This window comes from Pectobacterium brasiliense, from assembly GCF_013449685.1.
Classification (GTDB): domain Bacteria; phylum Pseudomonadota; class Gammaproteobacteria; order Enterobacterales; family Enterobacteriaceae; genus Pectobacterium; species Pectobacterium brasiliense_A.
Genome location: NZ_JACDSF010000016.1, coordinates 121,422 through 179,092, shown reverse-complemented (window position 1 = coordinate 179,092; position 57,671 = coordinate 121,422). Strand labels below are relative to the sequence as shown.

Below are 57,671 nucleotides of genomic sequence, written 5' to 3'. Positions count from 1 at the left end.
AACGCCAGCTCCAGCCCGTCGCAGATGCCATTCTGCCTTTCCTGCACGACGATTTTGCTACACGGGTAACAGGTCAGATGGGCTTGTTTTAAATGACAGGGGTTAATTCGTGCTACAGCAAGTTTGAGGGGTGACGAACGCACCGTCATCTATTACCATAACGCCCTTTCTGAATTTGCATCCGCAGCATTATCGGCACCCGATAGTGTAATCAGATATTCCTCCGACACAGACGAACATCGAGCTAAGAATTTATGCCTTTTACACTTGGTCAGCGCTGGATCAGCGATACGGAAAGCGAACTTGGACTGGGAACGGTTGTTGCCGTCGATACGCGTATGATTACGCTGCTTTTCCCTGCCAGCGGTGAAAACCGACTTTATTCCCGCAGCGACGCCCCCATCACTCGCGTGATGTTCAATCCCGGCGACACCGTCACCAGCCATGGAGGCTGGCAGCTCAAAGTTGATGACGTGCGAGAAGAAAAGGGGTTGCTGGTGTATTGCGGCCAGCGCCTGGATGATGAAACGTCGGTGGAACTGCGTGAAGTCTTCCTCGACAGCAAACTGACGTTCAACAAACCGCAAGATCGCCTGTTTGCCGGGCAGATCGATCGGATGGATCGCTTTGCCCTGCGCTACCGCGCCCGCAAGCATCAGAACGAGCAGGCGCTACAGCAGCAGGTCGGATTGCGCGGCATGCGTGCCAGCCTTATCCCCCATCAGTTGCATATCGCGCATGAAGTCGGCCAACGCCACGCCCCACGCGTTTTGCTGGCGGACGAAGTCGGTCTGGGGAAAACCATTGAAGCGGGAATGATCATCCACCAGCAGTTACTGGCAGGCCGTGCCAGCCGTGTACTGATTGTCGTGCCGGAAACCTTGCAACATCAGTGGCTGGTCGAAATGCTGCGCCGCTTTAACCTGCTGTTCTCACTGTTTGATGACGAACGCTATGCCGAAGCCAAGCTGGACAGCAGCAATCCGTTTGAAACGGAACAGCTCGTGATCTGCTCACTGGGATTTGTGCAACGCAGCGCCCAGCGCTTTGCGCAGCTCGTCAACGCCGACTGGGATCTGCTGGTGGTGGATGAAGCCCACCATCTGGTCTGGAGCGAAGAAAGCCCTAGCCCGGAATATCAGGCCATCGAAACGCTGGCACGCGCCACGCCGGCCGTTCTGCTCTTAACGGCGACGCCGGAACAGCTCGGCCAGCAGAGCCACTTTGCGCGCTTACGCCTGCTCGATCCCAATCGTTTCCACGACTACCAGGAATTCGTTGCCGAACAGCAGCAGTACCGTCCGGTCGCCGATGCCGTCACGTTGCTGTTAGCGGGCGAAAAGGCTAAAACGGCTGAACTGAATGCGCTGAGCGATCTGCTGGGCGAACAGGATATCGAGCCGCTGCTGAAAGCCATCAACAGCGACAGCGATGACAATCAGAAAGCGCGTCAGGAACTGATCACCATGCTGATGGATCGCCACGGCACCAGCCGTGTGCTGTTCCGTAACACGCGTCAGGGGGTTAAAGGCTTCCCACAGCGTATCCTGCATCAAATCCGCCTGCCGCTGCCGGCGCAGTACCAAACGGCGATTAAAGTGTCCGGCATTATGAACGCGAATAAGACGCTAGAAGTCCGCGCCCGCGACATGCTGTACCCGGAACAAATTTATCAACAGCTCGAAGGGGACGATGCCACCTGGTGGAACTTCGATCCGCGCGTGGAATGGTTACTGAACTACCTGACTGCACATCGTGATGAAAAAGTGCTGGTGATCTGTGCACAGGCCGCCACCGCGCTACAGCTGGAGCAAGTGCTGCGCACGCGTGAAGCAATCCGCGCTGCCGTCTTCCATGAAGGACTATCGATTCTGGAGCGTGACCGCGCCGCCGCCTATTTTGCTTCCGAAGAAGAAGGCGCACAGGTGCTGATCTGTTCAGAGATTGGTTCCGAAGGCCGTAACTTCCAGTTTGCCAGCCATTTAGTGATGTTCGATCTGCCGTTCAACCCCGACCTGCTGGAACAGCGTATTGGTCGTCTGGACCGTATCGGGCAGGCCAAAGAAATTCAGATTCTGGTGCCGTATCTGGAAAATACCGCACAGGCGTTGCTGGTGCGCTGGTATCACGAAGGGTTGGACGCGTTTGAGCACACTTGTCCGACAGGCCGTACCATCTATGATGCGCACCACACGCAGTTGATCGAGCGACTGACGACCGTTGGTGAACAGCAGGGACTGGATGAGTTTATCCATGTTTGCCGTCAACAGCACGACAGCCTGAAACAACAGCTTGAACAAGGCCGCGATCGCCTGCTGGAAATGCATTCTAACGGTGGCGAACAGGCTCAGTTGCTAGCGCAGGCCATTGCCGAGCAGGATAATGACGTCAATCTGGTGACATTCGCCCTGAACCTGTTCGATATTGTTGGCATCAATCAGGAAGATCGTAGCGATAACCTGATCATCCTGACGCCATCCGATCATATGCTGGTGCCAGACTTCCCGGGACTGCCGCAGGACGGCTGTACGATCACCTTCGATCGCGATCAGGCACTCTCTCGCGAAGATGCACAGTTTATCAGTTGGGAACACCCGCTGATCCGTAACGGACTCGATCTGGTGCTGTCCGGCGATACCGGCAGTTGTGCAGTGTCGCTGCTGAAAAATAAAGCGCTGCCGGTCGGCACGCTGCTGGCAGAATTGGTTTACGTAGTGGAAGCGCAGGCACCGAAACATCTGCAACTGACCCGCTTCCTGCCGCCTACGCCAGTTCGCCTGCTGATGGACCGTAAAGGCACCAATCTGGCGGCACAGGTTGAGTTTGAAAGTTTCAACCGCCAGCTCAATGCGGTAAACCGTCATACATCCAGCAAGCTGGTGAATGCCGTACAGCCTGATGTTCACGCCATGCTGCAACAGGCGGAAGCGCTGGTAGAAACACAGGCGCGCCAGCTCATCGCCGACGCTCAAGAGCAGGCTGACCTGCAATTGCGCCGCGAGCTGGAACGTCTGGAAGCGCTGAAAGCCGTCAACCCCAACATTCGTGAAGATGAGCTGACTGCACTGGAAAACCAGCGCGAGCAGGTGCTGAGCAACCTGCATGAAGCCAACTGGCGTCTGGATGCAATCCGTCTGGTTGTGGTAACGCATCAGTAAGCGTTGCTGACTGCGGTATCGGCATCGTGCTATACCGCAGTCATAAAGACATGTTGTTTGCAAAATCGAGATACACGGGCCTACCACGGGGCGAGGTCTCCCTGCGGGAACCTCATCCCCGTGTTCTCCCTAATATCACACATTATACGTTGCCTGAAAGGTGCTCCGATGGAACCCTATAATCCGCCTACCGATCCCTGGTTGCCTATTCTGTATCAGGATCAGCACATCATGGTGGTGAATAAACCCAGCGGTCTGCTGTCGGTTCCCGGCCGCGCGCCCGAACATAAAGACAGCGTCATGAGCCGTATTCAGGCTGACTATCCAACCGCAGAATCTGTACATCGTCTGGATATGGCAACCAGCGGCGTGATTGCCGTCGCCCTCACGAAAGCCGCCGAGCGAGAATTAAAGCGTCAGTTTCGCGAGCGTGAACCCAAGAAATCCTACCTTGCCCGCGTCTGGGGACATATGGCACAGGATGAAGGCGTCATCGACCTGCCACTGATCTGCGACTGGCCGAACCGCCCAAAACAGAAAGTCTGCTTTGAAACAGGAAAAGCAGCGCAGACGGAGTATCAGGTACTTTCACGTGACGCTGACGGTACAACACGCGTCAAGCTGATGCCGATTACCGGTCGCTCCCACCAATTACGCGTCCATCTGCTGGCACTCGGTCACCCGATCCTCGGCGATGGCTTTTATGCACATCCTGATGCTAAAGCGATGGCACCCCGCCTGTTACTGCACGCACAAGAACTGGCTATCACGCACCCGGCTTTCAATACCCCGATGCACTTTCGTTGCGAAGCGGATTTCTGAGACAGATATGCCGACGGTATTTGCAAATCGGTGCTTGCTGGTAAAACAGGGAAGGAGTAAGAAGAGGAAAGATACGGATTATTTGATCTGATTCGCGCTTTTCAGCAGTTCATAGGCGGCCTGAATATCCTGCGCTTTGCGCTTGGCCATTTCCATCATCCTCGGTGAAAGCTTCTTGGCGACCAGCTTATCGGGATGATGCTCACTCATGAGTTTGCGGTAGGCGCGCTTAATCGTCACAGCGTCATCGCTGCTGCGCACGCCTAGCGTACGACAGGCACTTTCGACCGTTGGCCCACGCGGCGGTGAAACTGGGCGTTGGCCGCCATAAGAGTGTCCGTTGGAGTAACCCCCGCTGGAGTGGCCGTTACTGCGTCGTTGATACGATTTACCGTTCTGGCGTGACTGATTCTGCCGCGACTGTTGCCCCGTGCTACTTTCCATATTGCGCAGAAAGAACTCAAACTGCTCACGCGTCACACCCAGCTCATCGGCAATCACATACAACACGCGTCGTTCATTTGGATGCAAAACGCCATCAACAAACGCGACCTGAAGCTGAATTTCCAGAAACATCTTAATTAAATCAAAACGTCCCAGACAGGCATCGCGTAGCTTGCGTAATTTTATTCGCAGAGGGAAATGGCTAGTCTTTCCTTCGCGGAAAGCCCGTTGAGCGGCGGTTCTGGCCTCACCAAATAGCTCAAGGCGATCCATCATTTTGGTTGCGATCTTGATATCAGCTTCCGTCACCCGGCCTTTGGATTTGGTCAGGTGCCCCATGGCCTGAAAGGTCGTGAGAAAGAACAATGACTGACGGGTAGACTGGGCGGAGAAATAATCACGGCGACGCGATGCCCGAGCTTTGTCAATCCAATGCCCCATCAGTAAGCCCATGATCATTCCCCAGATGCCAGCGCTTGAGACGATTCCCAGCGCCAACCCCAGCAACTTTCCCCAATACCGCATATACTCCTCAAATCCTCATGCCGTCAGCCAAAAATTGCTTTATCATACCTGTCATTTATCTTTGCACCTAACGGCGGTGCGTATAGGCGGTGGGGATTTAACACTGGCGCAACGCTAACGAGTGATATAGTCTCTGACCGCTTGCCGGCATGATGCCCCTGATGACGGAACACCTGATACTACGTATGAAAAAAAGTTTCCCAACTCTGCTGGCCACTCTGGTTTGGTCGGCGCTTTACAGCCAGCACGCGCTGGCCGATCTCGCTGAACAGTGCATGCTGGGTGTACCGACGTACAACAGACCGCTGGTAACAGGCGATCCTAATCAGTTGCCGGTCAATATTCAGGCCGACAAAACCGAAGCCAACTATCCCGACAACGCCAAATTTATCGGCAATGTTAACATCCAGCAGGGCAACAGCGTCATGACCGCCGAGCAGGTGGAACTGAACCAGTTGGATCCGACAACGCAGGGTAGCACGCCTACGCGCACCATTACTGCGACGGGAAATGTCCACTACGACGACAATCAGGTTATCCTGAAAGGCCCTAAGGCCTGGGCCAACCTGAACACCAAAGATACTGACGTCTATGAAGGCGACTATCAGATGGTAGGCCGTCAAGGGCGTGGTTCCGCCGACAAAATGAAAATGCGTGACAGCAACCGCTACACCATTCTGGAAAACGGCTCCTTCACTTCCTGTCTGCCGGGAGATAATAGCTGGAGTGTCGTCGGTTCGGAAGTGATTCAAGACAGAGAAGAGCAAGTTGCTGAAATCTGGAACGCACGTTTCAAGATTGCTGGCGTACCTGTGTTCTATAGCCCGTATTTACAACTTCCTATCGGCGATAAACGACGCTCTGGCTTCCTGATCCCCAATGCGAAATATGGTAGCAGCAATGGCTTCGAACTGCTGACGCCCTATTACTGGAATATTGCCCCTAATTTTGACGCCACGATCACACCGCATCTGCAAACTAAACGTGGTATGCAGTGGCAGAACGAATTCCGCTACCTGACCACACCGGGCCTTGGTGTCATTCAATTCGACTGGCTCCCCAGCGACAATGAATACGCCAAAGTCTCCCCGCAAGATAGTAACGATACCCGCTGGCTGTTCCACTGGGGTCATAGCGGTGTGATGGATCAGGTATGGCGTTTTAACGCCGATTACACAAAAGTCAGCGACGACCGCTACTTCACCGATCTGGACTCGCATTACGGCTCAACCACCGATGGGTATGTCACGCAAAAACTCAGCGCAGGCTATGCGAACCAAAACTGGGACACTACGCTGTCTACCAAACAGTTCCAGGTCTTTTCCAATGCGACCAGCCGTGATGTCTACCGTGCTGAACCGCAGCTTGATATCAATTATTACCAGAATGATATCGGCCCGATTGATATGCACCTTTATGGTCAGGCGGTAAAATTTACTAACGTCAACGACAATCGACCGGAAGCGACTCGCCTGCACGTTGAGCCAACGTTGAATCTGCCACTGGCAAACCGCTGGGCAAGCCTGAATACTGAAGCCAAGCTATTGGCGACGCACTATCAGCAGGACAATCTCGATCGCTATCGTTCTTCCTCAACGCCAAACATTGATCAAGGTACAAAAGATGCACTGAAAGATTCGGTGAATCGGGTGATGCCGCAATATAAAGTCGATGGCAAGATGGTCTTTGAACGCGAAATGGACTGGTCGCAGGCTTATACCCAGACGCTGGAACCACGTGCGCAGTACTTGTACGTCCCTTATCGCGATCAGAGCAGTATTCATACCTATGACTCCACGCTGATGCAGACCGACTATTCAGGTCTGTTCCGCGATCGCAGCTACAGCGGCCTGGACCGCATCGCATCCGCGAATCAGCTTGTGACCGGTGTCACCACGCGTATTTATGATGATGCGTTGGTTGAACGTTTTAACGCTTCCATTGGTCAAATTTATTACTTCGATCGCCAACGCACTGGCGACCGCACCACGTCGTTCGATAGAAGTGAGAACAACGGCAGCCAGGTATGGGCAGGTGACTCCTTCCTGAGAATCGATGACAGGTGGGGGGTTCGCGGTGGTCTGCAATATGACAATCGCCTGAACGAAGTCGCGCTGGGCGATGCCGTGTTAGAATACCGTCGTGATGCGGAACGTCTGGTGCAGTTGAACTACCGTTACGCCAGCCCAGAATATATTCGTGACATGATCCCTAACGTTACGAACCCTGGCTTCCAGCAAGGTATTTCGCAGGTCGGTATCACCGCAAGCTGGCCGATCGTCGAACGTTGGGCGGTGGTTGGGGCTTATTATTACGACACCAAGGCTAATCAGCCAGCAAACCAGCTGATTGGCTTACAGTACAATACCTGTTGTTGGGCCATGAGCGTCGGTTATGAACGTAAAATTACCGACTGGAACAGCGCCAGCCGCAGCAGCGAATACGACAACAAAGTGTCATTTAATATCGAATTACGTGGTTTAAGCAGCAATTACAGTCTGGGTTCCGACAAAATGCTGCGTTCAGGTATTTTGCCTTACCAGCGCGCATTCTGATGCAATACGGAATGCTTAGCCGATAAGGATGTGGCAAACAGGCTGTCTCACTGAAATGTTGGAACTTTTAACCCGCCTTGCGGATGAAATAATGGGAAAGGTATGAAGAACTGGAGAACGCTTATTCTCGGATTGGCACTGAGTGCCTCTACCGCGTTCGCAGCACCACAGGTGGTTGATAAAGTCGCAGCAGTGGTCGACAACAGCGTTGTGTTGGAAAGTGATGTAAACAGTCTTTTGCAGTCGGTAAAACTGAACGCCCAGCAGGCCGGGCAACAGTTACCGGATGACGCCACGCTACGTCATCAGATTACCGATCGCCTGATCATGGATAACATCATCCTGCAAATGGCGCAGAAGATGGGTATCCAGGTGACGGATGAGCAGTTGAATCAGGCGATTACCAATATTGCCGCTCAGAACCGGATGTCTCTGGACCAGCTAAAAAGCCAGTTGGCTTATGAAGGTCTGAACTACAACACCTACCGTAACCAGATTCGCAAAGAGATGCTGATTTCGGAAGTACGTAATAACGAAGTCCGCCGTCGCATTACCGTACTGCCGCAGGAAGTCGATACGCTAGCTAAGCAAATCGCCACCCAGACCGGCGAAAACGATGAGCTGAATCTGAGCCACATTCTGATCTCATTACCGGAAAACCCGACTCAGCAGCAGGTTGATGAAGCGGAAAATCTGGCAACATCGCTGGTGAAACAAATCAGTGACGGTGCGGATTTTGGTAAGCTGGCCATTACTTATTCATCTGATTCTCAGGCGCTGAAAGGCGGTCAAATGGGTTGGGGTAAGCTGCAAGAGATCCCAACGCTGTTTGCTGAACGCTTAACACAGGCGCAGAAAGGTCAGGTCGTTGGCCCGATCCGTTCTGGTGTGGGTTTCCACATTCTGAAAGTGAACGATATTCGCGGCGGTAACAAAAGCGTATCGGTAACCGAAACGCATGCTCGCCATATTCTAATCAAACCGTCTGTCGTCATGACGGACAGCCAGGCGCAAGCCAAGCTGGCCGAAGTGGCACAGCAGATCAAAAACGGCAGCACCGATTTTGCCTCACAAGCCAAACTGCTCTCCCAGGATCCTGGTTCAGCGAATCAGGGCGGCGACCTTGGCTGGGCTTCTCCAGATATGTACGATCCGGCCTTCCGCGATGCGTTGTTGAAACTGAAGAAAGGCGAAATCAGTCAGCCTGTTCATTCCTCTTTTGGCTGGCACCTGATTCAGTTGCTAGACACCCGTCAGGTTGATAAAACCGACGCGGCGCAAAAAGAACAAGCGTACCGTATGATCTTTAACCGTAAATTCGCTGAAGAAGCGCAAACCTGGATGCAGGAACAGCGTGCGGCGGCCTATGTCAAAGTAATTAATGGTGCCAGTAACTAATGCAGATTGAAACTCATGCAGACTGAGAGCAATACGCCACGCGTTGTGATCACCCCCGGCGAACCCGCCGGGATTGGCCCCGATCTGGTGATTGCTCTGGCTCAGCAGGCCTGGCCTGTAGAGCTCGTGATCTGTGCGGATCCTGACCTGTTACTCAGTCGCGCATTACAGCTGTCTATGCCGCTGACGCTACGTGACTATCAACCCGGCCAGCCCGCACAGCCACAACAGGCGGGTAGCCTGACCATTCTGCCGATCGCCGCACCGGCAACCATCATTCCAGGCCAATTGAATGTCGCTAACAGCGCTTATGTCGTTGAAACGTTGGCGCGTGCTTGTGATGGCTGCCTGAACGGTGAATTCGCTGCGCTGATTACCGGCCCAGTGCATAAAGGCATTATCAACGACGCCGGCGTCCCCTTCAGCGGACACACTGAGTTTTTCGCCGATCGCAGCCGCTGTGACCGTGTCGTCATGATGCTGGCAACAGAAGAACTGCGCGTTGCCTTAGCGACCACGCATCTTCCACTTGCAGCCGTTTCTGCGGCGATTACCCGTCAGAGCCTGCACGAAGTCATCACTATTTTGCATCATGATTTGCAGACGAAATTCGGTATCGCTCAACCACAGATCTATGTCTGCGGATTGAATCCTCATGCTGGTGAAGGTGGCCATATGGGCCGTGAAGAGCTGGATGTGATTAACCCCGCGCTGGACGAACTCCGGCAGCAGGGCATCACGCTGGTTGGGCCGTTGCCTGCCGACACGCTTTTCCAGCCAAAGTATCTGCAGCACGCTGACGCCGTTTTGGCGATGTATCACGATCAAGGGCTCCCGGTTCTGAAATATCAGGGCTTCGGGCGCGCCGTTAATATCACGTTGGGGTTACCTTTTATTCGTACGTCGGTCGATCACGGTACAGCGCTTGAGCTGGCCGCAACCGGCAGCGCCGACCCCGGCAGCTTCATCACGGCATTAAATCTTGCCATTAAAATGATAAAACACAGTAATGAATAATCGCGTACACCAAGGTCACTTCGCCCGTAAACGTTTTGGGCAAAACTTTTTAAACGATCACTTCGTGATCGATAGCATCGTTTCGGCGATTCATCCTCAACCAGGTCAAGCGATCGTCGAGATCGGTCCCGGCCTCGGCGCATTGACCGCGCCCGTTGGCGAACGGATGGATCGTTTTACCGTTATCGAGCTAGATAGGGATCTGGCAGCGCGCTTGGAAACGCATCCGACGCTGAAAGACAAGCTGACAATTATTCAGCAAGATGCCATGACGATCGATTTCGCCGCACTCGCTGAACAGGCTGGGCAACCGCTGCGTGTTTTTGGCAACCTGCCGTATAATATTTCCACACCGCTGATGTTCCACTTGTTCACCTATACTCAATCTATCCGCGACATGCACTTTATGTTGCAGAAAGAGGTAGTTAACCGCTTGGTGGCAGGGCCGAACAGTAAAGCCTTTGGACGCCTGAGCGTCATGGCACAGTATTATTGTCAGATAATCCCAGTGCTTGAAGTACCACCAGAGGCATTCAAGCCCGCGCCTAAAGTTGATTCTGCCGTAGTGCGACTCGTTCCTCATGCCGAGATCCCCTACCCGGTCAGCGACATTCGCGTGCTGAGCCGCATCACAACGGAAGCGTTTAACCAGCGCCGTAAGACACTGCGTAACAGCCTGGGCAACCTGTTCACCCCAGAAGTTCTCACCGCGCTGGGAGTCGATGTCTCCAGCCGCGCAGAGAATGTGACCGTTGAACAATATTGCCGATTGGCGAACTGGTTGAGCGAGCATCCTGCAAAACAGGAATAACTGGAGTTCATCATGATTAATGCGCCCCGCGTTTGTGTACAGGTTCAGAGCTTCTACGTGGAATCACAGTCGGAGCCTGATGAAGAACGTTTCGTGTTTGCTTACACGATTACGGTTCGCAATCTGGGGCGTCATGAAGTCCAGCTTTTGGGACGTTATTGGCTGATCACCAACGGTAATGGTCGCCAGACTGAAGTTCAGGGTGAAGGTGTCGTCGGCGAACAGCCGATTATCCAGCCCGGCGGCGAATTCCACTATACCAGCGGTGCCGTCATCGAAACGCCTCTCGGCACGATGGAAGGCCACTACCATATGGTTGACCATCAGGGTAAAGCGTTTCAGGTTTCCATCCCCGTTTTCCGTCTGGCTATTCCTTCACTGATACATTAATTATGTCTACCTATTTAGTTGGCGATGTTCACGGCTGTTTCGTGGAACTTAATGCGCTATTGGCGCAAGTTTCCTTTAATCCAGAGCAAGATACGCTCTGGCTAACTGGCGATTTAGTCGCTCGCGGGCCGGATTCCCTCCAGGTTCTACGCGTTGTTCGCTCCCTCGGTTCCTCTGTTCGCATGGTGCTTGGCAATCACGATCTGCACCTGCTGGCCGTTTATGCGGGTATCAGCCGCAACAAGCCGAAAGATCGGCTCAACGAGCTCCTTACCGCACCCGATGCAGACGAACTCATCAACTGGCTACGTCGCCAGCCGATTTTGCAGGTTGATGAAGAGCTGAAGCTGGTCATGGCGCACGCAGGCATCACACCGCAGTGGGATCTGCCGACGGCGCTCATGTGCGCACGCGAAGTCGAGTCGATCCTGAGCAGCGACAGCTACCCGCTTTTCCTCGATGCCATGTATGGCGATATGCCGAACCACTGGATCCCAGAGCTCAGCGGTCTGGCCCGTCTACGCTTTAGCACCAATGTCTTTACCCGTATGCGCTACTGCTTCTCTGGCGGGCAGTTGGATATGCTGTGTAAAGAACCGCCGGGTCAGGCACCGTCTCTGCTAAAACCGTGGTTTGAGCTACCGAGTCAGATTGCTGGGGAATACGCTATTGCGTTCGGCCATTGGGCCTCGCTGGAAGGGAAAGGCACGCCGGAAAACATTTACGCGCTGGATACCGGGTGCTGTTGGGGGGGAGATCTGACTATGCTGCGTTGGGACGATAAGCGCTATTTCACGCAACCGTCGCTTTCATCAAACACGTCATCAACTACCGAGCTTTCTGGCGATATCGCGCCCTTGTCGGGCGAGTAAAGGCTAGAAAGCCGTTGTTCCATCGCCAACCGTGCCAGAGTCATAGAAAGGGAAAAGTCGTCTCAGACTGAGCCTTTTTGGATGACGGTACGGCCAACGCCTCGGCGGGAATCGACCAGATGCCACCGCCAAGAAACCCAGACAGGCCGACGGCTTCTACGCCGCCTGACGGCAATTCACGGCGGTGTGGATCGATCAGTCGGTCAGTATTCAGATTACGGTTTCTATTCGTCATGCTTACTGTCTCCTATCTATCAAATACAGCGGCTTAACGACATCTCAATTGAACGACGGAAGCCGCTACTCGTTTTCATACTAGCGATGATAGATGACGGAAATGTGACCCATTTCCGCTAAAAAATGGAGAAGTCATCTCTCACTGTGGCTGCTGGTGGGTTGCCGCGGTGGATTTTGTCAGCGGTTGAGAAGCCGCAGAATATTGCACCACCAGCATACCCATCACGATTAACGTGACACCCGCGATTCGTCCCAGCGTCGCAGGCTTCACCGCCAACCCCATCAAACCAAAATGATCGATGATCAGCGATGCCACAACCTGCCCAACAATCACGCAGACAATAAAACCTGAGGCTCCGAGTTTTGGCATCAGCAATAAGGCGACGGTGATATAAGCCACGCCCGCCACGCCGCCCAACCAGATCCACCACGGCCCCTGCAAAGCATTACCCAGTGCTGGCGTGGGCACCCGAGCAGCAAACAGAATCGGCAACAGCACGCAAATGCTGACCAGCAGTGACACCAGCGTTGCCCAAAGTGGATGGCCTAACGATCGTCCCAACATCGCATTACTGGCGGCCTGAAAAGGCACAATGCTCCCAGCGAATACCGCAATACCCAGCGGCAGCAATAATGAGAGAGAAAACGAAGAGAATAACGACATGGAGCCCCCTGATTCACAATATAAGTTCACAACGTAATTGGGATGTTCCAATACTCCATCATCCATTAAACTGATGGAAATTCGTAATTTATACGTAAGGAATGCATAGAATGGATGATTTACGGCGTATCGATATGAATCTGCTGCTAACGCTTCATGCGCTGTTGACGGAAAAACACGTCACGCGAGCAGCACTGCGCCTGCACCGCAGCCAGCCTGCCGTCAGCCATTCACTAGCACAGCTTCGCCAGATTTTTAACGATCCGCTGTTAGTCCGGCGTGAAGTCGGTCTGACGCTGACGACTCGCGCTCAGGCGCTACTCAGCCCGCTGGAGCTCGCACTTGATCAACTAAATGGCCTCATACAAGCTCCGCAGTTCGATCCGCGCCATAGCACGCGACATTTCCGTTTGGCGCTTTCTGATTACGGTACGAATGCCGTTTTGCCAACGCTCATGCGGCACCTACGCGTGCAGGCTCCCGGCGTTTCGCTGGCCGTCAGTCATGCCGGCCGTGAAATGATGCTGGCACAGTTAATTGATGGAGAAATCGATTTAGGCCTCGGCGTATTTCCTGAACGCCCGTCTGAAGTATACGCCGAACTTCTCTTTGAAGAACAGTTTGCCTGTCTGGCCGACCGCGCCACGCTGCCGGAAAACGGTACGCTATCGTTTGAGGCATGGCTGGAACGCCCACATGTTCTGGTCACCATGCATCCCGATTCAGCCAATGAAGTGGACAGCGCGCTTGCTGCAAGCGGCCTGTCACGCAATGTCGTGCTTACGCTGCCCCACTGGCACGCCGCCATCAATCTCATTGCCGGTACTGACCTGATTTTAACTGCCGCACGGCGCAGCATGGCCCACATCACTACGCCAGATTTGCACATTTTTTCGCCTCCGTTCGCGATACCTAATTTTGCCTTCCAGCAGGTGTGGCATACGCGACGCGAGAGCGATCCTGCGCATCGCTGGCTGAGACGCGCCATTTGGGAAAGCTGTCAGGCGGGGGAAGTAAACATCGGGTAAGAAAACGAAAAAACCCGCAACAAAGGCGGGTTTAGTGAGTCATCGACAGAACGTTATCGCAGGAAGGCGCTTAGCGGCGTTCCAGAATTTCGAAGCAGTAACTGTGTGAGTTGCGCTCGTCAGCATCATGGAATTCGCTGAAAACAGACTGCCACTCATCCGGCTCATAGTCAGGGAAATGCGTGTCGCCTTCCACTTCGGCATCAATGTGCGTCAGATAGAGGCGATTAGCCTGCGCCAGCATTTGTTGATAGATACTGCCGCCGCCAATCACCATCACTTCCTCGACATCGCCCGCCGCCGCCAGCGCAGCGTCCAGCGAAGAGACCCAGGTCACACGATCGTCATCACCGGGATGATTGCTGACGACAATGTTCAGTCGGCCGGGCAGCGGCTGACCGATAGAACGGAAAGTATTACGCCCCATAATAATCGGCTTATTAAGCGTATTACGCTTAAACCATGCCAGATCGGCTGGCAAATGCCACGGCATCGCGTTTTCCATACCAATCACGCGATCCACTGCCAGTGCAGCAATCAAACTAATAACCATGGTGAAAAAACCCTGTAGGTCAGAAAATTGCTGACACTATACGGAAAGCCCTTTCGCTCGTCGATATAGATACAAGACCGAAACGTAATATAAGAGTTTTATACTCCCGGCCGTTTACGGTAGAGCCAGATCCCCGGTAAAGACAGGCCGATAGAGAGCGCGCCGACGATAAAACTGGCCTTCAGGAAATTAGTCATCATGACGCTCATCAGCGCTTCGCTGTAGCCAAGATGCGAAATTTCCACCACCGAAATCATCGCGGTATAGGCAGAAATACCGGGAAACATCGGGATCACCGCCGCTACGGTAAAGACTTTCGGATGCGCCAGCAGCCAGCGTGACCAGCGAATACCGATGATGCCGATCAGAATCGCCGCCAGAAAAGACGCCCACTCGATATTCATGCCGAAATGTATCGCCAGAAATCGTACGCCATGCCCAGCACCGCCCAGCAGCGCGCAGTAAGGCAGCACTTTCAGCGGCACATTGAAGACCATCGCAAATCCCAACGCAGGGACCGCCGCCAGCACCATATCCTGCAAGAGTGCCCACAGTAAACTTAAGCCCATCCGCGTAACCCCCACAGCGACATCGCCATCACCACACCAATACAGGTTGCCAGCGTCAGTAAACTCGCGACCGTCCAACGTGCCAAACCGGTATTCACGTGCCCTTTAAACATATCCGCCACGGCGTTAATCAACGGAAAGCCGGGAACCAGCAGCAGCACGCTCGCCGCCATCGCGACCGTTGAGGTTTGTTCAAAAGCAGGCAAACGCATCAACAGCCCTGATGCCGACGTCGCGACAAATGCTGTAATGCAGAAGTTGATCAACGGATTCAGGTGTCGCGCCGTAAAGACCTGTCGGACGTACATCGCCAGACCGCTGGCAATCAGCGTGACGATAAACGCATCCCACCCGCCGCCGTTCAAACGGCTGAAGCAGCCGCAGGAGAGCGCCACAACGGAAACCATCAGCCAGCGCGGATAGCGCAGCGGTTTGATATTTCCCAGACGTTTTTCCACCCCTGCCACATCCAGCAGCTTATGCTCGGCCATGATGACCGCATGCTGAACCTCAATGACGACGTGCATATTAATGCCGCGATCCACATTCTTCCGCGTCGACGTCAGGCAATGCCCTTGCATGATGGTGGTCAGCACAATCGAATTTGCCGAGATTGAACTCTCAACGCTATCAGCGCCGAGCGCGATACCCAGCCGTGACGACAGCTGTTCTACGACCATACTCTCTGCGCCGTGCTGTAACAGCAGCAGCGCACACTGGATGCACAATCGGGTTATTTCCCGCTGCTGTGGCGCTTCACCCATCCGTTTTTCGGCACTACATTGTTTTTCACTACTGAATGGTTCACAGTTCTCACGTTCACTGACCATGTTGTTATCTAACCCGCCCCTGAAATTAACCACAAAAAATGAAAGGACAATTGTTAACATATCGCCGCCGAATAACCAATAAGTGTGATGCGAATTCATTATTCTGGCGCTATGATTTCCCTCGGCCCCTCTCTTTCTTCACTGCCTGGAATGACCATGTTAGAAACATCACTGTTTGTCGCGACCATCGCCACGCTGGGGATGCTCTCTCCCGGCCCCGACTTTTTCCTCGTTATCAGGAATGCGGCGCGCTATCCGCGTGCTGCTGCAATGATGACCGCCTTTGGCGTCATCTGCGGCGTAGCAACTCACATGGCGTACTGCGTCGCCGGGCTAGCCGTCGTCATCACCACCACGCCTTGGCTGTTTAATGTACTGAAATATGCGGGTGCCGCCTATCTGATCTGGATCGGTATTCAAGCGCTATTCGCGCGCGGCGGAAGCAAAATGGACGTATCAAACCTGACACAGCAAAGCGTCAGCCTGAAAAAAGCGTTCCTGCAAGGCTATCTCTGCAACCTGCTGAATCCGAAAGCCACACTCTTCTTTCTGGCGATGTTCACTCAGGTTCTGAACATTCACTCAGGCCTCGGTGAAAAACTGTGGTACGCCATGATTATCTGGCTGCTTTCTCTCGTCTGGTGGCCGCTGTTGGTGGTACTTTTCCAAAGCGAACCGGTACGCCGTGGATTGGCTAAAGTGCAGAAACTGGTCGATAAGCTGCTGGGAACGGTGTTGATCGCGTTAGGTATCAAAGTCGCGCTAGGCTAACACTCAAAACGCTCCCATGAAAAAAGCCAGCGCTGTTACCAACGCTGGCTTTTATTATCCGCTTACGGCCTACCGAAGTCGGTCAATCAGCCTTTAATCATCGCATGCATTTCCTGCACGGAAGTCACCTTCTCCGTCGGATCTGCCGTCAACGACATGGCCGTAGCGAAACCGCCGTTCAGCGTCGTGTCGTAGTGCACCTTGTATTGCAGCGCACTGCGGCGAATCAGCTTGGAATCTTCAATCGCCTGACGCCCTGCGGTGGTGTTGACGATGTAGGTGTACTCGCCGTTCTTGATGCGGTCCTGAATATGCGGACGACCTTCATGCACCTTGTTCACCAGACGCGGATTAATGCCTGCTTCGCCCAGCTCAATCGCCGTGCCGTGCGTCGCATCCAGCTCAAAGCCGTACTTCAACAGCTTGGCCGCCAGATCCACCACGCGAGCCTTATCGCCTTCACGCACCGACAGCAGCGCACGTCCGGTTTTCTTCATGTGCGAGTTACTGCCCAGCATCGCTTTAGCAAACGCTTCAGCAAACGTGCGGCCCACGCCCATCACTTCACCGGTTGAACGCATTTCTGGCCCCAGAATCGGGTCAACGCCAGGGAATTTGTTGAACGGCAGCACCACTTCTTTTACGGAGTAGTACGGCGGAATAATTTCTTTCGTGACGCCCTGCTCAGCCAGCGTTTTGCCTGCCATCACGCGTGCCGCGACTTTCGCCAACGGAACGCCCGTCGCTTTCGAGACAAACGGTACGGTACGCGCCGCACGTGGGTTCACTTCAATCAGATAAACTTCGTTATCCTTCACCGCAAACTGCACGTTCATCAGGCCGCGAACGCAGAGTTCAAACGCCAGTTTCTCAACCTGCTGACGCATCACGTCCTGAATCTCTTTGCTCAGCGTATAAGCCGGCAGTGAACAAGCCGAGTCACCGGAGTGAACGCCCGCCTGCTCGATGTGCTCCATAATGCCGCCAATCAGCACACGCTCGCCGTCACAAATCGCATCAACGTCGACTTCGATGGCATCGTCAAGGAAGCGGTCTAACAGCACCGGCGCATCGTTGGATACGCTAACCGCGTTTTGGAAGTAACGACGCAGGTCGATTTCGTCGTACACGATTTCCATCGCGCGGCCGCCCAGAACATAAGAAGGACGGACAACCAGCGGGTAGCCGATGCCACGCGCTTTTTCTACCGCCTGCTCAATGGTCGCGACCGTGGCGTTAGCCGGTTGCTTCAGACCCAGACGATTTACAGCCTGTTGGAAGCGCTCACGGTCTTCTGCACGGTCAATGGCGTCCGGGCTGGTGCCAATCACTGGCACACCTGCGGCTTCCAGCGCACGCGCCAGTTTCAATGGCGTCTGGCCACCGTACTGCACGATAACGCCTTTTGGCTTCTCGATGCGGACAATTTCCAGCACATCTTCAAACGTTACCGGCTCGAAGTACAGACGGTCAGACGTATCGTAGTCTGTTGAAACGGTTTCCGGATTACAGTTAACCATGATGGTTTCATAACCATCTTCACGCAGCGCCAGTGAAGCGTGGACGCAGCAGTAGTCAAATTCGATCCCTTGACCAATACGGTTCGGTCCACCACCCAGTACCATGATTTTGTCACGATCCTGAGTCGGGTTGGCTTCACACTCTTCTTCATACGTGGAGTACATGTATGCGGTATCAGTCGCAAATTCTGCCGCACAGGTGTCGACGCGTTTATAGACGGGATGCAGGTCGAACTTATCGCGCAGCTTGCGAATTTCGCTTTCCGCTACGCCAGCTAGTTTCGCCAGACGCGCATCAGCAAAGCCTTTACGCTTCAGCGTACGCAGGAATTCGGCATCCAGCGCAGTTGCGCCTTTTTCAGCGACTTGCTCTTCCAGACGCACCAGCTCTTCAATCTGCACCAGGAACCAGCGGTCAACGTTGGTCAGGTTAAACACGCCATCGACAGACATCCCCGCGCGGAAGGCATCGGCGATGTACCAGATACGCTCGGCACCGGCATCTTTCAGCTCGCGGCGGATTTTGGTCAGCGCTTCTGGATCGTCCAGATCCACTTTCGGATCGAAGCCCGTTGCGCCCACTTCCAGGCCACGCAGCGCTTTCTGCAAGGATTCCTGCTGCGTGCGACCAATCGCCATCACTTCACCCACAGATTTCATCTGCGTGGTCAGACGGTCGTTGGCACCCGCGAATTTCTCGAAGTTAAAACGTGGAATCTTGGTCACAACGTAATCGATAGCGGGTTCGAAGGACGCTGGCGTACGACCGCCAGTGATGTCGTTCATCAGCTCATCGAGCGTGTAACCTACAGCCAACTTGGCCGCGATTTTCGCAATCGGGAAGCCCGTCGCTTTAGACGCCAGCGCGGAAGAACGTGATACGCGCGGGTTCATTTCGATAACAATCAAACGGCCAGTTTTCGGGTTTACCGAGAACTGAACGTTGGAACCGCCCGTTTCTACGCCTATTTCACGCAGTACCGCCATCGAGGCGTTACGCATGATTTGATACTCTTTATCGGTCAGCGTTTGTGCCGGTGCGACGGTGATGGAGTCACCCGTGTGGATCCCCATGGCATCGAAGTTTTCGATGGAGCAGACGATGATGCAGTTGTCGTTCTTATCACGCACCACTTCCATCTCATACTCTTTCCAACCGATCAGCGATTCATCGATCAGCAGCTCTTTGGTTGGAGACAGATCCAGACCGCGCTCACAGATCTCTTCGAATTCTTCACGGTTGTACGCGATACCGCCACCGGTGCCGCCCATCGTAAAGGAAGGACGGATGATACACGGGAAGCCGACGTCAGCCGCAACCGCCAGCGCTTCTTCCATATTGTGTGCAATACCGGAACGCGCGGTATCCAGACCGATCTTCTTCATTGCTACGTCGAAGCGGCGGCGATCTTCTGCTTTATCAATCGCATCCGCCGTTGCACCAATCATGGTCACGCCGAATTCGGCGAGCACGCCCTGACGTTCCAGCTCCAGCGCACAGTTCAGCGCAGTTTGGCCGCCCATCGTTGGCAGCACCGCATCTGGACGCTCTTTTTCAATGATCTTGCGCACCACTTCCCAGTGAATCGGCTCGATGTAGGTCGCATCGGCCATTTCCGGGTCGGTCATGATGGTTGCCGGGTTGGAGTTCACCAGAATAACGCGGTAACCCTCTTCACGCAGCGCTTTACACGCCTGTGCACCCGAGTAATCAAACTCACACGCCTGGCCGATAACAATCGGGCCTGCGCCCAGAATCAGGATGCTTTTAATATCTGTACGTTTTGGCATTTTCTCGCTCCTGATTATTTAGCTGAAGAACGGTAAGTCTGAATCAAGTCAATAAAGTGGTCGAACAGCGGCGCGGCATCGTGCGGGCCTGGGCTCGCTTCCGGGTGACCCTGGAAGCTGAACGCGGGCTTATCCGTGCGGTGAATCCCCTGAACCGTATGGTCAAACAGGGATTTATGCGTGACGCGCAGCGTGGCAGGCAGATTATTTTCATCCACCGCAAAGCCGTGGTTCTGCGCGGTAATCATCACACAGTTGTTATCCAGATCTTTGACCGGATGGTTGCCACCGTGGTGACCCAGCTTCATTTTGATGGTCTTGGCACCGCTCGCCAGTGCCAGCAGTTGGTGACCCAGACATATACCGAATACCGGAATATCCGTTTCCAGGAAGGTTTTGATCGCGCGAATCGCGTAGTCGCACGGTTCCGGGTCGCCCGGGCCGTTAGAGAGGAAAATACCGTCTGGATTCAGCTTCAGCACCTCTTCGGCAGGTGTCTGCGCCGGAACAACCGTCAGGCGGCAGCCGCGATCCACCAGCATACGCAGAATGTTGCGTTTCACACCGTAGTCATAAGCCACAACGTGGTAAGGCAGTTCGCTTTCGTTTTTCGCCGCAGGCAATTCGCCTTCCAGCGTCCAGCTTCCCTGTAGCCAGCTGTAGCTTTCTGCCGTCGTCACTTCTTTTGCCAGATCCATGCCCTTCAGCCCCGGGAAGGCTTTCGCTTTCTCCAGCGCGACGGCAGCGTCCGGCGCATCGCCCGCGATGATGCAGCCATTCTGTGCGCCTTTCTCACGCAGCAGACGGGTCAGTTTACGGGTATCGATATCAGCAATGGCGACGATGTTATTGCGTTTGAGGTATTCAGACAGGCTTTCTTCACTACGGTAGTTGCTGGCAATCAGAGGTAAATCGCGAATAACCAGACCTTGAGCCTGTACAGAGGGGGATTCTTCATCGTTGGCATTGGCGCCGACATTACCGATATGGGGATAAGTGAGAGTGACAATCTGGCGGGAATAGGAAGGATCAGTAAGGATTTCTTGATAACCGGTCATCGACGTATTGAAGACCACTTCCCCCACTGCCGACCCTTCTGCCCCAATGGCCCGACCGTGGAATTGGGTTCCGTCTTCCAGAACCAATAGCGCTGACTTAATCAAAACACCCTCCAAGGAATAAACAATCACGTTATTTGCATATTAATTCAGATTTGAGTCACTAAATCAATGCAAAAACTACCCGTAAGGCCAATTTTTGGCAAATTGGGCGCATTTTAATGATGGTCTTCCCGATTGTCTACCCAAACCGCTTTTTTTCTCTTATTTTTATGCTTTACGAAATAAATAGTGGCCCACTGACGTAAAAAACCCTATCAACTGAGAGAAGTAAACGGTTGCGAGACAACATTGCTAAAATAAGAGTAACAAATCACCAGCCAAGGACATTTTGAGAGTAAGGAGGGAAAATCATCACTAAAAAATAGAATAAAACACAAACAAAAATCAATGGTGATAGAAAAAATAATCCAAAAAGATAAAAGTAAAGGTGATCATAAAAATAACCACCTTTATCAGTTAGATATAATATTTATATTAAAAATTAAATACTATAAATCATTCAGAGAAAGCACATCTCTCATATCAAAAATGCCACTTTCTTTCGAACTAATCCAGATAGCGGCTCTTACTGCACCATTGGCAAACGTCATACGGCTGGATGCCTTGTGGGTAATCTCAACGCGCTCGCCAATGTCAGCAAACATCGCCGTATGTTCACCGACAATATCGCCCGCTCGCACGGTCGCAAAACCAATGCTTTTCGGATCGCGTTCACCCGTATAGCCTTCACGCGCATACACGGCACAGGACTTCAGATCGCGTCCCAACGCATCGGCGATCGCTTCGCCCATCGCCAGCGCGGTACCCGATGGCGCATCCACTTTGTGACGGTGGTGTGCTTCAATGATTTCGATATCAGTATAGTCGCCCATGACCTTGGCCGCCTTTTCCAGCAGCTTCAGCATGACATTGACGCCAACGCTGAAGTTCGCCGCAAACACAATGCCGATATCCTGCGCAGCCTGCTTAATCGCCGCCTTCCCTGCGTCATCAAAGCCAGTTGTGCCAATAATCATGCCTTTACGGTGCTGACGACAAAACGCCAGATGCGCTAAGGTGCCTTCTGGGCGAGTGAAGTCGATCAAAATATCGAAATCATTCTGCACAGCATCCAGACTTTCATTCACGGTAATACCGCTTTTACCCAGCCCAGCAAGTTCGCCGGCATCGCTTCCTATCAGAGACGAACCAGAACGCTCCAGCGCCGCGCCCAATACCACGCCGTCCATTTGCTCGATAGCCTGAATCAGTTGGCGTCCCATACGGCCGCCCGCGCCTACAACCGCAATACGGATGGATGAATCCTTCATAATGTCTCTCTCTTTTTGATCCTGACGACATAAAAATAACATCAGGTTAACGGGCGCTGCGCACTATCGCCAGCGGATTTACCGCCAGATTAGAAAATACTGTTTGAAGTCGCAGAAAATCAGCAAAACTGTCTAACCACAGACTGTAAAATGACGTATCAGAGCGATAAAAAGCCGCAAGGTGTTTGAAGATAAGCAGAAGCGGTCAAAATTAAACCACATGGCATAACGCATAAAAATTCATTTTTATGCATTAACATTTTCATGAGTGAATATAGGGGGGAAGAAAACGGAAGGGGAAGCGATAGGGCCAAAGCCCTACCGCAGAAACAGCATTAATCTATCTGTTTGACGTCAACACGCAGCTCTTTCGGCACTTCAAAGACGATGTTTTCTTCACGTCCCTGCATTTCAACTGCTACCTTGCCGCCTAATGCTTTCAGACGCTGAATCACCTGTTGTACCAGAATATCCGGTGCCGATGCGCCTGCGGTTACCCCAACATGCGAAGCGCCCGCTAGCCATGACTCCTGGATATCTTCCGCTGAATCTATCAGATAAGCCGCTTTCCCCGCGCGCTGTGCCAATTCAGCAAGGCGATTGGAGTTTGAGGAGTTTTTAGAGCCGACGACAAAAACGACATCCGCCTTATCCGACAAATGGCGAACGGCTTCCTGACGATTGGTCGTGGCATAACAGATATCATCTTTACGCGGGCCGACGATCTGCGGGAAACGTTCACGCAACGCATCAATCACCGCATAGGTGTCATCAACAGAAAGCGTGGTCTGCGTCATAAAACACAGATTGCTTTCATCTTTTACCTGTAACTGCCAGACATCCTCAGGGGATTCCACCAGATACATGCCGCCGTCCGCATTGCTGTACTGCCCCATCGTCCCTTCGACTTCAGGGTGCCCGGCATGCCCGATAAGAATCGCTTCTACGCCTTTCTTACTGGCTCTGGCCACTTCCATATGCACTTTGGTTACCAGCGGACAGGTCGCATCGAATACCGTCAGATCGCGGTTTTTGGCTTCATTACGTACCGCTTGCGAAACGCCATGTGCCGAGAAAATCAGAATCGCACCGTCCGGCACGTCTTCAATCTGCTCAATAAAAATCGCACCACGTTCGCGTAATCCGTTAACCACATAGCGGTTATGTACCACTTCATGACGGACGTAGATCGGCGTACCAAATAGCTCCAGCGCGCGCTCCACAATGCTGATAGCCCGATCGACACCGGCACAAAAGCCGCGCGGATTAGCCAGCAGGATCTGCATGTGTCACCTCCTGTTGTACGGGATCGATATCCAGCACTTCAAGATCGAAGGTTATCGCCTGACCGGATAGAGGATGGTTGAAATCCACGGTGACGGACTCTTCGGTCACATCGCGGATAATCCCCGGCATATCATTTCCGGCAACGCCGCTGAACAGCATGATAGTGCCAACTTCCGGCACGCCGGTCTGGGCGAAATCACGACGCAGGAAGAACTGGATCAGGTTCGGATTGGTCGGCCCAAAGGCCGACTCCGGCGGTAGCGTAAACTTGCGTTTATCGCCACGCCGCAATCCCAACAGATGTTGTTCCAACGCGTCAGACAGGCTGCCGTCGCCAAGGCGAAACAGCGCTGGTTTGCCGCGCTCACGCGTAGATTCAGCCGCTGAGCCATCCTCTAGCGTCAGAATAAAATGCACCAGCAGCGCGCTGTTATGCTGAACACTCTCGGACATCAGTGACCCTTTTGCTTAACGGTATCAGTATCATCATGCGTACTGAAAAAACCTTCCAGTACGATGAGCGCCGCGCCAATACAGATAGCGGTATCGGCAAGGTTAAACGTGGCGAAATGCCAATCACCGACATAAAAGTCGATGAAATCGACAACAAATCCGTGCCATGTCCGGTCGAACAGATTGCCCAGTGCACCGCCGATAATCAGCGAATACGCAATGTTATTGAGCCGCTGTTTGACGCTGCCACGGTACATCATCACCAGCAGAGCAACCACGATAGCAATCGCGATGCCAGCAAAGAACCAGCGTTGCCAACCGCCTTTATCCGCCAGGAAGCTGAATGCTGCGCCGTAGTTACGGGCGTAATGCAGATTCAGAGAAGGCATCACTGGCACCGTATCCCCCAGCGCAAAGTGGGCAAGAATCCACTGCTTGCTGCCAAGATCGACAACTAAAACCAGTATCGCCAGCCAGAGCCAGCGCAGTCCACTCGCACAGATTTTATTCATCAGACAAATTTACGCTCTTCGCCGTTACCGCCCACGTTAGTCGCACAGCGACCACACACTTCAGGATGCTCGGCATTGCTACCAATATCCGTCTCGTAATGCCAGCAGCGTGGACACTTGTGTCCTTCTGCCTCACTTAAGGCAATTTTCAGTCCGGTGAGTTCCGTTACCTGCGCGCTATCCGGCGCATTTTCATAACGTTCCACCTGCGCTTTTGACGTCAATAACGCAAAGTGCAGTTCTTGATGCAGTTGGCTCAATTTACCTGCCAGATTAGCATCGGCGTACAGCGTGACGGAGGCTTCCAGCGATCCACCGATGCGCTTGTCATTACGCGCCTGCTCGATGACTTTGTTCACTTCGCTACGCACTTTCAGAACATCCGTCCAGAACGCATCGTTCATGGTTTCTGCGCTATCCAGCGCGAACAGACCGTCATACCACTCTTCGGTAAACACGTACTGCGCACGCTCACCCGGCAGGTAGTTCCAGATCTCATCGGCGGTGAAGGACATAATCGGTGCCATCCAGCGTACCAGCGCTTCTGAGATATGGTACAGCGCAGTCTGGCAGCTACGGCGTGCTACGCTGTCGCCTTTTGCCGTGTACTGACGATCTTTAATGATATCCAGATAGAACGAACCCATTTCAATCGAGCAGAACTGCATTAGACGCTGTACGATGCGGTGGAAATCATAGCTTTCATACGCTTCGAGGATCTCTTCCTGTGCCGCTTTCGCACAGCCGACCGCCCAGCGATCCAGCACAACCATATCTTCTGGTTTCACCATATGCTGCTGTGGATCAAACCCATTCAGGTTCGCCAGCAGGAAACGCGCGGTGTTACGGATACGGCGATAGGCATCGGCGGAACGCTTCAGGATCTCATCGGATACGGCGATTTCACCGGAGTAATCCGTTGAACCGATCCACAGGCGCAGAATGTCGGCACCGAGCTTGTTCATCACGTCCTGCGGGCTGACGGTATTCCCGATCGATTTGGACATCTTGCGGCCCTGACCATCAACGGTGAAACCGTGGGTCAGTACCTGGCGGTAAGGCGCTTTGCCTTTGATCGCCGTAGAGATCATCAGGGAAGACATGAACCAGCCACGATGCTGGTCGGAACCTTCCAGATACATATCCGCCGCATGACCGCCGAATTCAGGGCGTACATCCACGACAGACGAGTGCGTTGATCCAGAATCGAACCACACGTCCAGCGTGTCCGGCACTTTGACGTAGTTGTCCGCGTCTGCGCCCAGCACATCGGCCGGATCGAGATCCCACCATGCCTGAATGCCATCGGCTTCAACACGTTTCGCTACCGCTTCAATCAGCTCAGCGGTACGCGGATGCAGCTCTTCCGTCTCTTTGTGGACAAACAGCGACATCGGCACGCCCCAGGTACGCTGACGGGAGATACACCAGTCAGGGCGGTTGGCGACCATCGCTTCGATACGCGCCTGACCCCAATCCGGGATCCACTGCACGCCTTTGATTTCAGACAGCGACTGCTTACGCAGGCCTTTTTGATCCATGCTGACAAACCATTGTGGCGTGGCACGGAAAATGATCGGCGACTTATGACGCCAGCAGCACGGATAGCTGTGCTGCAATTTCTCTACGTGCAGCAACATGCCTTTTTCACGCAGGATTTCAACGATCAGGTCGTTGGCTTTGAAAACGAATTTGCCATCTAGTTCAGGATAGGTGCCGCTCAGGTAGCAGCCGTTCGGCCCAACTGGGTTGGCGATTTCCAGATTGTATTTCTGGCTGATCACATAGTCTTCAGGACCGTGACCACCGGCGGTATGCACCGCACCCGTACCCGCATCCAGCGTCACGTGGTCGCCCAAAATGGCGGGTACATCGAAGCCCAGGAACGGATGTTTGAAACGCAGCAGCTCAAGATCCGCGCCTTTGCAGTCGCCCAGAACGATCCACTGGGTCACACCTGCGCGCTTCATCACGCTTTCAACCAAATCGGCCGCCAGAATCAGCGCCTGACCGCCAATCTGCACCAGTTGATAATCGAATTCCGCATTCAGCGAAATAGCACGGTTTGCTGGCAACGTCCACGGCGTGGTCGTCCAGATCACCAGCGAGACAGGGCCGTCTACGCTACTCACACCAAATTTAGCTAATACCGCAGCCACATCGCTGGCATTAAACGCGACATCAATGGATGGAGACGTTTTGTCGTAATATTCGACTTCCGCTTCCGCCAGCGCGGAACCACAGTCGGCACACCAGTGAACCGGTTTCGCCCCTTTGTGCAGGTGGCCATTTTCAATGATGCGGCCCAGCGCACGGATGATGTTCGCTTCGGTTTTGAAATCCATCGTCAGATAAGGACGATCCCAGTCGCCCAGTACGCCGAGACGGATAAAGTCGGCTTTCTGACCGGCAACTTGCTCTGCCGCATATTTACGGCACTCCGCGCGGAATTCTGCGGCGCTGACTTTCTCGCCCGGCTTACCGATAAGCTGTTCTACTTTCAGCTCAATCGGCAGACCGTGGCAGTCCCAGCCAGGCACGTAAGGGGAATCGTAGCCAGACAGACCTTTCGATTTAACAATAATATCTTTCAGAATCTTGTTAACTGAGTGACCAATGTGAATGCTGCCGTTCGCGTACGGAGGGCCATCGTGCAGAATGAAGGTCTTCTTTCCCTTCTTCGCATTGCGAATAATCCCGTACAGATCCTGCTCATACCAACGTTTCAGCATGTCAGGTTCGCGCTTGGCCAGATCGCCACGCATCGGGAACCCTGTTTCCGGCAAATTCAGGGTAGTCTTATAGTCACTCATTAGATTCTCGATTTCGTTTCGGCTAGAAAAATTAAACCGGTGTCTTTAACCCGAAGAACGTCCGGGCTGTCACCACATCATCGGCGATTTGCTGTTTTAACGCATCGAGCGAAGCAAAACGCTGTTCATTACGGATCTTTTTACGCAGTACGACTTCAATATGACGACCATAGAGGTTCATCGTCACGTCCATCAAATGCACTTCAAGCTGCTGGCGTTTGTCACCGTTTACGGTCGGACGCGTGCCAATATTGGCAACGCCCGGTAGAGGTTCTTGCCCTAGCCCATAAACGCTGACGGCATACACGCCGCTGACGGGGGAAACCTGACGTTTCAACGGCAGGTTGGCGGTAGGGAACCCAATGGTTCGCCCCAATGCTTTGCCATGTTCTACACGCCCGGAAATGCTGTAAGGATGGCCTAACAGACTTTCTGCCAGCTCAAGTTCATCACGACTGAGCGCTTCACGTACGGCAGTGCTGCTAACCCGTTTGCCGCCATTACAGAACGAATCGGTGCTGATGACATCAAATCCCGACTCACATCCAGCCTTCTGTAATAACAGGAAATCTCCCTGACGACCAGCCCCGAAGCGGAAGTCATCTCCCACCACCAGAAACTTCACGCCCAATTTTTTCACCAGCAGGGAAGAAACAAACGTCTCAGCATCGTTGGCGGCAAAACGTGCGTCGAATCTGACGCACAGCAGATAGTCCACGCCGGCCTGCGCCAGATATTTCACCTTGTCACGCAGACGCGTCAGACGGGCGGGCGCTTTTTCCGCAGCGAAGAGTTCCAGCGGCTGTGGTTCAAAAATCATGACCATCACCGGCAGCCCACGAGCGCGACCTTCCTGCTTCAGTCGTTCAAGCAGCATTTGGTGTCCGAGGTGCACGCCGTCAAAATTACCAATAGTGAGCACACAGCCGTAATGGTGTGCCCGAAGATTGTGTATACCGCGAATTAGCTGCATGGCTGGCCCAGAACAAAGGGTTAATATTATGGAAATCGGCGGATTATACCTTGTACAGCGAGTAAGGTTAACCCGCGATTCGCGCCTTTTGCAGCCACCTTGTAAATCGTGCCAGTATTTGCACGTTTTTTAGCTGAATCATCGATGGATGAGGCCTATACGCAGAATATCCAGACGGCGGACGGCACATGCAATCCGACTTTACCGATGACAGACAGGGCTTTATCAAATTCAGGATGAATTTATGATGCGAAAAGCTGTATTCCACCGCGTGAAGCTGCTAAAATCCTGCGCCATCACAACGTAACAAGTGTCGACGTACAAACGACGCTTATTTGCACAAATCCATTGACAAACGAAGGCTAAACGAGCATATTCCACGGCCTTTGAATTGTCCTCGATTGAATATATTTGGGAGTTGGACCTTGGCTAATATCAAATCAGCTAAGAAACGCGCCGTACAATCTGAGAAGCGCCGTAAGCATAACGCAAGCCGTCGCTCAATGATGCGTACTTTCATCAAGAAAGTATACGCGGCGATCGCTACTGGCGATAAAGAAGCGGCACAGAAAGCATTTAATGACATGCAACCAATCGTGGATCGTCAGGCTGGTAAAGGCCTGATCCACAAAAACAAAGCTGCACGTCATAAATCCAATCTGGTTGCGCGCATCAACGCCATGCAATAATCACGCATCTGCGTGTTGTTGCTAAGAAAAAACCGGCCTAGGCCGGTTTTTTTGTGTCTGTGGTATCACAGAAGAGCGCTGAAAAATCCGCGTTACAGACGCGCTGCACCGCAGGGTGCTGGATCATTCTGGCCGCAAAAATCGCATAATACTCATCCTGAATGTTCTCGATCCTACCGATCTCGACGATATCGCCCTGCTGGTAGATTTCATTGGCATACAGAGACGGTGCAACGAAAATCGCGTCGTTATTAATGCCGAACGCGGTCATCAGAGCCGCATCATCAAATTCGCCCAAAATAGTCGTCTGAATATTTTGCGCCGTAAACCAGTTCAGCAGTTTCCGTCCCAGCATGGTTCGCCGCCCGGGAATCAGCAGCTTACGTTGTTCAAGGCAAGCGGGAAAAGGCTGCTCAGGCTGCGGACGTTTACAATAAAAACTCACACCACATTCGCCCAGCTTGAGTGAAAACAGCCCTTCCTGCTGCGTCGAATCCACCGGACAATCTGACAGAATCATATCCAGCTTATGCTGGCTCAACTGCTCCAGCAGCATTTCGTGCGTCGACTCAAAACAGCGTAAATGAATATGTTCCTGTTCCGTTACGACCGTTTCCAGCACCCTGCTCACCAGCCGTTTGGACAGCGCGTCAGCCACGCCGACATCGAATAACAGGTTCGATTCTTTGCGGTAGTTCACAATATCCAACATTTCTTGGCTAAGCTGGAACATGCTATCCGCATAGCGAAAAACAAGCTGTCCCAGCTCCGTAGGTTCCAACCCTCGTCCCTTACGCTTGAAGAGCTTGCCCTGTAAACGCTCTTCCAGACATTTGATTTGTCCGGTAATGGTCTGCGGCGTTAAGAACAGCGTCTCTGCCGCCCCCGCAACGGATCCCGACTTATAAACCTGCCAGAAATAATAGAGATGATTAAAATTCAAATGAGACACACCTGCCCCCTCTTCGCGCCTCCGGCATAGCATCAACCCTTACACGGTTGCATCACCTTGTCCAGCGTAGACAACACAACACGTAGCGCCAGATAGCCAAGCAGCGCAGCCAGCCCCGATGCCAGCAGAATTCCCAGCTTGGCATAGGTAATCAATTCCGCATCGCCGCCGGAGAAGGCCAGTAGCGTAATAAATATCGACATGGTAAAGCCGATGCCACACAGCACTGACACCGCCACAATCTGGCTAAAGTGAACACCAGCAGGCAGACGCGCGTAGCCCAGTCGGATGGTTAGCCAACTGAACAAGGTAATGCCCAACGGTTTACCAATCAGCAACCCGGCGGCAATGCCTAGGCTCAAAGGGGAAAACAGTTTTTCCAACACAATCCCCTGCAATACAATGCCTGCGTTAGCGAAGGCAAACAGCGGGATAATCAGAAACGCGACCCACGTTTGTAAGCCATGCTCCAACGTGATTGCCGGAGAAGATTCGCCGTCGGACGTGCGCAAAGGAATAAAGAATCCGACAATCACCCCAGCCAGCGTCGCATGAACGCCACATTTCAGAATGCAAACCCACAAGACGGCCCCCACCAGCAAATAGGCGGAGGTTTTACCAACCTTCTGCCTGTTCATATAGGCCAGCGCTATAATCGCCAACGCCGCACCGCCCAGCGCAGGCCAGAAGATCTGCTGCGTATAAAACAGGGCAATGATCAGGATCGCCCCCAGATCGTCAATGATCGCCAGCGCCAGCAGGAAGACTTTCAGCCCCGCGGGAACCCGCTTGCCCAATAGCGTCAGCACGCCAATAGCAAACGCGATATCTGTCGCAGCGGGAATCGCCCAGCCAGCGCGCGTCACTTCATCATTCGCGTTGAAAAGAAGAAAGAGCAAGGCAGGAAACATCATTCCGCCTACCGCAGCCGCCAGTGGCAACATCGCCTGCTGGCGGCTGGCTAACGAGCCTTCGATAAGCTCGCGTTTCACTTCCAAACCAATCAGCAGGAAGAAAACTGCCATCAGGCCATCGTTAATCCACAGCAGCAGATTCTTATTGATTTCGAGTGCGCCAAACCGCATTTCCACCGGCATCATTAGAAATTGCTGATAGCCAGCGGCGGTAGCAGACCAATTGGCAAACGTGAGCGCCAATACTGTCGCCATCATTAACATCACGCCAGCCGCCGCATCCAACTGAATAAAACGGCGAATCATTGTTATCATTGACTTCATCTCCCATGAGGCACGAGCGTTAATACCGTACGCCCGCTTTCTTGCTGGCAAGATTACGCAATCTAACCACTCGTTAAAAGCAGATTAAAGCTGGCTTAATCATCGTAAAAAACGATCTATTGAATTGAGGCTATCAAGAGAAGGGAATAAAAAAACGTTGGAAACGTTTTTCAACGTTGCACAGCAACGGCCATAAGGTGACGGACGGATGTCCGTCATAAAAAAACCGGCAGGTTTACCCCACCGGTTTCTTATCACGCGTTAACGACAAACCATTAACGGGTTAAATCATCGAAAAATTTCTTCACGCCATCGAAAAAGTTTTTCGAGCGTGGGCTATTTCTCTCGCCAGACGGGCCACCGAAGCTCTCATCAAGCTCTTGCAGCAGTTGTCTTTGACGCTCGTTCAGGTTAACCGGCGTTTCGACAACCACACGGCACAGCAGATCGCCCTGCGCACCACCACGTACCGATTTCACGCCCTTGCCACGCATACGGAACAGTTTACCGGTTTGCGTTTCCGCAGGCACTTTCAGCTTCACGCGGCCATCCAGCGTAGGAACTTCAATCTCGCCACCTAATGCTGCCATCGCAAAATTGATCGGCACTTCGCAGTACAGATTGTTTTCTTCACGCTGGAAGATCGGGTGCGCTTTAACCTGCACCTGAACGTACAAATCACCTGACGGTGCACCGTGCTCGCCCGCTTCGCCTTCACCAGACAAACGGATACGGTCGCCCGTGTCCACGCCCGCCGGAATTTTCACCGACAGCGTTTTGCTTTTCTCTACGCGGCCATGGCCGTGACATTTGACGCACGGATCTTTAATGATCTTACCGCGACCATGACAGTGCGGACATGCTTGCTGCACGGTAAAGAAGCCCTGACGCATCTGAACCTGACCGTTCCCATGACAGGTTGGACAGGTGATCGGGGAGCTACCCGGTTTCGCGCCGTTACCGTGGCACACATCACACTCTTCGAGTGCGGGAATACGGATCTCTTTGGTGACGCCACGTACCGCTTCTTCTAGCGTCAGCTCCATGTTGTAGCGTAAATCGGATCCACGGCTCGCGCGCTGACGGCGACCGCCGCCAAAGATGTCCCCGAACACGTCGCCAAAAATATCACCAAAATCGGCACCGCCGCCGCCAAAGCCACCGCCGCCTCCGCCCATACCACCTTGCTCAAACGCAGCATGACCGTACTGATCGTAGGCTGCGCGTTTTTGCGAATCGATAAGGATTTCGTAAGCTTCTTTGATCTCTTTGAACTTGGCTTCTGCCTCGCTATCACCAGGATTACGATCCGGGTGGTACTTCATCGCCAGACGCTTGTAGGCTTTCTTTATTTCGCGATCGTCCGCGTTTTTAGCAACGCCCAGGCTTTCGTAATAATCTTGCTTCGCCATTTCTTTTCCTGCCCCTCAACATGCGTGCACGGGCGCAGAGTTTCCTCGACGCCCGTGCTGATTGCCAGCAATAGCCCTGTAGCTGCTATTGCGCCCGCTTAAGGGCGATTACTTTTTATCTTTGACTTCTTCAAACTCAGCATCAACGACATCGTCGTCGCGACGAGCAGAGGCATCATCAGCGGCACCTTCAGCACCTGGCTGTGGCTGAGACGCTTCCAGCAGCTTGCCGGAAACCTGAACCAGCGCCTGAATTTTCGCTTCAATGTCTGCTTTGTCTTCGCCTTTCAGCGCGCTTTCCAGCGCTTTCAGTGCATCGTCAATGGCAGTTTTATCATCAGCGGCCAGTTTGTCGCCCACTTCTTCCAACTGCTTACGCGTGCTGTGCAGTAGGTGATCGCCTTGGTTACGCGCCTGAACCAGCTCTTCAAACTTACGGTCAGATTCCGCATTTGCTTCCGCATCACGTACCATTTTCTGGATTTCTTCTTCGTTCAGACCAGAAGACGCCTTGATGGTGATTTTCTGCTCGCGACCGCTGTTTTTGTCTTTCGCGGAAACGTGCAGGATACCGTCAGCATCGATGTCAAAAGTCACTTCGATCTGTGGCATACCGCGCGGTGCAGCCTGAATACCATCCAGGTTAAACTGACCCAGAGATTTGTTATCGTGCGAACGCTTACGCTCACCCTGCAGAACATGAATCGTTACCGCAGACTGGTTGTCTTCCGCCGTAGAGAACACTTGACTGTGTTTCGTCGGGATCGTCGTGTTTTTAGCGATCAGTGCTGTCATCACGCCGCCCATGGTTTCGATACCCAGAGACAGTGGGGTTACGTCCAGCAGCAGAACGTCTTTCACGTCGCCCGACAAGACACCGCCCTGAACCGCAGCACCGATAGCAACCGCTTCGTCCGGGTTCACGTCTTTACGTGGCTCTTTACCGAAGAAGTCAGCAACTTTCTTCTGTACCAGAGGCATACGCGTCTGACCACCAACCAGAATCACGTCCTGAATTTCAGAAACGGACAGGCCAGCATCCTGCAACGCGACTTTCAGCGGCTCCAGAGAACGGTTCACCAGCTCTTCAACCAGTGATTCCAGTTTCGCACGCGTCACTTTGATGTTCAGGTGCTTAGGACCGGTCGCATCTGCCGTGATGTACGGCAGGTTAACGTCGGTCTGCTGTGCAGAAGACAGCTCGATCTTGGCTTTTTCTGCCGCTTCTTTCAGACGCTGCATCGCCAGTGGATCGTTGCGCAGGTCGAAACCTTGCTCTTTCTTAAATTCGTCAACCAGATAGTTGATCAGACGGCTATCGAAGTCTTCACCACCCAGGTGGGTATCACCGTTGGTTGCCAGAACTTCAAAAGTTTTTTCGCCATCAACTTCGTCGATTTCGATGATGGAAATATCGAACGTACCGCCGCCCAGGTCGTAAACCGCGATAGTGCGGTTGCCAACTTCTTTATCCAAACCGTACGCCAGCGCTGCCGCTGTCGGTTCGTTGATGATACGTTTGACTTCCAGACCCGCGATACGGCCGGCGTCTTTGGTTGCCTGACGCTGCGCATCGTTGAAGTAAGCCGGTACGGTGATAACCGCTTCGGTGATCGTCTCACCCAGATAGTCTTCCGCCGTCTTCTTCATTTTTTTCAGCACTTCAGCTGAAATCTGCGGCGGAGCCATTTTCTGATCTTTCACTTCCAGCCATGCATCGCCATTATCTGCCGCGATAATTTTGTACGGCATGATGTTGGCATCGCGCTGAACCTCTTCGTCTTTGAAACGACGGCCAATCAGGCGCTTGATAGCAAACAGTGTATTTTTCGGGTTGGTCACTGCCTGACGTTTAGCCGGTTGGCCAACCAGAGTTTCACCGTCTTGCGTATAAGCAATGATTGAAGGCGTGGTGCGATCGCCTTCACTATTTTCCAGTACTTTTACCTGAGTACCGTCAATAATCGCGACACAAGAGTTGGTTGTACCCAGGTCGATACCAATAATCTTACCCATCTAAACATCTCCACTAAAAAGTCATATTCGGTATGGTGGTTAAACCTACTGTGCGGGCAAAATGTCGTTTTTCAACAAGATTTCTCGTTTTCCAACGACACACCCTCGTTTTCATCAGCAGCACACGTTTCATTTTTATGCTAACCACCGATGTAACGGCCCGACACACGCCTTTGCGGCAGGTCAAACTGTTTCGGTTGGAAATAAGATGGGGCCAACATTTCTATCATCAAGGGGGAAGATGAAAAAAAATGACCTTTATCCCTCTTATGATCAAACTATTCTGCCTTCCCCATGTTGTGTCCGTTCCAAACGACCGATATGATGCCGCGCCCGCCGCAGAAATGGGACATTTCCCTACATAATGGCGGGCAATAACACCTAAACGACACCTATCCCAACGTGATTGGCGCACTCGCTAACCTTAATGCCGCGCCCGACACGAAGGGACTATTAATAATCTGTTATTGCAGAGGATTTATGAGCACGAACACGTTGGCAAATCCTGGTCCATTAGGACTGATGGGCTTCGGGATGACCACTATTCTGTTGAACCTGCACAACGCAGGCTTTTTCCCACTTTCTTCCATCATTCTCAGCATGGGTATTTTCTACGGCGGTATTGCCCAGATTCTGGCTGGCCTGCTGGAATATAAAAAAGGGAATACGTTTGGCGTGACCGCATTTACGTCTTATGGCGCATTCTGGCTAACGCTGGTTGCCATTCTCGTACTGCCAAAAATGGGTTTGGCGGAAGCCAGCGACGCACAGTTCCTTGGCGTGTTCCTTGGTCTGTGGGGCGTCTTCACACTGTTTATGTTCTTCGGCACCTTCGGCACTAACCGTGCACTGCAATTTGTCTTCGGCAGCCTGACAGTGCTGTTTGCTCTGCTGGCCGTAGGCAATTGTACCGGCAACCACGCCCTGCTGACCTTCGCGGGTTACGAAGGCATCATCTGTGGCGCTAGCGCAATTTATCTGGCGATGGCTGAAGTGCTGAACGAGAAGTTTGGCCGCACCGTACTGCCAATTGGTGCTCGTGGCGCGTCTCACTAAGTTCTGACGCCATACCTGTACCAACGCAATCCTGCGTTTCATGCAAACGAGCCCTGTCAGATTGGCAGGGCTCGTTTGTTTTTAATGCCGTGCTATTTTTTGATAACAGCGTGCTTAAACTTCGACAGGTGAACGATCACGCGCGTCGCTATCGGCCGAAGCACGCGAGTCCGCATCCAAATCGCGCTGCAAATAAATACCCAACAGCAACCCCACGGCAGCCAGCGTCAGGACATAGAAGGCAGGCGCCATCGGCGTCGCCTTCATAATCAGCGTCACGAAGACGGGCGTCAGGCCACCGAAAATGGCGTAGGAAACGTTGTAGGAAAAAGAAATCCCAGAGAACCGTACCGCCGCTGGGAATGCCCGTACCATGACATACGGTACGCCCCCCACCACACCAACGCTGAGCCCCACAATCGCATAGCTGACAAAGAGCAACATAGTACTGCTTGCTGCCGAGCTATAAAAGAACCCGCTACAGGCAGCCAGCAACAGGCTACCCACAATGAACAACTTGCTGGCACCGAAGCGGTCAACCAGTAGACCCGCGCCGACACAACCCACCATCAGCGCAATCGTTGCCAGACAGTTCGCCTGCAATGCCAGCGCAGCAGGGATGCCGTGGACTTTTTGCAGGTAGGTCGGTGCCATCAGAATAACGACGACAATGCACGCAGACAGCAGCCAGGTCAGCAGCATTGAAACCACAACCGCGCGTTTATGATTTAAGACGACAGATTTCAGCGGCAGCTCTTCCGCCAGCTTTTTCTGCTCACGCATCTCCATAAAAATGGGGGTTTCCTGCAACCAGCGGCGCAGATACATGGCGACAAGACCGAATACTCCGCCAATAAAGAACGGCAGACGCCAGCCGCCGCCAGACATCTGCTCTGGCGTGAGCACCGTGTTCAGCAACGTCGCGATCAGCGAACCCAGCAGAATCCCCATCGTTAAGCCGGCAGTCAACGTACCGCAGGCAAACCCAATACGGGCGCGAGGCACATGCTCCGCAACGAAGACCCATGCACCGGGGACTTCCCCACCGATTGCGGCACCTTGCAGCACACGCATTAACAGCAGTAAAAGTGGTGCCGCAATACCAATAGCTTCATAGGTTGGCAGCAAGCCCATTGCCAGCGTCGGTAACGCCATCAGCAATATGCTCAGGCTGAACATTTTCTTACGTCCGCTCTTGTCGCCAAAGTGAGCCATGATGATTCCCCCAAGCGGGCGGGCCAGATAGCCTGCGGCGAAAATACCGAACGTCTGTACCTGCCGCAGCCATTCAGGAATATCGGGTGGGAAAAAGAGATCGCCAATCACGGCAGCAAAGAAGACGAAAATAATAAAATCGTAAAACTCTAACGCGCCACCCAGCGCAGCCAGAGACAGCGTTTTATAGTCCTGCCGGTTCAACTGGCGAGGATGGGCGTGTGGGTTCTGAGTCATAAGTTACCGTGCATTGCCAGAGTGAGAAAAAACATCACCGCAGTGTGTAAAGTATAAATTACTATAGCGGCAAAATTTTTATACACCAGCAAAGCTGAATCTTATGTTTCAAATCGCCTAACTTCAGTTTTTTATTTCGCGCACGGCATTTTTAGGGCGAAAAGCTGCTACCACATCCGAATTGGTTTCAATATAAGGGCCTTCCAGCAACTGGATACAATACGGTACGCTGGCAAAAATACCGGCGACAACCACCTTGCCATCTGCATCTTTTAAGCCTTCCAGCGTTTCCTTAATCGACTTGGGTTGCCCTGGAAGATTAAGAATCAGCGCCTGTTTACGCAGCACGCCCACCTGACGGGAAAGGATCGCGGTAGGAACAAAGCGCAGGCTGATCTGACGCATTTGCTCGCCAAACCCCGGCATTTCTCGATCGGCAACGGCCATCGTGGCATCCGGCGTGACATCACGACGTGCAGGCCCCGTTCCCCCAGTTGTCAGCACCAGATGACAGCCACGTTCATCAACCAGTTCACAGAGCGTTTGTTCAATCATCGGCTGTTCATCTGGCACCAGCCGAGTTTCCACTTCAAAAGGCGTGGTCAACGCGCTGCGGAGCCAAGATTCCAGCTCTGGGATGCCTTTATCCTGATAAATCCCGCCGGAAGCACGATCGGATACGGAAACCAAGCCAATACGCAATACGTTCATAAGCACCTCAGTTTAAACAAAACACCAATTTTATCAGGATATTGACGGCTTTTAGCAAACAATTCGCTCTCATGAGGAAATTCACACGATGTTCGTTATTTCACGCTGAGTGCGGTATGACATTTGATAATAATTATTAAATAGCGTCTCAAAAAAAGTCAGGACATGACTTAAATTAATAATAACACAGCGCAATTAAAATTTAAGAATAGTAGGCAAATAAAAAAGATCGCTAACCCATTAAGAGCGGGTGAAATACGCTGATAGATTAAAGAGAAAAGGATGATATCCACCACGACAGAGCATCACGTTAAATCAAATAATATGATAAAATTAAAGCACTTCTTTAGTATCACTAAAAATAAAAAAGCCCTATCAAGGAAGTCGCCATGACCGACCTTAAGTATAAAATACTTAAACTTTTTGCCCATCCGACATACGCGTTTTTTCTGTTCGGTGCGATTTCCTTTATCTTCACCATCATTATTATGCATGAAGCCAATAAGTCGACCTGGAAAACAGAACGGATAAATCTCGATACCGCGATCAAAACCTACGGTTCTTACACCAACAGCGGTGAAGTAACAGAAAGCGATATGATTCGGCAATCCGGTACTTATTTATTGTCACGTACCAGAACATTTGCCTTTAACACTCGGGATTCACGTAGCGAATGTATAAACAAGCTTTCCTCTTCCGATCTCAACTTCAACGATATGGCCGTTATTCGCACCTGCCAAAATAAACTGCCCTCTATCGGGGACTATGCGGGTAAAAACACGCTGACAATTATTTTCCCTATTCTGTCACCAACCGATGAATTACTGGGTATTTGGATAAGAACGACGTCAGAAAGCCCACCACCATCATTTATCCAGACGCTATTTTCCCTGTCATCAACCCTCATTATTGTTGGTAGCGTACTCCTTTTCGCTATTTTAGGCAGCCTGCTCTCAGTGCTGACGAAAAAATATTTGGTGGAGTTGCCCATCATCGCGCGGTATGACGATCTCACCGGTTATTTACGGCGAGATGCGTTCGTTATGGCCGCAAATAAAGCCTTTAGTATCGCTAACCTGACCAAGCGCCCCGTTAGCGTCATTCTGATCGACATTGACTACTTTAAGCAGGTGAATGATAGCTTTGGCCATAGCGTCGGGGATGATGCGCTGAAGTTTGTCGGCGACACCTTCAAAAAATCATTTCGCCGCGAAGATATTTTTGGCCGTATTGGCGGCGATGAATTCGCGATCGTATTACCGAATATCGGATTAGACGATGCGTACACCATCGTGGACAAAGCAAGAGAGCGCGTGAGCGACACACCTTGTGAAACAACCGCTGGGGCTATCAGGCTGACGGTCAGTATTGGGCTGGTTGAATACTATATCGCTGGGGAAGATCTCAGCGAGGTCATGAAACGTGCCGATGATAATCTTTATATCGCGAAGAAAACACGTAACGCGACGGAAAAATAAATGTATCCCCGCGATACCAAATTGCAGACAAAAAAATAGCCGGAATTCCCGGCTATTTTTATCCGCAGAATGCTTACAGTAAATCTGCGATCATCTTCTCCAGTTTTTCCTGGTCGATAGCAAATTTACGGATCCCGTCGGCCAGTTTATCAATCGCCATTGGATCCTGGTTGTGCTGCCAGTAGAACTCAGCTTCTGTCATTTTCGCCGGACGAACTTTCACGTCACCAACGTAAGACAGCTTGCGAACCACTTCGCCTTCGCTTTCTGACAGCTCTTTCAGCAGGGCGGGTGCAATCGTCAGACGGTCACACCCGGCCAGTTCCAGAATCTCACCGACGTTACGGAAGCTCGCGCCCATCACAACGGTTTCATAGCCGTGCTCTTTGTAGTAGTCGTAGATTTCGCTAACGGAAACCACGCCTGGATCTTCATTCGGCGCGAATTCTTTCTTATCGCCATTGGCTTTGTACCAGTCAAGAATACGGCCAACGAATGGAGAAATCAGGAACACGCCCGCTTCAGCACAAGCGCGCGCCTGTGCAAAGGAGAACAGCAGCGTCAGGTTACAGTTGATGCCTTCTTTTTCCAGTTGCTCCGCCGCGCGGATGCCCTGCCAGGTTGAAGCCAGTTTAATCAGGATACGCTCGTTACTGATGCCTGCGTCGTTGTACAGCTTGATCAGGTGTTTTGCCTTCGCCACGCTGGCTTCGGTGTCATAAGACAAGCGCGCATCCACTTCTGTGGAGATGCGGCCGGGGATCAATTTTAAAATTTCGAGACCGATATTGACCGCCAGTTTATCCGTGGCATCCACGACCTGCTGTTTGCGATCGCTGCTCTGCTCACGCGCCCAGGCAATTGCCTCGTCGATCAGCTTGCGGTATTCAGGAATTTGCGCAGCGTTCAGAATCAGTGAAGGGTTGGTGGTCGCATCTTGCGGTTGGTACAGTTTCATTGCCGCAATATCGCCGGTATCAGCTACAACCGTGGTCAGTTGGCGTAGGGAAGTCAGTTTATCCGTCATGTTGGCATGTCTCGTTGTTTATACGTGGTGCTCGTGAATGAAAATAGCTCGTATATGAATCGACTGGTTATCTAATCGGGTGGCCGTCTGTTTTGCGCCGAAATCTGATAATAACACGCGCACTTTCCCGCGCAAGCCAGCCTTTTCCCACTCGCCCCTGCAACGGTGCTTACACGCCGATAAGACGCCATATTTTCCCCTTCTCGAACACGCGGGAACGAGAAAGACGAGGCGTATTATAGCTATCGCCGTTTTCTTACTACGTTCTTGCTATAGTAGGTGCATCAAAAATCAGACCGACAGGACATGGCGCATGCTTATTACTATTTCACCCGCAAAAACGCTCGACTACACCAGTCCTTTGGCAACGACGCGTTATACCCAGCCGGAACTTCTGGACTATTCCAGCCAGTTGATTGATGTGTGTAAAAAACTGACGCCGGCACAGATCGCTTCTCTGATGAGCATCAGCGATAAACTGGCTGACCTGAACGCAGGTCGCTTTAGCGATTGGCAGCCGAATTTCACACCTGAGAACGCGCGTCAGGCGCTGCTGGCGTTTAAGGGCGACGTCTATACCGGATTGGCCGCAGAAGATTTCAGCGAGGAGGACTTCGATTTCGCTCAACAGCATCTGCGTATGCTGTCAGGTCTGTATGGTGTGTTGCGCCCGCTGGATTTGATGCGGGCGTATCGGTTGGAAATGGGCACCAGGCTGGAAAATAAAGCCGGTAAAGATCTCTACAGTTTCTGGGGCGACACCATTACTGAAAAGCTGAATCAGGCGCTGCGCGAACAAGGCGACGATGTGCTGGTTAATTTAGCATCGGACGAATATTTCAAAGCCGTTAAACCGAAAAAGCTCAATGCCCGTCTGATCAAGCCCGTTTTCCTGGATGAGAAAAACGGTAAGTTTAAGGTAATCAGTTTCTACGCTAAGAAAGCTCGCGGTCTGATGAGCCGTTTCATTATTCAAAACCGCCTGACTCAACCAGAGCAGTTGAAAGCGTTTAATCTGGAAGGTTACTTTTTCGAGGCTGCGGACTCTTCAGCTAACGAGCTGGTGTTCAAGCGTCACGAACAGTAAATATACCCGTCATACTTCAAGCTGCATGTGCGTTGGCTACGGTCATTCACCCGAATCACTTACCTGAGTAAGCTCATCGGGATTCACTCTCTTGCCGCCTTCCTGCAACTCGAATTATTTAGGGTATAAATAGTACGATAGGCAAAAAAGAAAGGCGGCGAAAACGCCGCCCTTTCAATCGATTTATTCCGGCAGTGACATCAGGAACTCACGCAGCTTCGCAAAATCATCCGGGAAGTTGTGCGACAGCAGATCCAGATCGGCACGCTCAGCGAGCGCTTCCGGCAGATCCAGTTCTTTGCCAAGAATGTCTTCTACGCTTTCCTTGAATTTCGCTGGGTGCGCCGTACCCAGGAACAGGCCAAACTCACCGGCTTGCAGTTGATCGCGCAGCAGACGGTAAGCAATCGCCGCGTGCGGCTCTGAAAGATAGCCTAACGCATCCAGCTCATGCATGGTTTCTTTCGTCGTCTCATCGCTCACTGCGCCAAAGCCCAGCGTTTTCAACTGCCAGTTCTTACGGCGGAACAACTCTTCCACGCGCGGCCAGTTGTTCGGCTGGCTTACGTCCATCGCGTTGGATAAGGTTGCCACCGTTTTATTCGGTTCCCAATTTCCGCTGCTCAGGAAACGCGGCACGGTGTCATTGGCGTTGGTCGCCGCGATGAAGCGCTTAATCGGCAGACCCAGCGATTTTGCCAGCAGACCGGCAGTCAGATCGCCGAAGTTACCACTCGGCACAGAAACCACCAGTTGGTTACGGGCTTCCTGCGGCAGTTGTGCAACGGCTTCAAAGTAGTAGCAAATTTGCGCCAGCAAACGGCTGATGTTGATGGAATTTGCTGAGTTCAGGCCAATCGCCTTTTTCAGTTCTTCATCATCAAACGCCTTTTTCACCAACGCCTGACAGGCATCGAAATCGCTGTCGATAGCGATGGTGTGAATATTGCCACCCAGCGTACAGAACAGTTTTTCCTGCAACGGGCTGATCTTGCCCTGCGGATACAAAATCACAACGCGGACATTTTCCAGACCGTAAAAGGCGTGCGCCACAGCGGCACCGGTGTCGCCAGAGGTCGCCGTCAGAATAGTGATTTTCTCGTCGCCAGACACTTCCGTCAGCATTTGCGCCATAAAGCGGCCGCCGAAGTCTTTAAAGGCCAGCGTCGGGCCGTGGAACAGCTCCAGCGCAGCGATATCTTCCGCAACTGGCGCAACCGGAGCCGGGAATGCAAAGGCCGCTTTCACACGCTCAAACACCGTTTCGGTCGCAATTTCATCACCGATATAGGCAGACAGAATGCGGCTGCTGCGGGTCACAAAATCCAGATCCAACAGAGCATCGATTTCAGTGCGCTCGAATTCCGGCAGTTCCAGCGGGAAGAACAGCCCTTGCTGGCTACCCAGCCCTTGCTTGATAGCCTGAGCAAAACTGACCTGCTCGTTATGATCTTTAAGGTTGTACAGTTTCATGCGTTATCCCAGTTGTCGTGCGCCAGTCGTATCAAGACGGCAAATATGAACAAAACCTTCATCGTTCTGCAAATAGTTATCCCGCAGCCAGTCGGCCAGACGCTGTGCGCTCGCCATGTCGTTGCAGACGGAGAATAACGTTGGGCCAGAGCCGGAAATACCGCAGGCCAGCGCCCCGATATCTTCAGCAGCCTGGCGAGCGGCAGCAAAGCCGGGCAGCAGTTTCGTCCGATAAGGTTCCGCGATGACATCCTTCATCAGTTTTGCCGCCAGCGCGGCCTGTCCGGTATGGCAAGCGTGGATAAAGCCCGCCAGATAACGGCCGTGGCTGATGCAATCCTGACGACGATATTGCGCAGGCAGAATCGCGCGCGCTTCAGCAGTGGAGACTTTAATCCCCGGATACGCCATGACCCACAGCCAGTCATCGAATGACGGCACAGGCTGGCTGATGATGCCGTTTTCTTCCAGCATCAGTTGGACGCCGCCGAGAAAACACGGGGCAACGTTATCGTAGTGAACGCTGCCGGAAATGCGCCCTTCCAGCTCACCCATCAGCGTCAGCAGACGGTTATCATCCAGCGGCTTACCGCAAAATTCGTTCATCGCCATCAGCCCAGCGACGACAGAACAGGCGCTGGAACCGAGCCCTGAACCAATCGGCATATTCTTTTCGAGCGTCATCGCCACTGGCACGGTTTTGCCAATTTCCTGACAGAACAGTTCCCAACATTGATACACAATGTTTTCTTTCGGGTTATCCGGCAGCTTGCTAACAAAACGCCCTTCATTACGCAGGCTGAACAGATCGGCGGCTTCAACAGAGACGCAATCCCCCAGCAATGAACCGTCTACCGGCGAGACGGCCGCACCCAGCACATCAAACCCAACGCTAACGTTACCGATTGATGCAGGTGCATACACCTTAACCATAATTATGCTCCCAACTTCCATGACAAGGTGCGCAGCAGATCTGCGAACACACCAGCAGCGGTAACATCGTTACCCGCGCCATAACCGCGTAACACGAGCGGCAGTGGCTGATAATAACGGCTGTAGAATGCCAGGGCATTCTCGCCATCTTTGACTTTAAACAGCGGATCGTTGCCGCCAACAGCACTGATTTTGACCTTACAGCGGCCTTCTTCAATCACGCCGACATAGCGCAACACTTTACCTTCATCACGCGCTTGTGCAACACGGCTGGCAAATTCATCATCAGCCGACGGCAGGCGCTGCATGAAGCTGGCAACATCGCCGGAGGCATCGAAGCTGGCAGGCAGAACGGATTCCACCTCAATATCGCCCAATTCCAGTTGATAGCCCGCTTCACGCGCCAGAATCAGCAGCTTACGCGCCACGTCCATACCGGACAGATCGTCACGCGGATCGGGCTCGGTATAGCCTTTCTCTTTCGCCTGCGTGGTCGCTTCCGACAGCGACATGCCTTCATCAAGTTTACCGAAAATAAAGGACAGCGAGCCAGAGAGAATACCGGTAAAGCGAATCAGCTCATCACCCGCATTCAGCAAATTTTGCAGGTTCTCAATCACCGGCAGGCCTGCACCGACGTTAGTGTCATACAGGAAGCGACGGCGGGATTTCGCCGCGGCGCTACGCAGTTGGTGATAATAGTTCATCGACCCCGTGTTGGCTTTCTTGTTTGGCGTCACGACATGGAAACCGTCGGCCAGGAAATCCACGTACTGATCGGCCACAGCCTGATTCGACGTACAGTCAACGATCACCGGGTTCAGCAGATGGTACTCTTTAACCAGACGGATCAGACGGCCCAGATTAAATGGTTCGCGGGCTTTACCCAGCTCTTCATGCCAGTTTTCCATCGAGATGCCGTTAATATTGGTCAGCATCGCTTTTGAGTTGGCGATCCCACACACGCGCAGGTCGATATGCTTGTCTTTCAGCCACGGCTGCTGGCGGTGGATCTGATCCAGCAGTGCACCACCCACGCCACCGACGCCGATCACAAACACGTCGATCACCTGATCGGTGTTAAACAGCATCTGGTGGGCAACACGTACGCCAGTGGTGGCGACATCGTTATTCACCACGACAGAGATAGAACGCTCGGAGGAGCCCTGCGCGATAGCCACGATATTGATATTTGCCGTCGCCAACGCCGAGAACAGGCGCGCAGACAAGCCGCGCAGCGTGCGCATGCCATCGCCTACCACAGAGAGGATCGCCAGACGCTCCATCACATCCAGCGGTTCCAGCACGCCTTCTTTCAGTTCTAGATAGAATTCGTCTTCTAGCGTTTTTCTAGCACGCGCCAGCTCGTTTTGCGATACGCAGAAGCTGATGCTGTATTCGGAAGATGACTGCGTAATCAGAACAACAGAGATACCCGCGCGCGACATCGCAGCAAACACACGCGCCGCCATGCCTACCATGCCTTTCATGCCAGGGCCGGAGACGTTAACCATCGCCATATTGTTCAGGTTGGTAATGCCTTTCACCGGATACTGCGTATCCGTGCTGTCCATACCGATGAGCGTACCGGGAGCCTGAGGATTTTCGGTGTTTTTGATGAGGCAGGGAATTTGGAACTGGGCGATAGGAGCGATAGTGCGGGGGTGGAGGACTTTGGCGCCAAAATAGGACAGCTCCATCGCCTCCTGATAGGACATCGACTTCAATAATCGAGCGTCCGGCACCTGACGCGGATCGCAGGTATAAACGCCGTCCACATCGGTCCAGATCTCACAACAGTCGGCACGTAAACACGCAGCCAGTACCGCAGCAGAATAGTCAGAACCGTTCCGGCCCAGCACGACCAGTTCCCCTTTGTCGTTACCGGCAGTAAAGCCTGCCATCAGGATCACATGATCTTTCGGGATGGCACTTTCAGCGATGCGGCGAGTCGACTCCGTGATATCCACGGTGGATTCAAGATAGTGTCCCTGCGCCAGCAGCTTCTCAACCGGGTTGATAACGGAGACCCCATAGCCGCGCGCCTGAAAGACCGCTTCCATGATGGCGATAGACAGTTTTTCCCCTCGGCAGATGATCGCAGCGTTCACACTATCAGGGCACTGGCCCAGCAGCGCGATGCCGTGCAGAACGTGTTTCAGCTGTGCAAATTCCTGATCCACGAATGCCTTCAGGCGGGCATGGTCAAAGCTGGGTTGAGACGCGGCAAGGCCTTGCAGCAGCGAAGAAAAGATCGTTTCGGCGTCGTTTAAATGAGGCAGGATATCTTGTCCGGCGACGGTTTTCTCAATCATGGCAACCAGATGGTTGGTAATTTTCGCCGGAGCGGACAATACGGTAGCCACCTGTCCCTGGCGCGCGTTGTTCTCGATAATGTCGGCAACGCGTGCAAAACGCTCCGCATTTGCTACTGAAGTCCCGCCAAATTTCAACACTCGCATTTTTATCTGTTCTCCTGAATTTCTGCCAACCAAACGCCGAAAGCGTTTTTTGTATGCCGCTTACAGACGGCGTTGAGGGATAACCTGCCATAAAAAAAAAGCCCGCACTGTTCGGTGCGGGCTTTTTCTGGAATCTTTATATGCGTCAGCCCGCACCGTTACTGGTTGTATCGGTGATGGTAATAATCGTGGTGATTAGGCTGATAGTGCGCATGCTAAAATTGAATCTCATTAGAAGTAGAGTTATCTGCCCTATTAGTTAGGCCAATCGCCCTTTGAAGTCAACGGATTTCTTTTTTTTCTTCTCGCCGAAGGAAAAATCCCTGCCGCTCAACCCACTGCCTAAACAGGAATAAGCCGGACAAACCGTTGTCAAAATACGTGACTCAAGATGTTCGACTGCCAAAAAAGCCATCTCTGCTATCTTATTTCGGCAATCTTTTTTCAATGTCGTGTAGCAACCGATGAAGCATCGCCGTATCGCGTTGCTCTAAACGCCCTAGCCGCTGATGCAACCAGTCCCGCAGTTTTGCATCGTCTTCAACCGCCAGATTGACCAGTAGCCGCTCCATACGATCGCGCAGCGCCGATAACTGCCCCGCCACCGCTGGCTGTGTCGCTTCCGGTTTGACCTGCATGAGATCAGCCAGTTGGTAACAATACACCATCACCGCCTGACCAAGATTCAGCGAGGGATAATCCGCTTTCATCGGCACGCCAGTCAGCACATCCGCCAGTTCGAGCTCTTCATTCGTCAGGCCAACATCTTCCCGACCAAACACCAGCGCCGCAGACGCCATCCATTGAACCTTCTCCTGCAATACGCCAGTCAGTTCCGCTGGCGTGCAGTAATAACGATATTTCGCCCGGCTGCGCGCGGTGGTCGCGACCGTAAAATCGATATCTGCCAGTGCTTCCGTCAACGTGGAAAACACCTGTACGTTATCCAGAATATCTCCTGACCCGTGCGCCACCCAGCGGGCGGCGGGCTCCTGATGTACCGCGCTACCGACAATACGCAAGCTGCTGAACCCCATCGTTTTCATCGCACGAGCGGCCGCCCCGACATTTTCAGCCCGAGCGGGCTCAACCAAAATAATATGAAACTGCATAGACTCCTCAGTATGGGTTACATGCGTTTTGGCAAGAGTTCATCTGCTCGCCAAACAACGCAGCCCTGCAATTGATAACAATTTATTGATGACGACGATTTGTTGATAACGGCAATTTGTTGGGCATCACGGTAAAAAATTAACAATAAACCAACAACATTTTCGGCATCAATTCGGCCTTCGGTAGGAAACATCGATGAGTCCAAAATATGGGCGGGAAGATAAAACCCTAATAAAAACAAGGTAAATTACCTTACTTCAATAAGTTATAAAACTACCAGCGACTGTGTAGCGCCAATTATGATTATTGGCATTTGCTATGCTAAATCGTTCATAAAAAGTGCTAAATTGTGACGTAAACTGGCAATCTTATAAGTGTTTATCACAAAATAGTTAACGTGCTAAAATGAAATTTGATATATGTCAACAGAACCGTAGATTTATCAGCAGGCAAAATCTGTGCTTACTGTTATGTTGCTGTTAATAAGGTTAAACTGTGCGCCACTTTGAGCGCAGTTAAATTAGCGCCACGCTCATCCGCTAGCAGTACCTCTAAGCGGGTAGAGAATGAACACCAGTAACGCATTTACGTACTTGAGTCTGACGTTGAGCGAGGGCGTAGTCTACCTCGATAAGCTCCAGGGAAATACCCAGAATAACTGGCGTTGTAGCCAGCGGGCCAGCAGGGTATGACAGCGACTTCTGTACTTCCGATTTCTATAATTTAAGTTGGCAATTTTAGGTAGCAAACATGCAGACGCCGCACATTCTTATTGTTGAAGACGAGCTAGTAACTCGTAATACCCTCAAAAGCATTTTTGAGGCGGAAGGATACGTTGTTCACGAAGCCACTGATGGCGCAGAAATGCACCACATTTTGTCCGAGAACGACATCAATCTGGTGATCATGGACATCAACCTGCCAGGAAAGAACGGCCTGTTGCTGGCACGTGAATTGCGCGAGCAAGCCACCGTTGCCTTGATGTTCCTCACCGGCCGCGACAATGAAGTCGATAAGATCCTCGGTCTGGAAATCGGTGCGGATGACTACATCACCAAACCGTTCAACCCACGTGAACTGACGATCCGCGCACGTAACCTGCTGTCACGCACCATGAATCTGGGCAGTGGCACCGAAGAGCGTCGTCTGGTGGAAAGCTATCGTTTCAACGGCTGGGAACTGGACATCAATAGCCGTTCTCTGATTAGCCCGGCTGGTGAACAATACAAGCTGCCGCGCAGTGAATTCCGCGCCATGCTGCACTTCTGCGAAAATCCGGGCAAGATTCAGTCCCGTGCAGAACTGCTGAAAAAAATGACGGGCCGTGAGCTTAAGCCGCACGACCGTACCGTTGACGTCACCATCCGTCGTATCCGCAAGCACTTTGAATCTACAGCCGATACGCCGGAAATCATCGCGACGATCCACGGTGAAGGCTACCGCTTCTGTGGCGATCTGGAAAATTAATTCCCTTCAGCCGGAGCAGGCTTCTGTTCCGGCTGTTTTCCCTTCTTACCGCACGTTATTCACTCTTTCCCCACGGCATAACTGGCACTGCGCTTAACGCATTCTTCGGCGATCCATCGACTAAACGATCGGAGTAAGCAAGATAGATCAGCGAATTGCGCTTTTGATCGTAAAATCGAACAACCTGCAATTTCTTGAAAACCAGCGATGTTCTTTTCTGGAACACCACGGATCCGCGATCGCCGCCGTTTTTGATTTTATCGGACAGCGTAATCGGCCCAACCTGCTGACAGGAAATAGCGGCGTCCGACGTGTCTTCCGCCAGCCCTAACCCGCCTTTGATTCCGCCCGTTTTGGCGCGGCTAATATAGCAGGTCACGTTTGATACATCCGGATCGTCAAACGCTTCCACTACGATCTTATGATCCGGCCCCAGCAGTTTAAAGGCCGTATCGACAGATCCTACTTCTTCCGCACTGACAACGCCGGCGGTGGACAGCAATAGCAGACCCGCTCCCATGATGCGCTTTATGTTCATATTCCAGGTCCTGTGACAATTCATAACAAACGATTAATAACCACAATTAAAAAGGGGATGAGCAAAATAAACCGCTATAATCTCCCTCCTTATCCAAATTACCTGCGGAACATTTTCAAAAATCTTCGGCAGTACCAAAGTGAAAATATTGCTATGATGCGGGATCTCAATACGCTCGCGCTCAATGTGTTTGATGAGGAAGATTATGGATCAAGCCGGTATCATACGTGACTTGCTTAACTGGCTGGAAAGCCATCTCGACCAGCCGTTATCACTCGATAATGTGGCGGCGAAAGCGGGTTATTCCAAGTGGCATCTGCAAAGAATGTTCAAAGATGTGACAGGTCATGCCATTGGTTCATATATCCGAGCGCGGAGATTGACCAAAGCGGCGGTTGCACTCTGTCTGACCAGTCGCCCTATCCTGGATATTGCCCTGCAATACCGTTTTGATTCACAACAGACGTTTACCCGCGCGTTCAAAAAGCAGTTTGCACAAACGCCTGCGTCTTATCGTCGTTCCGATAACTGGAACACGTTCGGTATTCGCCCGCCGATCCGGCTTGGTGAATTTACCCTGCCACAGCCGCAGTTTGTCACCCTGCCAGAAACGCAGTTGCTTGGGCTAACGCAGACCTATACCTGTCGTCTGGAACAGATTTGTAATTTCCGTACGGAAATTCGCGTCCACTATTGGCGTCAGTTTTTGGGAGAAACCCGCAGCGTCCCACCAGTGCTTTACGGGCTACATCATTCACAGCCGAGTAAAGAGAAAGACGACGAGCACGCAGTGCTCTACACCACCGCGCTGGAGCCGCAGTATCTGCCTGATGATATCCACGCGGGCGAACCCATTACACTACCGGGCGGCGACTACGCGATGTTCGTGTTTGACGGCCCGACCGACGAGCTACAGGATTTTATTATCAGCCTGTATGACACCTGCCTGCCGACCTTCCAGCTCACGCGCCGTAAAGGGTTCGACGCCGAGCGTTTTCACCCTGGTCATGATGCAGATGGGGAAATACCCGACATCATCCGCTGCGAGTATTTTATCCCCATCCAACATCCAGAACCGCTATCAGCGCTGTAATTCATCCAGTGCCGGAATATCCAAATGCGAAATATCTCCGGCCGTTTCCACCACCCATCCCGGTGCCAGCCACGGGCTTTGCTGATAATCGATGCGCGACAGGGAGCAGTTGCGTAGACGCAACCGCCGCTCCGCCGATGCGGGTAACCCCAGAACCGTACTCAGCAGGCACCCCAGCGCCATACCGTGGCTAACCAGCAAAGGACGGCTTCCCGCGGGCAACGCCAGACAACGTTCCAGAACGCCGTGCATGCGCAATGCCACATCAACCATCGACTCGCCTTCTGGGATGCGGCCATCAGGCGTGCCATCCACCAGCCCTTTACGCCATTTTTCTTCCTCGGCGGTCAGCGAATCCAAATCGCGGGCTTCTAAGACGCCCATGTTCAATTCACGTAACCCTGGCTCCAGGATTATCTGGCAATCACCACAAGATTTAGCGATGATTTCTGTCGTCTGACGCGTTCTTCCGAGATCGCTGGTAAAAATATGCGTAATCCCTAACGTCCTGATTCGTCCAGCAACTTGCTGTGCCTGTTGCTCACCTCTTGGCGTCAGCGCACTGTCCGATTGACCTTGAATACGTCGAGCCACATTCCATTCTGTTTCGCCGTGGCGAACAAGATATACCTGTAACATGGTTATTTTCCGTTATACTGCGTCAAATTAACTAAAGGTACGAAACTGTTATGTATCACGTTGTTGCTGCAACTACCAACCCGGCAAAGATTAAGGCTATTACTCTGGCATTTACCGATGTCTTTGGTGCAGAAAACTGCCGCATCGAAGGCGTTGACGTCGACAGTGGCGTCCCGCGCCAGCCTCTCGGCTCTCTCGAAACCCGTACGGGTGCCAGAAACCGCGTCATGATGGCACACCAAGTGCGGCCGGAAGCCGATTTTTGGGTCGGTGTCGAAGCAGGCATTGAAGAAAGCATGACGTTCGCCTGGATGGTGATCGAAAACGCCCACCTGCGTGGCGAATCACGTTCTGCAAGCCTGGTTCTTCCAGAAAGTATATTACATGGTATCCGTGAAGGGCGGGAATTAGGCGATGAAATGGAGCGTTTGACGGGCGTTCAGAATATCAAACATAAAGGTGGTGCCATCGGCGTTTTTACCGACGGCAAATTGTCACGCACCAGCGTGTACCATCAGGCGCTACTGCTGGCGCTGGTGCCGTTCCATAATCCGATCTATCAGATTCCCGTCCAGACAGCGAAACAGTAATCGTTACGCGTCGCCACTCAACGGCTTATCTGCCGACAGCAACTGCGCTTCCAGCCAGCTTTTTAACGCGGGGGGCGCGGCTTTCAGACTGTTTGAACCGCGCGTAATCGTCGCAATTCCCGCACCTAACTCGCTTTTCAGCTCACGCTGGCTCATATCACCCCGCATGAGCTCCTGTATAATTCGCACCCGCGTTCCTAACGCTGTACGCTCATCCGGCGTCAGCAGGAGTTGAAGCAGCGGCAATTGAAGATCCTCTGCGATAGACTGCTGCAATAGCGCAACAAAGCGTAACCAATGCTCATTGTCTTGTTCAGAAAGTGCCGGGTCGATAAGCGATAACGGAGTCATAACGGGCTGCCATACTATTTAACTAGTACGGCAGCATAACACAATTTCAGGCCACGAGCGCAACGCCACGTCTCAATAACGCCGCTGCCATTCCGCATCCGTCAGCACACTGGCTGGCTGATTAAGGAAATAGCGATAGAAGACGTCATACGCCAGCACATTTTTCACGTAGCCCCGTGTTTCCGAGAACGGAATACTTTCGATAAACGCAACAGGATCGATGCGCCCAGCGCTGTTCCTTAGCCAGGTATTCACACGCGACGGCCCGGCATTGTAAGCCGCGGAAGACAGAATGCGGTTACGGCCGAATGTCTGGTACACGTACTCCAGGTAATTCGTTCCCAACAGGATATTGGTTTCGGGATCGAACAGTTGGCTGCTGTTCGTATAGAACGTGATATTACTCATTTTAGCCGTATGCTGTGCCGTCGCGGGCATCAACTGCATCAGGCCCGATGCGCCAACCGGGGAACGCGCTTTCGGATTCCAGGCACTTTCCTGACGAGCAATCGCCATTGCATAGCTCTGGCTGATGCCTTTCCCCTGTGTTTCACGGCGGAATTCATCGTTCCAGGCCAGCGGGAAACGCTCTTCCAGATGATCCCACAGCTTCGCAACAATCGTCGCCTGCACGCTCAAATCCGCCCAGCGCTGCTCAAATGCATAGCGAGCCAGCGCTTCCTGCTGCGGTTTGCTGCGATTCCCCACCAGCCCAACCCACTCGTTACGTGCCAGATTATCCATCTGCCAGAACATCAACTCCCGCACGCGGGTGATTTCTGGTAGCTGAGACAAAGAAGGGTCCGGCTTCACCGCCGTCATGACAGTCATGGGATAGCGCTCGTTCAGTTTCTGCGCCGCCGCCATAGGATAGAACCCGCGATCCTGCATCAGGCTGCGTAATAGCGTCTCGCCTTCCTGCCGTTTGCCCTGATCCAACAGCACCGCCGCACGCCAGTAGCGCCATTCGTCTTTCTGTAACGCATCCGCGGGCAAACGCGCCATCCAGCTCGTTAGCCCCTGACGATCGCCGTCTCCCAGCGCCATACGTACGCGGCGTTCTAGCAACGTGGTCGACGTGCTCTGCCGCACAACGCCATCCCGCCACTGCGCCTGCTCTGGCGTGGCATCGTTGCCCATAAAACGCCAGGCTATCGTTTCTTCCATCTCCTGACGTTCTGCCGCACTCATTTTCTGCAAACGGGCAATGACCGGCAGCATCGAACGGGCATTATCCGCATCCTGACGCGCTGTGCGTGTAAAGGCCGACAGCGTGACTTTACGCGTAAAATCCGTTGGCCCAACGGTACGAGCAAAGCTCTCCAGCGAATTCGGATCGTTCTGGAGTTTTAGCAGCGCATCGCCCATCGTTTTATAATCGTCGGGTAACTGCTTGAGGAGATAGCTCACCAGACTGCCGCTGCCTTCGTCCATCGCCAGACGCGCGCGTTCCAGCGTCGTTAGCGGCGTCTGTTCGCCGGCCTGCTGCCAGACGGAGAAGAGTTTATCGCACACGGTAGGGAGCGAACGCCCTGTCAGCCAGATATCACGCGTGGCTTCCCACACGCCCTGGCGCTGACCGGTTGCCCACTGGGCGTAATAAAAGTTACAGCGGGCGCTGACCGGCTTCGGCGGCTGAGGGCTAAATGCCAGCAGCCCAATCCAGTCCTGACGACGCGCCAGTTCATTCACAAAGCTGGTCGTCAGGTTACGGGCGGGCGGCAACGTCGGGTGCGTTGCCATAAACTGCTTCACCTGCGTCGCACTGACCTGACTCAGATCCTGCGTGAGCGAGCGATATTCAAGATAAGGATAAAGTGGGTAACTGCGCAGTGTCGGCATCAACTGTGCGACCGTGTCCATCTGGTTGCTGTCCCATGCTTGCTTAACCTGCTGATAGCGCTGACGCTGTTCGTCCAGAGAATCCGCCAGCGCATGGCTGGAAATCCCAGCCAGACATATCGCCGAAACGGCGTACCACCAATGACCCGCTTTTATCACCTGCATTAACCTCATCCGTTATCGAACTTGCTATCGGCGTCCTTCATCGTATCGATCCCCCTATCCTATCGGGCAGATCCAGTGTGGCACATCATGCCAGACAACGATATGCCGATCCGCAAACCGATTCTGAAATTCATCACGCGGTCTACGTCTCAGATCGGCCATGGCAAGTCGCCGGATAGCTGGGATCGCGGGCTGAAACCCGCTACACTTCATACTTAGAATAATCGATCCGCTGCTGGGGTATTTCTCTGGCGGCATCACTGAGTATTAAGTAGCGTAGTGCTACATATGGTCACCCGCTTATGGTGACAAATCATAGAGATAAGAGAGAGGCGAAGTCGCAACGTGGCTCAATATGTTTATACCATGCATCGCGTCGGTAAGGTCGTACCGCCGAAGCGTCACATTCTGAAAAACATCTCCCTCAGTTTTTTCCCCGGTGCCAAGATCGGCGTGCTGGGTCTGAACGGAGCCGGTAAATCAACGCTGTTGCGTATTATGGCTGGCATTGATACGGACATCGAGGGCGAAGCTCGCCCACAACCTGGAATCAAAATCGGCTATTTGCCGCAGGAGCCGCAGTTAAACACGGAGCATACCGTCCGTGAATCCGTGGAAGAAGCGGTGTCTGAAGTCGTCACCGCGCTGAAGCGCCTTGATGAAGTCTATGCGCTGTATGCCGACCCGGATGCAGACTTCGATAAATTGGCCGCCGAACAAGGCCGACTGGAAGAAGTCATTCAGGCGCACGACGGCCATAATCTGGACAACCAGTTAGAGCGTGCCGCCGATGCGCTGCGCTTGCCGGAGTGGGATGCGAAAATCGCCACTCTGTCTGGGGGCGAACGTCGCCGCGTGGCACTGTGCCGTCTGCTGTTAGAAAAGCCGGACATGCTGCTGCTCGACGAACCAACGAACCACCTGGATGCCGAATCGGTAGCCTGGCTGGAGCGCTTCCTGCACGACTTCGAGGGCACCGTGGTGGCGATTACTCACGACCGTTACTTCCTCGATAACGTCGCAGGCTGGATTCTGGAACTGGACCGCGGCGAAGGGATTCCGTGGGAAGGCAACTACTCTTCCTGGCTGGAGCAAAAAGATCAGCGTCTGGCACAGGAAGCCTCTCAGGAAGCGGCACGCCGTAAATCCATTGAGAAAGAGCTGGAGTGGGTGCGTCAAGGCGCGAAAGGCCGTCAGTCGAAAGGTAAGGCACGTCTGGCACGCTTTGAAGAGCTGAACAACACCGAATACCAGAAACGTAACGAAACCAACGAACTGTTTATTCCACCAGGTGCTCGCCTCGGCGATAAAGTGGTGGAAGTCACCAACCTCAGCAAGTCTTACGGCGAACGTCAGCTCATCGACGGGCTTTCTTTCTCCGTACCGAAAGGCGCGATTGTCGGTATTATCGGCCCGAACGGTGCCGGTAAATCAACGCTGTTCCGCATGATGTCGGGTCAGGAACAGCCGGATGGCGGCTCGATTGAGCTGGGTGAAACGGTGAAACTGGCGTCAGTTGACCAGTTCCGTGACGCGATGGACAACAGCAAAACCGTCTGGGAAGAAGTGTCTGGCGGGCAGGACATCATGCGTATCGGCAACACCGAAATGCCAAGTCGTGCTTACGTTGGCCGTTTCAACTTCAAAGGGGTTGATCAGGGTAAACGCGTTGGCGAGCTGTCCGGTGGTGAACGCGGTCGTCTGCATCTGGCGAAGCTGTTGCAGGTCGGCGGCAACGTGCTGCTCCTCGATGAACCGACCAACGACCTGGATATCGAAACCCTGCGCGCGCTGGAAAACGCCCTGCTGGAATTCCCAGGCTGTGCCATGGTGATCTCGCATGACCGTTGGTTCCTCGACCGTATCGCAACACACATTCTGGATTATCAGGATGAAGGTAAAGTGGAATTCTTCGAAGGTAACTTTACCGAATACGAAGAGTACAAGAAGCGTACGCTGGGTGCCGATGCGCTGGAACCACACCGCATCAAATACAAAAAGATCGCTAAATAAGCCGTCATCGAACGTGATAAACAAATGGCCCGCAACTTGCGGGCCATTTTTCTTTCCAATACGGCTTCACTTACTCGATCAGAACGTTTCCCAGTTTTGACTATCGCTGCCTTTGCTACTGGCTCCGGCGAGGGCCATCGCTGGCGCTAAGCGCGATTGCGGTGCCGCCTTCGGTAAGGACGATTCCAGTCTCTGAGACACGCCAGCCAGCTTGAATACCGCGACAGCCTGCGTTAGACGTGCAGCCTGTTCTTCAAGTGAAACGGCAGCCGCCGAGGCTTCCTGTACCAGCGCCGCATTCTGCTGCGTCGCGCTATCCATTTCAGACACGGCCTGACTCACCTGCCCAATGCCACGGCTCTGTTCGTCAGAAGCGGAGGCAATTTCTCCCATGATGTCGGTCACGCTGACAACCGCGCGGACAATCTCACCCATAGTCGTACCCGCTTGAGACACGAGCCCAGACCCGGTATCCACCAGTTGACTCGATTCGCCAATCAGCCCTTCAATCTCTTTCGCTGCTTGTGCGCTGCGCTGTGCCAGGCTACGGACTTCACCCGCCACCACAGCAAAACCACGCCCTTGTTCACCTGCCCGCGCGGCTTCTACCGCCGCGTTCAGCGCTAGAATATTGGTCTGGAAAGCGATGCTATTAATGACGGATGTGATTTCGGAAATACGGCGTGAACTGGTCGCAATATCCTGCATGGTGTCCACCACGCTCTTCACAATCTGCCCGCCCTTCTCCGCTTTTTCAGAGGCATTTTTCGCCAATTGGCTGGCGTGGTGGGCATTGTCAGAGTTCTGTTTCACCGTCGCGGTCAGTTGTTCCATGCTCGCGGCGGTTTCCTCCAGCGCGGCCGCCTGCTGCTCGGTACGCGAAGAGAGATCGACGTTACCCGCCGTAATTTCTGACGACCCTTGATAAATCGAATCCGCACCTTCGCGCACGATCGTCACCGTATCCGTCAGCTCTGCCTGCATGTTCTGGATATTCGTTCCCAGAATACCGATTTCATTACGTCCCATCACCATCGGCGGCTGCGTCAAATCACCCGCTGCGATCTTCTGGATACGATCAACCAGTCTGTTGACCGGCGCGAGAATCACATTGCGCACCATAATGTAGGCCATGATCGCCATAATGATAGACAGGACAAACGAACCCGCCATCATCCAGTAACCCAGCTTGGCATTATCCGCCGCACGATGATTGATATCCTGCGCAGCTTGCGTGAGTTCATTCACTTTCTTGCGTACTGGAACACTGAACGCTTCATCTAACTGACGGGCTAGCGTACTTTCCAACGTGATCGTATCTTCAAATTCCCCGTCGTTTGTCGCTTTCTGCATAGCCAGAATCGCGTTATCACGGTAGTTGGCGTATGCCTTAAGAATCTCGTCATCCAGCGCGCTTTCACTCTCCAGTTTGTCTGGACGCGCGAGGTAT

51 protein-coding genes and 1 other annotated feature (2 of these 52 cut by a window edge) are annotated in these 57,671 nt (G+C 52.8%); of the genes, 19 read left to right on the top strand and 32 right to left on the bottom strand.

Annotated elements, in window-relative coordinates; all coding sequences use genetic code 11:
- The 3 genes from H0248_RS07255 to rluA form a co-directional block, all read left to right on the top strand.
- A protein-coding gene (locus H0248_RS07255) for a DNA polymerase II (RefSeq protein WP_180785319.1) crosses the window boundary here: on the top strand, positions 1-92 show its 3' portion. It extends 2,275 nt beyond the left edge of the window; the window shows 92 of its 2,367 coding nt (coding positions 2,276-2,367); the start codon falls outside the window, past its left edge; its stop codon occupies positions 90-92.
- Positions 93-254: 162 nt separating this feature from the next.
- Entirely contained in the window at positions 255-3,158 is a 2,904-nt protein-coding gene (gene rapA / locus H0248_RS07250; RefSeq protein ID WP_180785318.1) for an RNA polymerase-associated protein RapA, read from the top strand.
- Between the two features lie 168 nt (positions 3,159-3,326).
- Positions 3,327-3,980 (top strand): bifunctional tRNA pseudouridine(32) synthase/23S rRNA pseudouridine(746) synthase RluA, encoded by a 654-nt coding sequence (gene rluA / locus H0248_RS07245; protein ID WP_180785317.1) that lies wholly within the window; start codon positions 3,327-3,329, stop codon positions 3,978-3,980.
- A gap of 78 nt (positions 3,981-4,058) precedes the next feature.
- On the opposite strand, the gene djlA is transcribed toward rluA, so the two are convergent.
- The gene (gene djlA / locus H0248_RS07240; RefSeq protein WP_180785316.1) at positions 4,059-4,949 is read right to left on the bottom strand and encodes a co-chaperone DjlA; all 891 of its coding nucleotides are present in this window, start codon (positions 4,947-4,949) and stop codon (positions 4,059-4,061) included.
- Between the two features lie 185 nt (positions 4,950-5,134).
- On the opposite strand from djlA, the gene lptD reads away from it, so the two are divergent.
- The 6 genes from lptD to apaH all read left to right on the top strand — a co-directional run bounded on the left by lptD (position 5,135) and on the right by apaH (position 11,992).
- Complete coding sequence (gene lptD, locus H0248_RS07235) at positions 5,135-7,504, top strand: LPS assembly protein LptD (RefSeq protein WP_240345905.1); 2,370 nt, start codon at positions 5,135-5,137, stop codon at positions 7,502-7,504.
- A gap of 102 nt (positions 7,505-7,606) precedes the next feature.
- Positions 7,607-8,902 (top strand): peptidylprolyl isomerase SurA, encoded by a 1,296-nt coding sequence (gene surA, locus H0248_RS07230; protein ID WP_180785314.1) that lies wholly within the window; start codon positions 7,607-7,609, stop codon positions 8,900-8,902.
- Between the two features lie 15 nt (positions 8,903-8,917).
- The gene (pdxA, locus tag H0248_RS07225; RefSeq protein WP_014916689.1) at positions 8,918-9,919 is read left to right on the top strand and encodes a 4-hydroxythreonine-4-phosphate dehydrogenase PdxA; all 1,002 of its coding nucleotides are present in this window, start codon (positions 8,918-8,920) and stop codon (positions 9,917-9,919) included.
- Positions 9,912-10,730 carry a 16S rRNA (adenine(1518)-N(6)/adenine(1519)-N(6))-dimethyltransferase RsmA gene (gene rsmA, locus H0248_RS07220; protein ID WP_180785313.1) on the top strand — a complete coding sequence of 273 codons (819 nt, stop codon included), beginning with the start codon at positions 9,912-9,914 and terminating at the stop codon, positions 10,728-10,730. The genes pdxA and rsmA overlap by 8 nt, the downstream gene beginning before the upstream one ends.
- A 12-nt stretch (positions 10,731-10,742) precedes the next feature.
- Positions 10,743-11,120 carry a Co2+/Mg2+ efflux protein ApaG gene (gene apaG, locus H0248_RS07215; RefSeq protein WP_010299764.1) on the top strand — a complete coding sequence of 126 codons (378 nt, stop codon included), beginning with the start codon at positions 10,743-10,745 and terminating at the stop codon, positions 11,118-11,120.
- Between the two features lie 2 nt (positions 11,121-11,122).
- Positions 11,123-11,992, top strand: coding sequence for a bis(5'-nucleosyl)-tetraphosphatase (symmetrical) ApaH (gene apaH / locus H0248_RS07210; RefSeq protein WP_180785312.1), 870 nt, complete (start codon positions 11,123-11,125; stop codon positions 11,990-11,992).
- A 40-nt stretch (positions 11,993-12,032) separates the two neighbouring features.
- Here the strand turns inward: apaH and H0248_RS07205 are convergent, their stop codons facing one another.
- Both H0248_RS07205 and H0248_RS07200 read right to left on the bottom strand, forming a co-directional pair.
- On the bottom strand, positions 12,033-12,227 hold the full coding sequence (locus tag H0248_RS07205) for a hypothetical protein (protein ID WP_180785311.1): 195 nt from the start codon (positions 12,225-12,227) through the stop codon (positions 12,033-12,035).
- A gap of 141 nt (positions 12,228-12,368) precedes the next feature.
- Positions 12,369-12,893 (bottom strand): DMT family transporter, encoded by a 525-nt coding sequence (locus tag H0248_RS07200; RefSeq protein WP_180785310.1) that lies wholly within the window; start codon positions 12,891-12,893, stop codon positions 12,369-12,371.
- A gap of 110 nt (positions 12,894-13,003) precedes the next feature.
- On the opposite strand from H0248_RS07200, the gene H0248_RS07195 reads away from it, so the two are divergent.
- Positions 13,004-13,921, top strand: a complete 918-nt coding sequence (locus H0248_RS07195) for a LysR family transcriptional regulator (protein ID WP_180785309.1) — start codon at positions 13,004-13,006, stop codon at positions 13,919-13,921.
- Between the two features lie 70 nt (positions 13,922-13,991).
- On the opposite strand, the gene folA is transcribed toward H0248_RS07195, so the two are convergent.
- From folA to H0248_RS07180, 3 genes are all read right to left on the bottom strand, one after another.
- A complete protein-coding gene (gene folA / locus H0248_RS07190; RefSeq protein WP_010299774.1) occupies positions 13,992-14,474 on the bottom strand; it encodes a type 3 dihydrofolate reductase in 483 nt (160 codons plus the stop codon).
- 98 nt (positions 14,475-14,572) lie between these two features.
- Positions 14,573-15,043 (bottom strand): threonine/serine exporter, encoded by a 471-nt coding sequence (locus tag H0248_RS07185; RefSeq protein WP_180785308.1) that lies wholly within the window; start codon positions 15,041-15,043, stop codon positions 14,573-14,575.
- A complete protein-coding gene (locus H0248_RS07180; protein WP_110162524.1) occupies positions 15,034-15,807 on the bottom strand; it encodes a threonine/serine exporter family protein in 774 nt (257 codons plus the stop codon). The genes H0248_RS07185 and H0248_RS07180 overlap by 10 nt, the downstream gene beginning before the upstream one ends.
- Before the next feature lie 222 nt (positions 15,808-16,029).
- Between H0248_RS07180 and H0248_RS07175 the strand changes: the two genes are divergently transcribed.
- Positions 16,030-16,644, top strand: a complete 615-nt coding sequence (locus H0248_RS07175; RefSeq protein WP_014916698.1) for a LysE family transporter — start codon at positions 16,030-16,032, stop codon at positions 16,642-16,644.
- Positions 16,645-16,730: 86 nt separating this feature from the next.
- On the opposite strand, the gene carB is transcribed toward H0248_RS07175, so the two are convergent.
- The 8 genes from carB to ribF form a co-directional block, all read right to left on the bottom strand.
- Entirely contained in the window at positions 16,731-19,955 is a 3,225-nt protein-coding gene (carB, locus tag H0248_RS07170; RefSeq protein WP_014916699.1) for a carbamoyl-phosphate synthase large subunit, read from the bottom strand.
- Between the two features lie 14 nt (positions 19,956-19,969).
- Positions 19,970-21,118 (bottom strand): glutamine-hydrolyzing carbamoyl-phosphate synthase small subunit, encoded by a 1,149-nt coding sequence (gene carA / locus H0248_RS07165; RefSeq protein ID WP_010681763.1) that lies wholly within the window; start codon positions 21,116-21,118, stop codon positions 19,970-19,972.
- A 446-nt stretch (positions 21,119-21,564) separates the two neighbouring features.
- On the bottom strand, positions 21,565-22,386 hold the full coding sequence (gene dapB, locus H0248_RS07160) for a 4-hydroxy-tetrahydrodipicolinate reductase (protein WP_180785306.1): 822 nt from the start codon (positions 22,384-22,386) through the stop codon (positions 21,565-21,567).
- A 335-nt stretch (positions 22,387-22,721) separates the two neighbouring features.
- Entirely contained in the window at positions 22,722-23,672 is a 951-nt protein-coding gene (gene ispH / locus H0248_RS07155; protein ID WP_180785305.1) for a 4-hydroxy-3-methylbut-2-enyl diphosphate reductase, read from the bottom strand.
- Entirely contained in the window at positions 23,653-24,126 is a 474-nt protein-coding gene (gene fkpB, locus H0248_RS07150; protein WP_039461726.1) for an FKBP-type peptidyl-prolyl cis-trans isomerase, read from the bottom strand. Before fkpB ends, ispH begins: the two co-directional genes overlap by 20 nt.
- A complete protein-coding gene (gene lspA, locus H0248_RS07145; RefSeq protein ID WP_374705261.1) occupies positions 24,126-24,638 on the bottom strand; it encodes a signal peptidase II in 513 nt (170 codons plus the stop codon). The genes fkpB and lspA overlap by 1 nt, the downstream gene beginning before the upstream one ends.
- The gene (gene ileS / locus H0248_RS07140; RefSeq protein ID WP_180785304.1) at positions 24,638-27,451 is read right to left on the bottom strand and encodes an isoleucine--tRNA ligase; all 2,814 of its coding nucleotides are present in this window, start codon (positions 27,449-27,451) and stop codon (positions 24,638-24,640) included. The genes lspA and ileS overlap by 1 nt, the downstream gene beginning before the upstream one ends.
- Positions 27,452-27,482: 31 nt before the next feature.
- Complete coding sequence (gene ribF / locus H0248_RS07135; protein WP_180785303.1) at positions 27,483-28,424, bottom strand: bifunctional riboflavin kinase/FAD synthetase; 942 nt, start codon at positions 28,422-28,424, stop codon at positions 27,483-27,485.
- Positions 28,425-28,849: 425 nt separating this feature from the next.
- Here ribF and rpsT point away from each other — a divergent pair, with 425 nt between their 5' ends.
- Positions 28,850-29,113: a 30S ribosomal protein S20 gene (gene rpsT, locus H0248_RS07130; protein WP_010681770.1), complete on the top strand. Its 264-nt coding sequence runs from the start codon at positions 28,850-28,852 to the stop codon at positions 29,111-29,113.
- A 37-nt stretch (positions 29,114-29,150) separates the two neighbouring features.
- Here rpsT and nhaR read toward each other — a convergent pair whose 3' ends face one another.
- From nhaR to dnaK, 4 genes are all read right to left on the bottom strand, one after another.
- Positions 29,151-30,065 carry a transcriptional activator NhaR gene (nhaR, locus tag H0248_RS07125; protein WP_180785302.1) on the bottom strand — a complete coding sequence of 305 codons (915 nt, stop codon included), beginning with the start codon at positions 30,063-30,065 and terminating at the stop codon, positions 29,151-29,153.
- Positions 30,066-30,097: 32 nt separating this feature from the next.
- Positions 30,098-31,294, bottom strand: a complete 1,197-nt coding sequence (nhaA, locus tag H0248_RS07120) for a Na+/H+ antiporter NhaA (protein ID WP_180785301.1) — start codon at positions 31,292-31,294, stop codon at positions 30,098-30,100.
- Positions 31,295-31,578: 284 nt separating this feature from the next.
- Positions 31,579-32,715: a molecular chaperone DnaJ gene (dnaJ, locus tag H0248_RS07115; protein ID WP_180785300.1), complete on the bottom strand. Its 1,137-nt coding sequence runs from the start codon at positions 32,713-32,715 to the stop codon at positions 31,579-31,581.
- 108 nt (positions 32,716-32,823) lie between these two features.
- The gene (gene dnaK, locus H0248_RS07110) at positions 32,824-34,731 is read right to left on the bottom strand and encodes a molecular chaperone DnaK (RefSeq protein ID WP_180785299.1); all 1,908 of its coding nucleotides are present in this window, start codon (positions 34,729-34,731) and stop codon (positions 32,824-32,826) included.
- 480 nt (positions 34,732-35,211) lie between these two features.
- Between dnaK and satP the strand changes: the two genes are divergently transcribed.
- Complete coding sequence (gene satP, locus H0248_RS07105; RefSeq protein WP_180785298.1) at positions 35,212-35,787, top strand: acetate uptake transporter; 576 nt, start codon at positions 35,212-35,214, stop codon at positions 35,785-35,787.
- Positions 35,788-35,901: 114 nt separating this feature from the next.
- Here satP and H0248_RS07100 read toward each other — a convergent pair whose 3' ends face one another.
- Together H0248_RS07100 and mog are read right to left on the bottom strand one after the other, a co-directional pair.
- Positions 35,902-37,239, bottom strand: coding sequence for an MFS transporter (locus H0248_RS07100; RefSeq protein ID WP_180785297.1), 1,338 nt, complete (start codon positions 37,237-37,239; stop codon positions 35,902-35,904).
- Positions 37,240-37,362: 123 nt separating this feature from the next.
- Positions 37,363-37,950 (bottom strand): molybdopterin adenylyltransferase, encoded by a 588-nt coding sequence (gene mog, locus H0248_RS07095; protein WP_180785296.1) that lies wholly within the window; start codon positions 37,948-37,950, stop codon positions 37,363-37,365.
- 389 nt (positions 37,951-38,339) lie between these two features.
- On the opposite strand from mog, the gene H0248_RS07090 reads away from it, so the two are divergent.
- Positions 38,340-39,428: a GGDEF domain-containing protein gene (locus tag H0248_RS07090; RefSeq protein WP_180785295.1), complete on the top strand. Its 1,089-nt coding sequence runs from the start codon at positions 38,340-38,342 to the stop codon at positions 39,426-39,428.
- Positions 39,429-39,501: 73 nt separating this feature from the next.
- Here H0248_RS07090 and tal read toward each other — a convergent pair whose 3' ends face one another.
- Positions 39,502-40,455, bottom strand: a complete 954-nt coding sequence (gene tal, locus H0248_RS07085; protein WP_180785294.1) for a transaldolase — start codon at positions 40,453-40,455, stop codon at positions 39,502-39,504.
- Positions 40,456-40,768: 313 nt separating this feature from the next.
- Between tal and yaaA the strand changes: the two genes are divergently transcribed.
- Positions 40,769-41,542, top strand: coding sequence for a peroxide stress protein YaaA (gene yaaA, locus H0248_RS07080; RefSeq protein ID WP_180785293.1), 774 nt, complete (start codon positions 40,769-40,771; stop codon positions 41,540-41,542).
- A gap of 183 nt (positions 41,543-41,725) precedes the next feature.
- Here the strand turns inward: yaaA and thrC are convergent, their stop codons facing one another.
- The 6 genes from thrC to H0248_RS07050 all read right to left on the bottom strand — a co-directional run bounded on the left by thrC (position 41,726) and on the right by H0248_RS07050 (position 47,716).
- Entirely contained in the window at positions 41,726-43,015 is a 1,290-nt protein-coding gene (gene thrC / locus H0248_RS07075) for a threonine synthase (RefSeq protein ID WP_039490697.1), read from the bottom strand.
- Between the two features lie 3 nt (positions 43,016-43,018).
- On the bottom strand, positions 43,019-43,948 hold the full coding sequence (thrB, locus tag H0248_RS07070) for a homoserine kinase (RefSeq protein ID WP_039507167.1): 930 nt from the start codon (positions 43,946-43,948) through the stop codon (positions 43,019-43,021).
- Between the two features lie 2 nt (positions 43,949-43,950).
- Complete coding sequence (gene thrA / locus H0248_RS07065) at positions 43,951-46,410, bottom strand: bifunctional aspartate kinase/homoserine dehydrogenase I (protein ID WP_180785292.1); 2,460 nt, start codon at positions 46,408-46,410, stop codon at positions 43,951-43,953.
- Between the two features lie 91 nt (positions 46,411-46,501).
- Positions 46,502-46,617 (bottom strand) — a sequence feature (Thr leader region).
- On the bottom strand, positions 46,556-46,624 hold the full coding sequence (gene thrL / locus H0248_RS22455) for a thr operon leader peptide (RefSeq protein ID WP_014916714.1): 69 nt from the start codon (positions 46,622-46,624) through the stop codon (positions 46,556-46,558). It overlaps the preceding feature by 62 nt.
- Positions 46,625-46,835: 211 nt before the next feature.
- Positions 46,836-47,522 (bottom strand): tRNA/rRNA methyltransferase, encoded by a 687-nt coding sequence (locus tag H0248_RS07055; protein WP_180785291.1) that lies wholly within the window; start codon positions 47,520-47,522, stop codon positions 46,836-46,838.
- Positions 47,523-47,539: 17 nt separating this feature from the next.
- Positions 47,540-47,716 carry a hypothetical protein gene (locus tag H0248_RS07050; protein ID WP_219609022.1) on the bottom strand — a complete coding sequence of 59 codons (177 nt, stop codon included), beginning with the start codon at positions 47,714-47,716 and terminating at the stop codon, positions 47,540-47,542.
- Between the two features lie 557 nt (positions 47,717-48,273).
- On the opposite strand from H0248_RS07050, the gene arcA reads away from it, so the two are divergent.
- A complete protein-coding gene (gene arcA / locus H0248_RS07045; protein ID WP_010300511.1) occupies positions 48,274-48,990 on the top strand; it encodes a two-component system response regulator ArcA in 717 nt (238 codons plus the stop codon).
- Positions 48,991-49,045: 55 nt separating this feature from the next.
- On the opposite strand, the gene creA is transcribed toward arcA, so the two are convergent.
- Positions 49,046-49,528: a protein CreA gene (gene creA / locus H0248_RS07040; protein ID WP_039278144.1), complete on the bottom strand. Its 483-nt coding sequence runs from the start codon at positions 49,526-49,528 to the stop codon at positions 49,046-49,048.
- 205 nt (positions 49,529-49,733) lie between these two features.
- On the opposite strand from creA, the gene robA reads away from it, so the two are divergent.
- Positions 49,734-50,621 (top strand): MDR efflux pump AcrAB transcriptional activator RobA, encoded by an 888-nt coding sequence (gene robA, locus H0248_RS07035; RefSeq protein ID WP_180785289.1) that lies wholly within the window; start codon positions 49,734-49,736, stop codon positions 50,619-50,621.
- Here the strand turns inward: robA and gpmB are convergent.
- Complete coding sequence (gene gpmB / locus H0248_RS07030) at positions 50,610-51,260, bottom strand: 2,3-diphosphoglycerate-dependent phosphoglycerate mutase GpmB (protein ID WP_014916718.1); 651 nt, start codon at positions 51,258-51,260, stop codon at positions 50,610-50,612. The genes robA and gpmB overlap by 12 nt on opposite strands.
- Positions 51,261-51,310: 50 nt before the next feature.
- On the opposite strand from gpmB, the gene yjjX reads away from it, so the two are divergent.
- Positions 51,311-51,850 (top strand): inosine/xanthosine triphosphatase, encoded by a 540-nt coding sequence (gene yjjX, locus H0248_RS07025; protein ID WP_180785288.1) that lies wholly within the window; start codon positions 51,311-51,313, stop codon positions 51,848-51,850.
- A 3-nt stretch (positions 51,851-51,853) separates the two neighbouring features.
- Here the strand turns inward: yjjX and trpR are convergent, their stop codons facing one another.
- Positions 51,854-52,201 carry a trp operon repressor gene (gene trpR, locus H0248_RS07020; protein WP_180785287.1) on the bottom strand — a complete coding sequence of 116 codons (348 nt, stop codon included), beginning with the start codon at positions 52,199-52,201 and terminating at the stop codon, positions 51,854-51,856.
- A gap of 72 nt (positions 52,202-52,273) precedes the next feature.
- On the bottom strand, positions 52,274-54,208 hold the full coding sequence (gene sltY, locus H0248_RS07015; protein ID WP_180785286.1) for a murein transglycosylase: 1,935 nt from the start codon (positions 54,206-54,208) through the stop codon (positions 52,274-52,276).
- Between the two features lie 345 nt (positions 54,209-54,553).
- Between sltY and ettA the strand changes: the two genes are divergently transcribed.
- Positions 54,554-56,221, top strand: coding sequence for an energy-dependent translational throttle protein EttA (gene ettA, locus H0248_RS07010; protein WP_010300532.1), 1,668 nt, complete (start codon positions 54,554-54,556; stop codon positions 56,219-56,221).
- A 78-nt stretch (positions 56,222-56,299) separates the two neighbouring features.
- Here the strand turns inward: ettA and H0248_RS07005 are convergent, their stop codons facing one another.
- Positions 56,300-57,671, bottom strand: partial view of a methyl-accepting chemotaxis protein gene (locus tag H0248_RS07005; protein WP_180785285.1) — the 3' portion only. It continues 332 nt past the right edge of the window; 1,372 of the gene's 1,704 nt are visible here — the last part of the coding sequence; the start codon falls outside the window, past its right edge; its stop codon occupies positions 56,300-56,302.

Bases quoted from the DNA above. Each gene is read 5' to 3' on its own strand.
- yjjX (WP_180785288.1), top strand. From the start codon at position 51,311: ATGTATCACGTTGTTGCTGCAACTACCAACCCGGCAAAGATTAAGGCT.
- H0248_RS07175 (WP_014916698.1), top strand. From the start codon at position 16,030: ATGTTAGAAACATCACTGTTTGTCGCGACCATCGCCACGCTGGGGATG.
- pdxA (WP_014916689.1), top strand. From the start codon at position 8,918: ATGCAGACTGAGAGCAATACGCCACGCGTTGTGATCACCCCCGGCGAA.
- lptD (WP_240345905.1), top strand. From the start codon at position 5,135: ATGAAAAAAAGTTTCCCAACTCTGCTGGCCACTCTGGTTTGGTCGGCG.
- folA (WP_010299774.1), bottom strand. From the start codon at position 14,474: ATGGTTATTAGTTTGATTGCTGCACTGGCAGTGGATCGCGTGATTGGT.
- yaaA (WP_180785293.1), top strand. From the start codon at position 40,769: ATGCTTATTACTATTTCACCCGCAAAAACGCTCGACTACACCAGTCCT.
- thrB (WP_039507167.1), bottom strand. From the start codon at position 43,948: ATGGTTAAGGTGTATGCACCTGCATCAATCGGTAACGTTAGCGTTGGG.
- H0248_RS07100 (WP_180785297.1), bottom strand. From the start codon at position 37,239: ATGACTCAGAACCCACACGCCCATCCTCGCCAGTTGAACCGGCAGGAC.
- ribF (WP_180785303.1), bottom strand. From the start codon at position 28,424: ATGCAGCTAATTCGCGGTATACACAATCTTCGGGCACACCATTACGGC.
- tal (WP_180785294.1), bottom strand. From the start codon at position 40,455: ATGACGGATAAACTGACTTCCCTACGCCAACTGACCACGGTTGTAGCT.
- apaH (WP_180785312.1), top strand. From the start codon at position 11,123: ATGTCTACCTATTTAGTTGGCGATGTTCACGGCTGTTTCGTGGAACTT.
- mog (WP_180785296.1), bottom strand. From the start codon at position 37,950: ATGAACGTATTGCGTATTGGCTTGGTTTCCGTATCCGATCGTGCTTCC.
- sltY (WP_180785286.1), bottom strand. From the start codon at position 54,208: ATGCAGGTGATAAAAGCGGGTCATTGGTGGTACGCCGTTTCGGCGATA.
- H0248_RS07090 (WP_180785295.1), top strand. From the start codon at position 38,340: ATGACCGACCTTAAGTATAAAATACTTAAACTTTTTGCCCATCCGACA.
- rsmA (WP_180785313.1), top strand. From the start codon at position 9,912: ATGAATAATCGCGTACACCAAGGTCACTTCGCCCGTAAACGTTTTGGG.
- robA (WP_180785289.1), top strand. From the start codon at position 49,734: ATGGATCAAGCCGGTATCATACGTGACTTGCTTAACTGGCTGGAAAGC.
- trpR (WP_180785287.1), bottom strand. From the start codon at position 52,201: ATGACTCCGTTATCGCTTATCGACCCGGCACTTTCTGAACAAGACAAT.
- ispH (WP_180785305.1), bottom strand. From the start codon at position 23,672: ATGCAGATCCTGCTGGCTAATCCGCGCGGCTTTTGTGCCGGTGTCGAT.
- lspA (WP_374705261.1), bottom strand. From the start codon at position 24,638: ATGAATAAAATCTGTGCGAGTGGACTGCGCTGGCTCTGGCTGGCGATA.
- satP (WP_180785298.1), top strand. From the start codon at position 35,212: ATGAGCACGAACACGTTGGCAAATCCTGGTCCATTAGGACTGATGGGC.
- H0248_RS07205 (WP_180785311.1), bottom strand. From the start codon at position 12,227: ATGACGAATAGAAACCGTAATCTGAATACTGACCGACTGATCGATCCA.
- H0248_RS07050 (WP_219609022.1), bottom strand. From the start codon at position 47,716: ATGTTTCCTACCGAAGGCCGAATTGATGCCGAAAATGTTGTTGGTTTA.
- H0248_RS07200 (WP_180785310.1), bottom strand. From the start codon at position 12,893: ATGTCGTTATTCTCTTCGTTTTCTCTCTCATTATTGCTGCCGCTGGGT.
- nhaA (WP_180785301.1), bottom strand. From the start codon at position 31,294: ATGATAACAATGATTCGCCGTTTTATTCAGTTGGATGCGGCGGCTGGC.
- H0248_RS07195 (WP_180785309.1), top strand. From the start codon at position 13,004: ATGGATGATTTACGGCGTATCGATATGAATCTGCTGCTAACGCTTCAT.
- carB (WP_014916699.1), bottom strand. From the start codon at position 19,955: ATGCCAAAACGTACAGATATTAAAAGCATCCTGATTCTGGGCGCAGGC.
- dnaK (WP_180785299.1), bottom strand. From the start codon at position 34,731: ATGGGTAAGATTATTGGTATCGACCTGGGTACAACCAACTCTTGTGTC.
- fkpB (WP_039461726.1), bottom strand. From the start codon at position 24,126: ATGTCCGAGAGTGTTCAGCATAACAGCGCGCTGCTGGTGCATTTTATT.
- H0248_RS07055 (WP_180785291.1), bottom strand. From the start codon at position 47,522: ATGCAGTTTCATATTATTTTGGTTGAGCCCGCTCGGGCTGAAAATGTC.
- H0248_RS07185 (WP_180785308.1), bottom strand. From the start codon at position 15,043: ATGGGCTTAAGTTTACTGTGGGCACTCTTGCAGGATATGGTGCTGGCG.
- rapA (WP_180785318.1), top strand. From the start codon at position 255: ATGCCTTTTACACTTGGTCAGCGCTGGATCAGCGATACGGAAAGCGAA.
- dapB (WP_180785306.1), bottom strand. From the start codon at position 22,386: ATGAAGGATTCATCCATCCGTATTGCGGTTGTAGGCGCGGGCGGCCGT.
- H0248_RS07180 (WP_110162524.1), bottom strand. From the start codon at position 15,807: ATGGGTGAAGCGCCACAGCAGCGGGAAATAACCCGATTGTGCATCCAG.
- thrC (WP_039490697.1), bottom strand. From the start codon at position 43,015: ATGAAACTGTACAACCTTAAAGATCATAACGAGCAGGTCAGTTTTGCT.
- gpmB (WP_014916718.1), bottom strand. From the start codon at position 51,260: ATGTTACAGGTATATCTTGTTCGCCACGGCGAAACAGAATGGAATGTG.
- djlA (WP_180785316.1), bottom strand. From the start codon at position 4,949: ATGCGGTATTGGGGAAAGTTGCTGGGGTTGGCGCTGGGAATCGTCTCA.
- rluA (WP_180785317.1), top strand. From the start codon at position 3,327: ATGGAACCCTATAATCCGCCTACCGATCCCTGGTTGCCTATTCTGTAT.
- apaG (WP_010299764.1), top strand. From the start codon at position 10,743: ATGATTAATGCGCCCCGCGTTTGTGTACAGGTTCAGAGCTTCTACGTG.
- thrA (WP_180785292.1), bottom strand. From the start codon at position 46,410: ATGCGAGTGTTGAAATTTGGCGGGACTTCAGTAGCAAATGCGGAGCGT.
- ileS (WP_180785304.1), bottom strand. From the start codon at position 27,451: ATGAGTGACTATAAGACTACCCTGAATTTGCCGGAAACAGGGTTCCCG.
- dnaJ (WP_180785300.1), bottom strand. From the start codon at position 32,715: ATGGCGAAGCAAGATTATTACGAAAGCCTGGGCGTTGCTAAAAACGCG.
- arcA (WP_010300511.1), top strand. From the start codon at position 48,274: ATGCAGACGCCGCACATTCTTATTGTTGAAGACGAGCTAGTAACTCGT.
- creA (WP_039278144.1), bottom strand. From the start codon at position 49,528: ATGAACATAAAGCGCATCATGGGAGCGGGTCTGCTATTGCTGTCCACC.
- surA (WP_180785314.1), top strand. From the start codon at position 7,607: ATGAAGAACTGGAGAACGCTTATTCTCGGATTGGCACTGAGTGCCTCT.